Consider the following 57294-nt stretch of genomic DNA (forward strand, 5'->3'; position numbering starts at 1 on the left):
CCCTCGCTCTGCAGCCACTCCAGGGCCTTGCGCAGGGTTCCGCGGGCCACGCCGAGTTGCGACGCCAGGATTCGCTCGGCGGGGAGCCTTGATTCCCCGCGGTCATTCAGCTCAGCCATCAGCATCAAGAGGCGATCGACGATGGCGTCAATGCTAATTGGTGCATCTGAATGGACCATTGAATTCTCTTGCCGGTAGGCTTCGCGGAATTAGCGCCCAGTATATGATCTGGAACACACCCGCTGTCCAGACGCTCTTCTTCCCGACCCGCAGCACGAGGAGCCACAATGGCCGTAGTGCCGCCGGGGCCTGGCCCTTTGGATCAAGCGCGTAGACCATTGCGTGGTCTTCCGACCGCTGTGCAGGACGGTACACAGGGTGAAGGTCGGCGACGTCGGCATGGCAGGACCGGTCAGTCCGGGCGGATCCGGGGCGTGGGGTTCTTGCTGAGCGGGATGCCCATCGGTGTGCAGGTGGCGCTGAGTCGCAATCAACCATCTTCGACGAGGGACGCACCATGACCATTGATGCACGGTTTCAAAATGCCCTGAGTATCCTCGAGGCGGGCTCGGGCATGGCCCGGTCCTGGTTCGACGAAGCACATTTCCGCGTGGAACAGAAAGATGATGGAACTCCCGTTACGGAGGCCGACCGCAGCGTGGAGCGACATCTCCGCGACGAGCTCTCACGTCAGTTCCCGGACGACGGCCTGCTGGGTGAGGAATTCCCGGAGGTGGAGGGGACGTCCGGCGGCCGATGGATCATGGACCCGATCGATGGCACCAAGTCCTTCATCCATGGTGTGCCGCTGTACTCCACGCTCCTGGCGTACGAATCGGCCCGGGGAATCGAGTTCGGTGCCATTGCCCTACCCAGTCTGAATCGTTTGGTCTACGCCCAGTCAGGCCATGGATGCTTCGACGGGCAGGGCAGGCGATTGGAAACGTCGAGCCGCCGCGACGTGCAGGGAGCCTATGTCCTCTCGACGTGGCTCGAGGACTGGCCGATCGACCTTATCGACCAGATTCAGAATCAGGACGGCGTCATCCGTACGTGGGGAGATGGGTTCGGCTACGCGCTCGTAGCGGCCGGACAAGCGGACGCGATGATCGACTTCACGGTCTCGCCCTTCGACGTGGCTCCTATGCCGGTCATCATGAGAGAGGCAGGGGGGATCTTCACCGATTTCGGAGGACTCGATTCGATCTATTCCGGAGTCGGTCTGGCCACGGCCACCCGCGAGTTGCACGATTGTATGCTGCGGGATCTCGCGGCGACCGCTGGCTTACCAGGCCAGGACGCCACGGATTAGCACGCTTGCTTTCCACCGTCATCACGAACCGTTGCGCGACAGGTCGTCGGCGAAGTGGAGCAGATCCGCGCCGAGCCGGCGGGCCCGGTCGGCGCCCGCGCCAGGGGCGTCGGTAGCAGGCGACGACGGCAAGCCGTCGGCCGGGGCCCGCCCGGCGGGTTCGCTCTGGATGTCGATGTCGAACACCACGTGGTCCGGGTGGTGCCAGGTCGAGAAGACTTCGACGGGCCGTCCGTGCTGGTCGAAGCTCGCACCCTCCAGCAGAAGGACGGGCGACGACTCCGCCGGCTTCAGCAGCCGCAGCAGTTCCTGATCAACCCGGGATCGGGGCGGTGCAGGTAGGGCGGACAACGACCGGCCGAAGGTCCGCGGGGCGGCGCGTGAGCTCATGCCTCGTCTCGGTCCGGGGACCAAGGGCCCTGTCCCTCAGGGTCGGAACCAAAACAATGGAAGAGGACACGATTCCGCCGCCCGTCGTGCGGGCCCATCCGGAAGCCGAGGCGACCATGCTGAGGATCACGAAGGACCGACCAGCCGCGCCCGATCACAGCGAGGGCCGGATGCGAACAGGGCTGGCCCGGAAGATCGTGGGCGGGTTCTTCCTGTTCACGGGAGGAGTGCACCTCGGGATCGTCATGGCCGACCCGCAGTTGTATGCGCCCTTCGCCCAGGAGTCGTTCATCCCGCTGATCGAGAAGGCCTGGGACAGCATCTTCATGGCCGCTCCGGCGCGCTGGGGTCTCGCGCTCTCCGCGGGCGAGGCCACCCTGGGGGTCCTGCTCCTGCGCGGCGGTCAGTGGGCGAAGGTCGGCTGGATCGGCGTCATCGCCTTCCACCTGGCGCTCATGCTGTTCGGGTGGGGCTTCTGGCTGTGGAGCATCCCGGCGCTCGCCGTCCTGATCTGGGCTGCGCGGGCGGATTGGCCGTCCTTGAGGGCGTGACGGGCGAGTTGCCCGTCCGGGCTCGTGGCGGCGGCCGCGTCAGGGTTCAAGCTTTGGCGTTCGCCGACGGTGACCCCGACGATGGCCCGGACAATGACCGGGCGATCGCGCCGACCACGAGTCCGACACCTGCGCCGACGGCGGCGCCGATCGCGATGCCGGGGCCCCCGGCGATCGCCACCCCGATGGCGCATCCGACCCCCGCGCCGAGGGCGATCCCGATGCCGGGGTATGACTCCTTCAGGGTTTCCTCAGGGCTTCGCTGTTCCATCGCTCGATTCTGGTGGGCCGTCTCGTGGGCGGCAAGGGCCGTGCGACCCGACGTACTCGGGCCGATCCATTCGGCTCCGACGAGTCAGGCGACGTCACGCCTCCAGGCGTGAGCTCGGCATCCGACGGGCCGCGGACAACTCGTGCCGGACGCTGGTGAGGAACGGCGGTCGATCCTGGAGTGTCCCGCGGCCGAGCGCCCCGGCAGCAGCGAGCCCCATCGCGCCGTCGAGCGATGTCCCGGAAGCGGGCGTCAGGTGTACCCCGGGCCGGAGAGCCGTCAGGCGTTCGGAGAAGGCCGCGAGGACCAGGGGCGAGGCCTCGAACAGCCCACCGGTCCACCCGACGGTGAAGGGCAGGCCGGGGACGAAGACCGCGTTGCAGGTACCGGCCAGTTCGGCCCCGGCGTCCCGCAGGATGCCGGACGCCACGGGATCGCCGTCGTGCGCTGCCACTGCCGTCGCCGGCACGAAGGAGGCGAGGACGGCCGACCGGTTCGGGCTGCTGTAGAGCCCCGAGACCAGCTGGTCCGGTGAGCCGAACTGCCCGGTCAGGGACGCCAGGAGCGCCGGCGAGCCTCCTGCCCGTCCGTCGTGAGCCCGCAGGGCGGCCTCGAGTGCTCGCCGGCCCACCCACGCGCCGCTGCCGACGTCGCCCAGGAGATGCCCCCAGCCGTCGGCACAGTGCCACCTCGTGTGGTGATCGGTGCCGAGGGCGATGGCGCCGGTGCCGGCGGCGACGACGACGCCGGGCTCCCCACCGAGCGCCCCCAGGTGCGAGGTGACGATGTCCGATGCGACGAACGTCAGCGATGCCCCGCTGATGGCGCGAAGCCCGTCATGCAGCGCCGCGACATCCTCGAGCAGGCTTGCCACACTCGCCGCGCCCACGGCGATCGCGGTGATGTCGCCGCCGCCGGCCGCAGCGCGTGCCTGGGCCACGAGGGGAGCCAGGGACGCCAGCAGACCGGTGGCGTCCACGCCGTTCCGGCCGATGTCGAGGCCGGGGCCCTGGAACCGGGGGTAGCTCGACGGTCGCCCATCAGGTGCCGCGGCAGGTACGACGGCGACCCGGCAGCCCGAGCCACCCACGTCGACGCCGCAGACGAGGCGTGCGTGCTCAGCCATGCGGGCGAGAGTTGCGGTGTGAGGTGATGACCGCCCGGGTGGTGGTCAGGGCAGCGTCACTCGACGCGAAGTCCTGGTGGGTGAGCGCGACGAAGAGGCAGTCGACCACCAGCAGCTGGCCGATCCTGCTGGACAGGGCGCCGGGCCTCGGGCCGCGCTCGCTGCCCGCCGCGATGAGGGGATAGTCGGCGGTCCTGGCCAGGCTGGAGGTCTCGGCGCCGGTGAGCGCGATCGTGACAGCCCCCGCCCCCGCCGCGACCTCGAGGACGGCGAGCGCCTCGCGGGTCTCGCCGGAGTCCGACACGATGACGGCGACGGCGGGTGCCCCCAGCAGCGCTGCCTCGGTCATGCCGAGGTGGAGATCGGCGGGGCTGTGGCAGATGAATCCGGCACGGGTCAGTTTCTGCTGGAGGTCGGCAGCCACGAGGCCGGAGGCGCCGACGCCGAAGGACAGGATCCGGTTGGCCCGGGCGAGCGCTCCGGCCGCCGCCTCGACGACGGCCGGGTCCAGGTGGGCTGCGGTCTCACGGATGGCCTGCTGCTCCGCGTGGGCGAGCTTGGCGATGATGTCCGCCGTCGCGTCGTCCCGGCGTACCCCGCCGGTCACGACATCGGGGGGAGCGCCCCTGCCCGATGCCGCCGCGAGGGCCAGGCGGAGCTGCGGGTATCCCGCGTAGCCGAGGGCTTTCGCCGCCCTGACGATGCTCGCGCCACTGACGCCGATCTCCTTCTCCAGTGAGGACATGGAGGAACCTGCCACGTGGTCGGGGTCGTCGAGGATGAGGCGCGCGACCTTCTGGGCTGCCGGTGGCAGGCCCGAGAGGCTCGCGCGGATCTTGGCGGAGATCTCGTCGGGTCCCTCGGGGGGCAGGGGGTGGGTCATGGCGCCCATGGGCGTCCTTTCGGCCAGGAGGCGTGCACGTCAGACATGCGTCAGGAAGTCCTGCAGGATGACCTGGCCCGTCCGCAGCCCGTGGACCGGGACGCGCTCGTCGACGCCGTGGACGCCGTCGGAGGTGCGTCCCTCCGGGTCGGCCCCCTGCGGGGAGAACCCGTAGCAGGCGATGCCCAGCGGCGCGAAGGCCTTCGCGTCGGTTCCGCCGCCCAGGCACCGGGGCACGACGACGGCGGCAGGGTCGTGCCGCTGGAGGGCGTCCCGCATGGCCCTGAACCACGGGGAATCGATGGGCGCCTCGACGGGGGGCTGATGGGACAGGAACCGCCGCGTGATGCGGGGGCCGAGCAGGTCGTCGAGGACGGCGAGCGTCTGCTCCTCGGTTCCGGGGAGGCACCGCACGTCGAGCTCGGCGGACGCCGTGCCGGGAATGACGTTGACCTTGTAGCCGGCGTCGAGGACGGTGGGGGTGGCCGAGCACCGGATCGTGGTGCGGGCCACCGTCCCGGCGTCGCCCAGGCGGTCCACGGCCGCCTCGATCCCGGAGTCGCTCTCCAGATCCGCGGCGAAGCCGAGCGCCGCGGAGGTCTGGTCGAGGTACGCGCGGACGGTGGGTGTGAGGACGATGGGCCAGGCGTGCTCCGTGACACGGTGGAGCGCGCCGATCAGGTGGGTCACGGCGTTGTCCGCGTTGGGCCTCGAGCCGTGGCCGGAGGTTCCCGTGGCCGTGACCCGCATGTGGAGGGTTCCGCGCTCGGCTGCCGCTACCGGGTAGAGGCGGACCTCCGCGCCGGCCTCCGAGGTGAGCAGGCTCGGCACTCCACCGGATTCCCCGATCGCCGCTTCGACCCCCCGGAACAGCTCGGGGTGCTCGGCGGCGAGCCAGAGTGCCCCGTAGTCGCCCTTGTCCTCCTCATCGGCCACGAAGGCGACGACGACGTCACGCCGGGGTCCCGACCCCTCGGCCGCCCACCGCAGCAGGGTGGCCAGGGTCATGGCCACCATGTCCTTCATGTCGCTGGCGCCCCTGCCCCAGACGTACCCGTCGCTGATGGTCCCCGCGAACGGGTCCACCGTCCACTGCTCGGGTTCGGCCGGCACCACGTCGAGGTGCGCATGGACGAGGAGGCCCGGCAGGGCGCGGTCGGTTCCCGGGACACGCACCACGACGGACGAGCGATCCGGCGTGGGCCCGAGGATGAGCGCGTCGTACCCGGCATCCATGAGGAGTCCGTGGATGTAGTCGGCGATGTCCCGTTCACCCGCACTCTTGCCGTCGCCGTAGTTGCTGGTGTCGAACCTGATGAGTCGGGCGCAGAGTTCCGCGGTGTCGATCACGGCCATTGGTCCTCGCTTGAAATATGGGGGAAACATTCCATGTCGGAGCGCTTGCGGCACCGTGGGCCGAAGGGCCCGACACGGCTTCGCAAGTGGTTTGCATCACAATACCCAATTGTGTAGCTTGCTTACATCGCAGCCACCGACGACACGGCTGTCGAGTCTTTTCCTCGCACTTCTGTTCGGATCAACGGCCCCAGGCACTCGATCCGTGCGCCTGCAGGCCTTAGCGAAAGAGAACCGATGGCACATTCCCTCCCCGATCCGACCGGCACTCCGGGAACCTCGACGTGGGGGAGGCATGCCAGGCTCCGCCGGGCGGTGTCGGCCCTCGCCGCGTTGTCGCTGGCCCTCGTCCCCGGGTCCCTCGCATCCTCCGCGGCCACCGCTGCGGAGGAGCCCGATCCGGTGACGCTCAAGCTCGCGCTCACCGGCGACATCGATTCACTCAACCCCTTCATCGCGATCCTCGCGTCGAGCACGAACATCCTCACCATGCAGTACGAGGGCCTCGTCAGCTACAGCGCCGAGAACAACGAGGTGGTCCCCGGGCTCGCCGAGTCGTGGGAGACCTCCGAGGACGGCACCGAGTGGACCTTCACCTTCGCGGAGGACAGGAAGTGGTCCGACGGCGAGCCGATCACCGCGAACGACGCCGCCTTCACCTTCCGGGCGATCGAGGAGAGCGACGCCCTCAAGCAGGCCAACGGGTCGCTGCTCGAGAGCATCAAGTCCGTCGAGGCGACGGACGACCAGACCCTGGTGATCACCCTCAACGAGCCGCAGGCACCGAATCCCGGCTCCAGCCTCGCGATCGTCCCCGAGCACATCTGGTCCGAGGTGGAGGACCCCGCGACGTTCGCCAACGACAAGGACGCCGTGGGCAGCGGCCCGTTCACCGTGGTGGACTACAGCGCCACGTCCGGCGTCACCATGAAGGCCAACCCCAACTACTGGCGGGGCAAGGCGAAGGTGGACGGCGTCACCTTCGTGCCGTACCGCAACAGCGACGCCGCGGTGCAGGCACTGCGGACCGGCGAGCTCGACGTCGTCGGCGGCCTCACGCCCGCGCAGTTCAAGGCGCTCGAGAACGAGCCGAACATCACCACGAACGCCGGTGCGGGCCGCCGCTACCAGGCCATCAACCTGAACTCGGGCACCGTGAACTCCGAGGGCAACATCATGGGGGACGGCAACCCCGCCCTGCAGGACGTGGAGCTCCGCAAGGCGATCATCCGCGCCATCGACAGCAACACCCTGCTCGAGCGCGTGCTCGAAGGACTGGGACAGCCCGCTACCGGTGAGATCCCCGCCGTCTATCCGCTGTACCACTGGGACACCGACGAGCTGCCGTACAGCTACGATCCCGAGGCGGCCAACAAGATCCTGGACGACGCCGGCTACGAGATGGGCGCCGACGGCCTCCGGACCGACAAGGAGGGCAACCCCCTGCGTCTCCGGTTGGCGGGCAACAACACGCAGGCCACCCACCAGCAGATGGCCGACTACATCACGCCGTGGCTGCGCGAGATCGGGATCGAGGTCGTCAGTGAATCGATGGCACCGGCCCAGCTCAACGACGACTCCACGCTCGGCAACTACGACATGTACTTCACCGGCTGGGGCATCGGCCCCGATCCGGACTTCCAGCTGTCCATCAACCAGTGCAGCTCCCGCCCCAACGCCGACGGCACCGGTGCCATCAGCGAATCCAACTGGTGCTCTCCCGAGTTCGACGCGCTCTACAAGGAACAGCACACCGAGCTGGACCAGGAACGGCGCAGCGAGCTCGTCGTCGAAGCGCAGAAGCTCATCTACGACGGCGCGGTCAACAACGTGCTGTTCTACTCCGACTCCCTCGAGGCCTACCGGTCGGACCGCTTCGAGCCCTTCACCACCCAGCCCACCGAGGGCGGCGTGATCCTCGGACAGAACGGCCCCTGGGGCGTCTACAGCGCCACCCCGGTGTCATCGGTGGAGACGGCGTCGGTGGCCGCGCCCAACCCGACGGCCGTCATCGCGCCGATTGCGGGCGTCCTCGTGGTGGGCGGCATCGCGGCCTTCTTCCTGGTCAAGCGTCGCCGGGCCACCGCGGACGACCGGCAGTAGCGGTGTCCTCCACACTCGGGACCCAGGACCTCTCGGCGGGGCTCGCATCGGACGAGCCCCGCGGAGGGTCCTCCTGGCTCGGCTACGCCCTGCGGAAGGCCGGCGCGGCACTGATCTCCCTGGTGATGGTGGTGCTGCTCGGATTCTTCGCCTTCCGGATCCTGCCCGGCGACCCCGTCCGCTCCCTCGCGGCCGGGCGCCAGGTCAGCGAGCAGCAGATGGACATCCTGCGCGAGCAGCTGGGCTTCAACGACCCGCTGCTCGTCCAGTTCTGGGGGTACCTGACGGGCCTGCTCCGGGGTGACCTCGGCTACTCCTACACCTACAACGAGCCGGTGCTGGACCTCATCGGGACCCGGCTCGGGCCCACCCTCCTGCTCACCGGGACGGCCGCCCTGCTGTCCGTGATCCTCGGCCTCTGGTTGGGCCAGAAGGCGGCCTGGCGCCGCGGCAGCCTCTTCGACAAGGCCCAGACCGGGCTGGCACTGGTGTTCTGGTCGGTGCCGACCTTCTGGCTGGGACTCATCCTGCTGCTGACCTTCGCCGGCGGCCTGCAGTGGTTCCCGACGGGCGGCCTCCTCACCGCCGGGACCACCGCCACCGGCTTCCCCCTGATCTGGGACGCCGCGCGGCACATGGTGCTGCCGGTGGTGACGATGGTGGCCGTGGTCTACGCGCAGTACCTCATGGTGATGCGGGCCTCGCTGCTGGAGGAGATGACCTCCGACTACCTCCTGACGGCGCGCGCCAAGGGGCTGACGGAGGACGAGGTGCGGCGCCGCCATGCGGTGCCCAACGCCCTGCTCCCCACCGTGACCCTGATCTTCCTCACGCTCGGCGGGCTGGTGGGCGGTGCCGTGACCGTGGAGACCGTCTTCTCCTGGCCCGGCCTCGGCTACCTCACCTTCCAGGCGCTGTCGGCCCCCGACTACCCGCTGCTGCAGGGAACGTTCGTCGTCTTCTCCTCGATTGTGATCCTCATGAATTTCTTCGCAGACCTGATCTACCGTGTGCTCGATCCCCGGCTGAGGTCGGCGTGAGTGCGGTGGCCGGCCCCCGGCCCACACGGACCAGCGTCGCCGCCGCGAGGCGGCGCCAGGCCTTCGCCGAGGGCTGGAAGGAGTTCCGGCGCAACCGGGCCGGCGTCGTGGGGCTCGTCATCCTGCTGTGCGTCATCGCCCTCGCCTTCGCGATCCCGCTCTTCGCCCCACCGAGCGTGCTCGACGTGACGCAGGTGACGTCGGGACGGAACGAACCGCCGAGCCTCGCCAATCCGCTCGGCACGGATCCCGCCGGCCGGTCGGTGCTCGCCCTGCTGATCTGGGGTTCGCGGATCTCCCTCGTGGTGGGCTTCGCCGCCACGCTCGTCTCGATGGTCATCGGCACCGTCATGGGCATGGCCGCCGGACATTTCACCGGAGCCACCCAGGCCGTCCTGATGCGCATCATCGACTTCTTCCTGGTCGTCCCCGGACTCGTGCTCGCCATCGTGCTCTCGAGCGTGATCGGCCCGGGCGTCACCACGATCGTCATCGCGATCGGCGTCACCTCGTGGGCCGGGACGGCCCGGCTGGTCCGCTCCCAGACCCTGACCGTCGAGTCCCGCCCCTACATCGAGCGGGCCTGGGCGCTCGGCGCCGGCGACGGCCACATCATCCGGCGCCACGTCCTGCCCGCCGTGATGCCCCTCGTCCTCGCCAACACCACGCTGACCGTCGGGTCGGCGATCATCGCCGAATCGACGCTGTCCTTCCTCGGCCTCGGCGACCCCGGCAGCATCTCCTGGGGCGCCATGCTGAAATCGGCGCTCGACACCGGCGCGGCCACGGGCGGGTACTGGTGGTACGTCATGCCGCCGGGCCTCGCGATCGTCGTCGTCGTCCTGTGCTTCACCCTCGTGGGCCGCGCCCTCGAATCCGTCATCAACCCCACGCTGCGAGGACGTTAATGGCACGGCTGGAATTCAAGGACCTCCGCATCACCTACACCACCCAGAACGACGGCGGGCGGGGCACCGTCACGGCGGTCGACGGCGTCGACCTCGTGGTGGAACCCGGCGCCACGGTGGGCATCGCCGGGGAGTCCGGCTGCGGGAAATCGACCCTCGCCGTCTCGGTGCTCCGGCTGCTGCCGGCGAACGCCACGATCGAGGGCAGCATCCTCCTCGGCGAGGAGGACATCTCCACCCTCAGCTGGGGCCGGCTTCGGTCGGTGCGCTGGACCGAGGCGGCCATCGTCTTCCAGGGCGCCATGCACTCGCTCAACCCCGTCCGCAAGGTCAGGGACCAGATCGCCGAGGCGCTGAGCATCCACGCGAAGGGAGCCGACGCGAAGTACCGGACCGAGTCCGCCCGGAACGCGCGGGTCGACGAACTGCTGGACCAGGTGGGGCTCGCCGCAGCCAAGGGGCAGTCCTACCCGCACGAACTGTCGGGCGGCCAGAAGCAGCGCATCATGATGGCGATGGCGCTGGCGTGCGAGCCGGACCTGCTCATCGCCGACGAGCCCACCACGGCCCTCGACGTGGTGGTCCAGGCCCAGGTCCTGGACCTGCTCACCTCCCTCGTCCGGGACCGAGGACTGTCGCTGATCATGATCAGCCACGACCTCTCCGTGCTCGCGTCCACGTGCGAGCGGATCGTCGTGATGCAGCACGGGAGGATCGTCGAGGAGGGCCCGTCCCAGGAGGTCATGCACAACCCGCAGCACCCGCACACCGCGGCCCTCGCCTCGGCCTTCCCCACCATCGGCGACCCGGACTCGCGCCTGAGCCTGCCCACCTACACTGCACCCCACGCGCCGTCGTCGACCGGGGGAGCACCGGCCCCCGCGCCGGTGCCCGGAGCGGTCCTGGAGGCCCGCGGCGTGTCGGTGAGCTTCGCCGGCCGGGGCGACGGCGCCGCGAAGGCGGTCGACGGCGTCGACCTCACCTGCAACGCGGGCGAGATCGTGGCCCTCGTGGGCCAGTCGGGATCCGGCAAGACGACGCTCGCCCGGACGCTGCTCGGACTGCAGAAGCCCACCTCCGGCGAGGTCCTCTACCGCGGGAAGCCGCTCGAGCACCGCAGGAAGGCCCTCAAGGCGTACCGGCGGGCCGTGCAGTTCGTGCTGCAGGATCCCACCGCGGCCCTGAACCCCAAGCACTCCGTGTACGAGGCCGTGGCCGAAGGTCCCCGCCTGCACCGGCTGCCCGGCGACGAACGCGACATTGTCGCCGCGGCCCTGGCCAAGGCGGAGCTGAACCCGCCCGAGAAGTACTTCACGGCCATCCCGCAGGAGCTCTCCGGCGGCCAGCGCCAGCGGGTGGTCATCGCCGGCGCCCTGGCGCTGGACCCGGAGTTCCTCGTCGCCGACGAACCCGTCGCGAGCCTCGACGCGTCGGTCCGGGCGGGAGTGCTGGCCCTGCTGCTCCGGCTCCGGTGCGAACTCGGCCTGGGCGCGCTCGTCATCACCCACGACCTCGGGCTGGCCTGGAACATCGCCGACCGGGTGGTCGTCATGTACCAGGGCAGGATCGTCGAGGAGGGCCCCGTGGAGGAGGTCCTGCTGAATCCGCAGCACGAGTACACGCGCAAGCTTTTGAGCGTCGTCCCCACGCGCGACGGTGGCGCCCTCCGCCGCGTGCCGGACGACGGCGATCCACTCCCGGTTCCCGGTCCGGCCTCGGGGCTGCTGCAGTCGGGAACGGCGACGACGGGATCGTCGTCGTGACGGCCCGTCCCGGGCCCGGCCTCCTGCAGCCGGGTGACCGGGTGGGACTGGTCTCACCCTCGGGCACCCCCACCGAGGAGAACGTGCAGCGTGCCGTGCGGCTGCTCACCGGCTGGGGCCTCGACCCCGTGCTCGGAGCCCATGTGCTGGATCGGCATCCCCGCGCCTCCTACCTCGCGGGAACCGACGCGGACCGGGCCGGCGACATCCAGGACTTCTGGTGCGACGCATCGATCGCCGCGGTCTTCTGCATCCGCGGCGGCTACGGTGCGGTGCGGCTGCTGGACCTGCTCGACGTCGAGAGACTGCGTGCCGCCTCCCCGAAACCCCTCATCGGATCCTCCGACGTCACGGCGCTGCACGAGTACTGGGCGGAGCACCTCGGGCTGCCCACCCTGTTCGCGCCGATGGTGGCCACGGACGCCCTGCTCGACGACGACGCCGCCCGCCGGCACCTCCACGAGGCTCTCTTCTCACCGCTCGCGGGCCGCGAATACACCGGTGCGGCGGCGGAAGTGCTCGTTCCGGGACGGGCCACCGGCGTGCTGACCGGGGGAACCCTGAGCCTCCTCTCGATGACCCTCGGGGCACGCGGTCGTCCTCCCATCGACAACCGGGGCAAGATCGGGCTCCTCGAGGACGTCACCGAGGACATGTACCGCCTGGACGGTCTGCTGATGTCCCTGCTGCGCGCGGGCTGGTTCGAGGGGATGACCGGGCTGGCGCTCGGCTCATGGAGCAAGTGCGGGGAGCTTCACGAGGTGAAGGCCCTGGTCGAGGAGCTCCTGTGCCCCATGGGGATCCCGCTGGTCTGGGAACTCGGGTTCGGCCACGGCCCGGCAGCGCACAGCATCCCGCTCGGGGTCGAGGCCACGCTGATCGCCGAGGGGACGCCGCGGCTTGTCCTCGCCTGAGCCGAGCGCTGACTTGGGCGCCGGACGGGGCGCTGCCCCGAGCGCCGGACCGGCACCTGATCCATCCCCGGAGCCTGGCTCCGATCCGGCCCCGCCGGGCCTCGAACGCTCCATCCGGGACCTGCTCGAGGACGCGGTGACGACCGGCGTCGCGCCGTCCGCCGTCGCCGCCGTCGACATCGCAGGGCAATTGTTCGGCCCGATCGCCGCGGGAGCTGCGGTCGCGTTCGGCCCCGACAAATCGCCGCTCAGCGCAAACGAACGCGTGACGGCCCAGGCGGAGACGGTGTACGACCTCGCCTCCGTGACGAAGGTGGTCAGCGCCCTCACACTCCTGGCCCTGGTCGGCGAGGGTGTCCTCGACCTCGACCGGCCGATCGGCGCGCACCTGCCGTCCTTCCGCGTCGGAGAGCGCAGCAGCATCACCCTGCGTCACCTGCTGACCCACACCTCCGGCCTGCCCGGCACCTGGGACGGCTGGCGGACCGTGCCGGCACGCCCCGGACGCGACGCCCTGCTGGCGGACATCCTCTCTCTTCCCCTCGCGGCTACCCCGGGCACGGCCTTCGCCTACTCCTGCGTGGGCTTCACCGTCGCCATGGCGCTCGCCGAGGAGGCCACGGGTCAACCGTGGCCGGAACTCGTCACCGCGAAGGTGCTCGACCCGCTGGCGGCGCTGGATCCGCGGGCGGCATCGCTCACGTTCGGCCCCGACCGGTCCGCGTGCGCCGCGACCGAACTGCAGGTGGTCCCGGTGTGCGGATCGGTGCGCGGCATGGTGCGCGGCGAGGTCCACGACGAGACCGCCTGGGCGCTGGGCGGCGCGGTCGCAAATGCCGGCCTGTTCGGGACGGCGTCGGCGGTCCTGGCTCTCGGCACGGTGCTGCGGGACCGCGCGGAGGCCCTGGTGCCCGAGGCGCTCGCCGTCGAGCTCTGGCAGGACCAGCTCCCGCGCATCCTCGGATCGCATCGCGGGCCGGGGTTCGGTCACGGACTCGGCCTGCGCATCGGGCAGCGGGAGTGGATGGGCGCGCACGGCCGCACCGCACGTGGCCATAACGGCTTCGCCGGGACCTCGCTGCTCATGGACCGCGACCGCGGCGTCGTCGTGGTGCTGCTGACCAACCGTGTCCATCCGTCCCGCGAGCACAACGCCATGGCAGGCTTCCGTTCAGCTCTTGCCGATGCGGTCTTTGCCGCGGCACCCGACGAAAGGGCGTGACCATGGGTCTGGAGTCCGACTACAGCGACGGCGTCCCCCACATCTCCTACTGCCTGACGACGCTCGACGGCACCGTGCTCGCCGAGGACGGCGCCGACACCGCGGTGTACGCGGCCAGCACGATCAAGCTCGCGGTGCTCGTCGCCGTCCTGCGTGCCGTCGACGCCGGACGGCTCACGCTCGATCAGGAGCTCGTCTCCACCCTCCGGTTCCGGTCCGCGGCTGCGTCCGGCGGGTTCTTCGAGTTCGAGCCCGGCGAGATCGACGACGGCATGCCGGCCGCCGGCCGGCCCGTATCGCTGCGGGACGTCCTCGAGCGGATGATCGCCGTCTCCTCGAACGAGGCCACCAACATGGCGGTCGAGCTCGTGGGGCTGTCGGCCGTAGCCGAGGCGCTGGCACTCTGCGGCGCGCCGTCGTCCTTCATGCAGCGGCTCTTCGGCGACCTCGACGGACTCCAGGAGGGACTCACCCAGCAGACGACGGCGCGCGACCTCTGCGCGATCCTGCGCAGCATCGTTACGGGTTCGGTCCTGGCGCCGGCGAGTACGGCGCTGGCGGTCTCCTTCCTCGAGGCGCAGCAGTACGGGATGATCGGGCCGGCGCTGCCGGGCGCTGCGACGTGGGGCTCGAAGTCCGGCTGGGTCACGGCCATCCGCCATGACGTGGCACTGGTGCGGCCCGTGGCGGCGCAGCCGTTCGTGCTTGCGGTCTGCACGCGTGCCTACGGGGAGGACGAGGCCACGGCGGTCATCGCGGCCGTCACGCGGCTCGCCTGGCAGATCGTGGAGGCGGGTGCTCTTCCGGCAGCTGAAGCGACCGACGGCGCGGAGCCCCTGCCGGCGGTCCCGCTGCTGGGCCGATGACCGCTGCCGGCCGTGACACGACCGCCGGCGGTCCGCGCCGCGGAGCATTGGCCGTGAGCTTCGACCTCGACGGGACGCTCGTCATCAGTCCCTTCGCGGGGGTGCTCCGGTCCGTGGCAGCAGAGGTCGCGGCAGAGATCGCAGCAGGGACCACCGACGGAATCATGCCCGGGGCCCGCGACCATGCGGTGGTCCCTCCTGAACCGGCAGGGCGCGGGGAGAGAGACCGCCGACCTGTCACCTCCGCGGAGGTGGCAGCCGCCATCCTCGCGGAGCATGAGCGCCGACTCCTCACCGATCCCTACGCCGCGTACGACTGGGCGTCGATCGTGGCGACGACGGCCGACCGCTTCGGCAGCCGGTGGGCCGGGACGCTGGTGCCCCGGCTGGAGGATGCGCTCACCGATGCCGGCGTCCGCATCCTCCACGACAACACCCTGCCGGGTCTGGACGCACTCAGGGCCGCGGGGTGCCGCCTGGTCCTCCTGACCAACGGGCGCAGCGAGTTCCAGCTGCCGGTCCTGCGCGCGGCAGGCCTCCAGGACGCCTTCGATGCCGTCATCACCTCCGACGCCGTCGGCGCGGCGAAACCGGATCCCGCGATGTTCGAGCGTGCGCTCGGTGAGCGGCGACGCCTGGTCCATGTGGGCGACCGGCTGGATCACGATATCGCCGGTGCCAACGGGGCAGGGGCTCTGAGTATCCTCTTGCGGCCTGATGCGCCGGGGGACGGGATGGTGGCGACCAGCAGCGCGGGTATCCGCCTGACGGACAACAGGGGAGGAGTCGGCCCCGACATCTCCGACTACCTGCTGGCGCGGTACCGCATCGAGGCGCATTCTCCGAGTGAAGCCCTGCCGCCCGCCTCGGTGCCCCACGGCGTCGCGCGGAGCCTCGATGCCGCCGTCGCACTCATCCTCGAGGTGCAGTCTGCAGCCCCGTGACGCCGAGACCGGGCCGGTCCGCGATGCCGATCGTGGAGCGGTCGTAGCGGACCCCGCCGTCCACCGCGGGGTCGCGGGGCCAGAGCCCGCCGTCGAGGTCCTGCGCAGGATCGATAGGCACATTGTCGGCCGGGCCATGCTGGGGGTAGGCCCCGAGCGCGGACGCGAAGGCCGCCGCGGCACCGATGCCCACGGTGCTCTCCATCATGCACCCCACGATGATCCGCAGACCGGCCTCGCGGGCAGCGGCGGCGAGGCCGAGGGCGGGGAGCAGCCCGCCGGTCTTCGCGAGTTTGATGTTCACCATCGGGGCGGCCTCGTGGCGGAGGAGTTGGTGGAGGTCGGCGAGGTTCCAGAGCGACTCGTCGGCCATCACCGGCGTCGAGACGTGCCGGGTGACGTGGGCGAGGGCCACCCAGTCGTGTGCCCGGACGGGCTGCTCCACGAACTCGACGTCCAGGTGCCTGTCCTCCAGGTCCCGGATGAAGCGGACGGCGTCGTCCGCGGAGAAGGCCTGGTTGGCGTCGACCCGCAGGGTGACGTCGGGGCCGACGGCGGCACGGACGGCGGCGATCCCGGCCACCGGGTCCCCTGACCCGTCCACCTTGACCTTGAGGCACCCGAATCCTGCCGCGACGTGGTCCCGGGCGGCCGCTGACAGGGCGGCAGGGGAGCCGACCGAGAGCGTCATGTCGGTCGTCACGGAGAGGGAGGATCCGCCGAGGTAGCGGAGGAGGGACATCCCGGCCTGCTGCGCCGCCAGGTCATGGAGGGCGCAGTCCACGGCCATCCTCGCGGCGGTGTTTCCGGTGGAGGCGGCGACCCGGTGCAGGGCGTCCGTCGGGCTCCCGGAGCGGACGAGGTCCTGCAGGGGTCCGTCGACGGATGCGCAGACGCCGTCGCTGGTGGCCCGGGTGACCCGGCTGATCGGGGCCTCGCCCCAGCCGGACCGGCCGTCGTCGTCGCGCGCCTCGACGAGCACCGACTCCAGGACCGTGGCCCGGCGGACCGCCGTCACGAACGGGCGGACCAGCGGCAGGGTGACCCGGTGGGCCGTGAGCGTGACGCCCGGGGTCATGACGGGAGGGCCGCGCCGGCGCCGTCGAGGGGTGCGTCGGGTCCTGCAGCTCCGGCGCCCGATGGTGCCGCCGTGAGTGCCGCCCGCAGGTTGCCGCGGTGGTGTGCGAGCCGGCCGTCGGCCTCCGGCTTCGTCGCGGACGTGAGCAGCATGAGGATCGCGGTCTTGACCGAGCCCCCGCTGCCGGCGAGGGCGCGGACGGCCTCCTCCGCGCTGCATCCGGTCACGCGCATGACGGTCCGCTGAGACCTCGCCCGCAGCTTCTCGTTCGTGGCGACGAGATCGATCATGATGTTGCCGTAGGTCTTGCCGAGCCTGACCATGCTGAGGGTGCTCAGCATGTTGAGCACCAGCTTCTGCGCGGTCCCGGCCTTCAATCGGGTGGACCCCGCTACGAGTTCGGGCCCGGTCAGCACCTCGATGGCGATCTCCGCACCCGCGGCGAGCGGTGAGTCGGGGTTCGAGGTGATGGCGATGGTCAGTGCTCCGGTTGCGCGGGCGGCGTCCACGGCCCCGCACGCGTAGGGGGTGCGTCCGGACGCCGAGATCCCGACGACGACGTCGAGGTGGCCTGCACCGTGGGCGGCGAGGTCCGCTGCGCCCTGGATGCCGTCGTCCTCGACGTTCTCGATGGCCGTGGTCACGGCGGCCGACCCGCCTGCGATGATGCCGACGACGAGCGAGGGGTCGGTGCCGAAGGTCGGTGGGCACTCGCTGGCGTCGAGGATGCCGAGCCGGCCCGCGGTCCCCGCTCCGACGTAGAGGAGGCGGCCGCCGCGGGCCAGGCGGTCGGCGATGCCGTCCACGGCTGCCGTGATCGCCGGTGCCGCGAGGGCGACGGCCTCGGCCACCCCGGCGTTCTCGGCGTTCATCGCCGCCACGAGATCGGCGGTGGAGCGCAGGTCGAGGTCCGCGTAGCCGGTCGAGACATGCTCCGTGGGAAGGCTGCCCAGCTGCAGCCTGAGGGAGCCGAGGTCCTCCGGCGGGGTGGTCGGCAGGGGACCGGCGTCACGGGAAGCTTGAAGCACGGGTGTGCCTTTCGTTCGACCAATGGAAGGCCCCGAAGAGGTCAGGGCGGCAGAAGGCGCACGTGATCCTCCTCGATGTAAGCACCTTACGACACAATCATTTTGTATGTAAGTGACTTCCGTGAGGGGTTAAGGAGGAGCGCCGCGAGCGCTGCGGCAGCTGGCGCCGAGGCGCCGAAGGTGTGGATGACGCCGAAGGCCGGCGGGTCCACCGGCATCATCCCGGTGTTCACCACGACGACTCCGCCGTCCGCCGCGGCAATGCGCCGGGCGAGGTCCCGTTGCCCCGGTCCGGTCAGGTCGTCACACAGCAGGACGACGACGTCGGCGGCTTCGGCTCGCAGGTCGCTGAGCGCGGCCAGGGCTTGCGATGTGTCGGCAGCCGTCCGCCGTTCCGTGCCGGTGCGGGCGGCGAGGGCGCGCGTGAAGACGTCGGCCAGGGGGCCGGTGGCGAGGCTACCCGCGTGCCGGGCATCGATGACGCCCATGCCGGTCGCGGCGCCGGTCCTCGATCCGTTTCCTGCCTCCCGGGTGGCCACGCCCTTAGCGCCGGTGAACCGGAAGGCGCGGCGCGCTGCATCCGTCCAGAGGGTCCGGTCCGGCGTCGACGGCAAGGTGACGTCCGACGGCGACCCGGCCCATTCCGTGAAGGCCGAGCGGCGTTCGAGGGATTCCTCGAGGCGCGCAGGGGTGAGGGTGCCGTCGTCGAGCGCTGCCAGCAGGGCGGTCTGGACCTCGAGGAACACGTCCTCGTCGGAGCGTTGGGCCTGCCCGGGTCCACGCTGGGCCGGATTGCCTGTGCACAGCAGGTCGGCGCCGGCGAGGACCGCCTGGACGGCTCCGGCGCCCATGCCGATCGTGGACCTGATGGCCGCCATGTCGAGGGCGTCGGTCACGGCGAGCCCGTCGAAGCCGAAGCTGCGGAGCAGGGACCAGGCCGCCGGGTTCAGGGTGGCCGGCAGGGGGCCGAAGCCGGGGGCCACCAGGTGAGCGCTCATCACGGCGCGCACTCCGGCGTCCACCGCAGCCTGAAAGGGCGGCAGGTGGCGGGACTCGAGCTCGGCACGCGACAGATCGAGGACGGGGAGCGAGAGGTGCGAATCCTGCGAGGTGTCGCCGTGCCCAGGGAAGTGCTTCGCGCAGGCTCCCACACCCTGTTCCTGGATGCCCTCGACCATCGCGGCGACGTGGCGTGACACGAGGTCGGTGGAGGCTCCGAAGGACCGCACCCCGATGACGGGATTGCGCGGATTGCTGTTCACATCGGCGACCGGCGCCAGCAGCAGGTCGATGCCGGCGGCCCGGGCCATTGCTCCGAGGGCGCGTCCGGCAGCCCGGGTGACGTGCTCGTCGTCGATGCTGCCCAGCGCCGCTGCATCGGGCAGCGGCGACCCCGTGGTCGCGTGCAGGCGCGTGACGGTGCCACCCTCCTCATCGATGCCGATGATCGCCGACCCGTTCCGCTCCCGGAGCGCAGCCGACAGCCTGCCCGGCTGCTGTGGGTCGTCGGGGTCGAGGTTCGGGGCGAAGTAGACGGCGCCCGCCAGCCCGTCGCGCAGCTCTCGGTCGAGCCAGGCCGGGACCGTTCGTCCGGTGAATCCCGGCCAGATGACGCCGTTGACGAGGCGGAGCAGGGACGGGTCAGGCATGGGGCATCTCAGCGCGGGGAGCGGTCATGCCGCAAGCCTAGGGGCGGTGGGGCTCCCGCCGCGCGTCCTTCGGTCGGCCCGTCATGTTGCCGTGTGGGCGGCGGCAAGGAGCTTGTCGAAGCTGGTGATGCCGTACTCCGGTGGGGTGATGGTGATGACCACGCGCGTGGTGACGACGGCGTCCGGCGCCGTCGACACGATCCGCTGGTCCTTCTTGATGAATTGTGGCGGCTGGGGTGGCGTCTCGCGGAGGGCAGTGAGTTGGAGCCCCGACACTCCGTTGACCAGCAGGGGAATGCGTTGGCCGTGCGTTACGAGGTCCTCGACCTTGGCCAGGGGCAGTTGGTCCTGCGGGTTGCCGGTCAGTTCGAGGATCGTCGTGTTGATGGTCGCGGCAACTCCGCTCAGGAACTTCTGCTGCCTCGACCGTTCGCCGCTGATCGCTAAAGCCGTAAAGAGAACCGAGGTGACGACGGCGAACAGTGACAGCGCATTGAAGCTCCGTAGGGGCGCGATGAAGATCATGAGGATCAGCCCCAGCACATAGCCGATCACGATGAAGCCGACGAACATGTTCGGCACCTGCTTGGCGGCCCTACCATCCCACTCCTTCGACGTGAAAGCGATGATGACCTCCTGGTTCACTTTCGCCGGTGCCATCCTCAATTCGCCTTCACTTCTAGCAGGGCCTCGGCCAGGAGGATCGCCTCACGTGCACTATTAGGGTCTTCCCTTACTCCGGGATCGATATCAGCCGCGACGGATCGTTCGAGGCTTCCGGAGATATCGGTCATCACCTTGCGGAGGTTCTCCCGCTCGCGGGACAGCATCCGGGACGTCTCCAGCTTGAGCCTGCTGCGCGCGAGATCGGTGAGCGACTTCTCGATCTCATCGCTGCGCCGGCGGACGACGGCGACTCGCTTACTGCGCCACTCGGTCCTCGTGCGGAACATCGACTCCATGGTCGCAGCGACGCCTGCCGAGCGGCGAGCTTGGCGGAGGCGGTGTCCAGGCGCTCGATGAACTCCGCATAGTTGTCCATGCAGGTCCTTATGCCGGTGGATCGGGCCGATTGGATCAGTATCAGTGGCGGCTCGGACATTTCACGATCGGTGCGCGACTAACAAGAAATTATCGGTGGCGTGTGGTGTGGGTCATTGGCGCTGGGGAGTGGGTTCGTCGGAGGATTTGTCTGTGGATGGGTTAGAGAATTCGTTGGCGGGGACGGGGTTGACGGAATTGAGCCATACCCAGCCCTCCCGGTGGATCTGGATGAGGGATTCGAGGAACCGGATCTTCACGGCGGTCCTGGTGTAGGAGATGGCGTGGGCCTGGATGCGGAAGGCTTTGGAGGGGTAGCGGATCCACGCGTACACCCGGCGGGGTTCCGGGAAATCGGTGGCAGGAGTGTTGTCGAGGTCGAGGTCGAGGTCGAGGTGGGCCGCGGTGAGCATGATGAGTTCCTCGCGCATCACGAACTCCTCGATCCGCTCATCCATCGCCCGGGCGTAAAAACTTTGGAATCTTCGGCTCTGACCCATCACCTGTTACTCACTCCACCGCCTACGGTATGTACCGGTCCGATACGAACCGCTCACACCCCGGCCGGACCCAATAGAGGCATCGGTCGTGAACTGATCAGGGAGCCGGTGGGAGTGCCCGGCGTTGGCTGGCGTGCTGTCAGAAGCCGTCGACGGTGGTAACGCGGCGCAACCGCCAGTCCGTCGACCGGGGGTCCGCGCTCATCTCGAATTCCAGGACCGGGGACGCCGGCCCGGTCTGGGCCTGGAACCGCCAGAACCGGGTGCCAGCATTGCCACGAGCTTCGTGCAGGGGAGTAGGGGTAGAGGCGGGTCCTGGTTGGTTGCTCGGGCTGGACCAGGAGGCGGGGGCGCCGATGACCTGCCAGAGGCCGCCCCGCCAGCGCAGCGCCAACGGGAGCCCGGAGGGCAGGAACTGGACGGCCGCGGTCTCATTGAGCACCTGCCACGCACCCTGCCCATCCGGCCCATCCTTCGTTCCACCATTGGACCCACTGCCCGTCGTGCCGCCCGCCCTGGCGCCCTGTGCGGGGGTATGTGGGTGCGTGGTGTTCCGTCGGTGGGTGGTCGTGGTTGCCATGGGTGTGTTTCTCCTGATCCGTCCTGCCGTCCCTCGGACAGGTTCCTCAAAATAGAACACAGCTTCGAATATTTAGGAAGCTGAACCCGACAGCCGGGCACGGTTGCTGACACAAGGGGTGTGGGGCATCGACGTGTGGGCGGGTGGAGCCCGTGAGGGTGGAGCTCAAAGCCGTCCACACGTGGGTGCGCCGCACCCCCGCCCCGCGTGTCCTCTGGTTACCCTCGACACCATGAACCGCACGAACAGCACGAGCCAGACAGACCAGAGGGATCAAACAGGCCAGACGGACCAGCTGGACCGGATAGACGAATCGGGATCCGGCGGCCGGGAGGATCCGATGGATGAGCTGGCCGCGTTCATCCTCGCGCGCGTCGCCGACGATCTGCAGGTACTCGCCGGGGCCGGGGTGATGCCGGCCCAGGTGGGGGAGCGGCTGCTGGCCGAGTGTGAGGTCAAACGCCGCCTGATCGGACACGTCCAGAGCGTCGATTGGGGGTATGAGCCGGCCGGGGATGAGGACTGCAGAGGCAAGATCCTCGAGCTGCTTGCCCTACCCTGGGCCCACACCCCGCCTACCACCCGGACTGTGCGACCTGACGCCGATGCAGACCCCCACCCAGGCCCCTGCTGACCCGATGGAGACGCCGTCGGAACGTCGAGACGACCTGACGAAAGCTCCCGCGGGCGTGGATGAGCCGACCCTGTCCGAGGAGGAGGGCCTGTGGGAGGCGTGTGAAAGCCGGCAGGAGTGGCTGCTCATGTACTCCCGCGGCGTGCCCGTGTCGGTGATCGCCGCCTGGTGCCGGGTCGCCGGAAAACGCGTGGCCCGGGCCGTCGACCGGCAAATCGAACGCGACCCGGCATGGTTCGACCGGTGCTGGCTGATCCATGATCAACCCGCGTGGCCGGCGAACAGGAAGCACCGCCGCCGGACCCGGGAGCAGGCGTGGTGGGAGCACTATGCCCGCCTGACAGCCCATGTGCGCGAGCACGGGAGGATCCCGGCGCAGAACGACAGCCAGGACAGTCGCGTGCTGTACCGGTGGGTGGAGAACCAGCGCAGGAACCACGACGCCGGCACCCTCACCCCTGACCGAACTCAAGCCCTCAATGCGCTGGGGGACTGGATCGGCACCCGCAGGGGTAACGCCGACGCGCTGTGGGAGCGGCGCCTCGAAGAAGTCCGGCAATTCTGGGCCGATAGCGGCCGTTTCCCGATCTACGACCGCGACCGGCACCCCGACGAAACAGTCCTCGCCGTATGGTTGGGTCGGCAACGGACCTGGAGACGCAAGGGCCGGCTACGACCCGATCGACTTCAGCAACTCGACCAGGTCCTGCCCGGCTGGCAGGGGACCGGCAGTCGTTGACCAGCTTCGTCAATGAATCGCCCGGTGCTTCGGGCGGTCACTCGGCTCGTTTAGCTAGTACGTCGGGGGCAACGTAAACCATTTTTTCCCGTGATCCGGCTCAGGGTTCTGTGTCGTCTGGAGTTGAAGTCATTCTGCTTTGGAACTGTGTGCGGACGTCTCGTAATCGACGTCCGTCCGCGACGGCCCAAAAGTACCAGCCGTTGGTTGTTTTCTTGCGCAGGTGATGGCCGGCCGGTGACGGGGCGGTGAAACGTCTGCCATCAAGTTCGATCGATCCGTCCGACGTGACCAGCGCTTCGACGCCCTTGAAGTCGCGGTGCGTGGCGATGAGTTTGTCTCCCGGGTTGATGAGACCAGCAGCTATCAGGTGCTTGAGCTGGACCCAATCTTCCGCTTTCGTCTGGGGGTCAACAACCTGTCCTTTGTGTCCCTCGGGTACAGGCCACACCCTGAGAAGTGTTTCGACCAGGACGTCTGTCCGGTGGTCAATGAGCGATTCACCCCACGCCATTCCTTCGGTGTCAGCGACCACACGCCCCGTCAGACTGATCGTGTTGTGCTTGAGCATCGCGTCGCGTTTAGCTGACCACGGGCCGTTCGAGACCTTCGAGTTGAGCGGAGCCGTCAGGAGTGTCAGGTTACCGAGGCGGTGCACATGAGCTTGGCGATCCTGCTGTTCTTCGAGGGTGTCGGCGGGCCAATTATCCTGCCATTTTTGCGGAAGAATGTGCTCAATCGGGAGCCCGGATCGCACGACCTGTGCCTGTCTGGTTTCGGCTCGATAGTTGTTCTCGATGGCTTCCAGGAACATGCGCAGGCGAGGCCGAGGGTAGCGGCGGTAAACGGGTTCATCCTTTAGCGCCATGCTGATCTCATCGTCTCCGGGCCAGTAAGTGCTCGTGACGTTGAGGCGGGCAAGCTGCCCTGTGACGCGCTCGACTAGATCGCCGGCGTTGACGTTTGCGTTGACGAGGATGATCTCGGCGACGATACGGCCGAGATCGGAGCCCGTGAGGCGAAGCAGTTGCCGACGGATGACCCAGCTTTCTGTGACACCAATAACGGCGTCGAGAACGCGCTGTGGAAGGTCCCTGCCGGGTTCGTACAGCCAGATCGTGAGCGGCTTGAGAAGCTCTATGCCGGCGGCGTTCATGCGGTGGAACGCCATCTCGACGGCGCCGAGGTTCCCGTCAGACCTGAGTGAGGTTTCAGTCCATGTTTCATACAGCGCCGCTTGCTGCTTCATCACGGCGAGTAGGTCGACCATTTTGTGTCCGGCAGTGAGCTCGACGTACGACTTGAATCTTGTGAACGTCGACTGCGGGCTGATTTCTTCACCGGTGCGCGAGATCAACCACTGGTTGAAGAACAGTGAGCTTCGGCTTACGAAGTAGCGGCCGACGCTCACTTCCTTCGTCCAGAACTTGGCTTCAAACGGCCAGTCCTCGCGGTAGGCCTTCTTGGTATCTCCGCCCTCGGCTTCTAGCCGCTGGAACACGAAGTTGCGGATCAGATCCGCGGCCGTCAGTGGAGTCCCGCGGGCGTTGAGCGTTTCGAAGATTTCTTGGGAGTTCTCTGAAGCCTTGAGCTCGATGGTCACGAGCTGCAGGTCATCGAGCAGGACGCCGGCGAGTTCTTTGGCCCTCGTCGCGAAGCTGTCCGTATCGGGGTTCCCAAGCCATTGAGTGACAGCTGTCGTGAAGTACTGATGTGCATGAACGATCCGGGATTCATGGTGCCTGAGATCAGAGTGGTCAATCGGGGGCTCAGCAGTCATTACTTCCAGAAACGCGTCGTGATCGTTGTTGAGATGCCGAACCTTGAGCGGGCTCTCATCGTCCTCGACGAAGCTCTCCGCGTTGTGTGTGAGGCCTTCGAGCTGACTGGCGTACCGTGAAAGCCCAGCCTGCGCGAAGATGGCGCACGTAGCGTCGGCGAGCAGTTGCAGCGTGGTTAGGCGCTGCTGGCCGTCGATGACATTCCACGTGGTGAGGCGTGTGCTCTCGGCTTCATGCGCCTGGAGCACGACGGCTCCCAGGAAGTGCTTTGGAGAGAGGTGTGGGTTGCTGATGCGCAGCTCTGCGACCCGCCGGATATCTTTCCATAGCGGCTCCCACTGCTCGTCTTCCTTCCACACGTAGGGTCGCTGGAAAAGTGGAATGACGAAGTGCTGGGGAAGGTTGAACAGCTGCAGCGGCGTCCGCTTGAAAGTCTCCACCAGATAATCCTGCCGCAAGGGTTCGACCTATGGTCTGCCCCTTCGCTCAGAGCGACCGTGTCGGTTGGGCAATCCGACAATCCCGCGATCGAGCCTTGAGGCACTGAGCACCACGCCGAGCACCATTCGGGCGCCCATCACCTCAGAGACCTTCCTGCCATCCAGATTGGAAGCCGAGACGAGCGGCGTATCGAGCGCGCGAAGAGCGAGGACTACGTCGCCTAAGCCAAAGCCCCGCACTCAGCCATGCCCAGCCCCCCGCGGAATCTTGATGACGGGCTCGAAGAACCGGATCTTCACCGCCGTGCGTGTGTACGCGATCGTGTGGGCCTGTACGCGGAACGCTTTTCAGGGTTAGCGGACCCACGCGTACACCCGGCGTGGTTCGGGGAAGTCGGTTGGCCGGCAGTTCTCGACCTCGAGCTCGGCCGCGGTGAGCATGATCAGCTCCTCCCGCATGACGAAACCCGGTGGCGGCTGACCCAGGAGCGAGCCGATCCAGTCAGAGCGTACTTCCGCACCAGGTGCGCGTTCGATCGCGTCGATCAGCCGGTGAGTGATTGCCGCTGAGACACCCACATCCGCGCGACGGGATCCAGGAACTCGGAGTAGCAGGCCCGCATTTCTTTGTCGTCCGGTTGGTCGTCGCCGGTGGAGGAGGCAGTGAATCCGAGCTGGTTGCCGTCATTCTCCTCGATGGGGCCGACGCCCCATCCCTTGTCCTGCACGCAGGAGCGTGTCCGGGCCACGGCGTCGCGGTACTCGGACTCCGTCACAACAAGGTCCTCAAGGGCGTCCTGCTGGTAGGCGCTGGCACTATCCCGCAGCTCGCGCTTCTCCGCCTCAATAAAGGATGGCGGCACTAAGCACCCCGCCAAAACCAGTGATGCCGCTGCTAATGTGCCGATCTTCAAAACGCTCCCCATCCGCTCATCCTGCCGCAGCCCTGCCCCGCCGTCCATGGCTCCTGCGGGTGGCAGGCGGCCGGGTAGCCAGCGGTTTAGTGCTGCCCTGGTTTCCGCTGGCGCTCCAACCAGGGCAGTGGTCCTGCGCTTCGCTCCGGCCTGATGAGGCCCGGGCGCTCCTTCGTCGCACCCGACCCTGGCGTTTTTTGCTGCTGTCCTTGCGGATTGTGCCCCCCCCCCCCCCCCCCCCCCCCCCCCCCCCCCCCCCCCCCCCCCCCCCCCGCTCCGCAGCGTCAATCGGCTACGCCGACGCAAGCCGGCCACAAAACCTCTCCGGCGCTCCTACGTCGCTTATTTCCTTCGAGGTTTCTGTCCGTCTCCGCCCTTCGGGTTGAACACTGCTCCGTCGGGGACGAGCGAGCGAGCTCGCCAGCAGGCAAAAAGCAACGGGGGAAGAGCCGACCACCACCTGCCACCACCACAGGCTCCCACCCCACCTCGTGACCCAAGGAGCAATAACTATGACCACCCCGACGACCGTCCTCGAGCACCTCGACCCGACCCAGCTCACCATCGACGCCAATGTCCGCGCTGACGTCCGACTTGATCCTGAGTTCCTGGCCTCCATCAAGCAGCACGGCGTCCTGCAGCCCGTCGTCGCTCACCGCACCGAGGCCGGCGTGTATGTCCTGTACGGGCAGCGCCGGACGCTAGCCGCTACGTGGCGAAGCGGTTGGCTGCTTCTCAGACCGGCAGAATGAGATTCAGCCCATCACTGCAAACCTGAGTTTGAGCAGCAAATCTGCCCTCAGCATCGGCTGTTCGGGATGAGTCGATAATGGCCGTCAACGGAAGAAGAGCCGCAGCAAGGTTGAGCGGCTTGCAGAGGTCTGTTCTGGCGGCTCCAGGATCGTGCGCGAGGACACCCGCGCTGCTTGCTGGTAGTAGGTGCGGGCAACCTCCAGGTCTTCCGAATGAGCCCTCAGCGCCAACGCGGCCGCGATACCGATGGCGACGCCCATGACGCCGAGATAGCTCCAGAGTTCGGACAGCCCAACATCCCGCGCCGCCACGATGTCACCCCAAGTGCGCACGAGCGCGGGAAGCAAAAGACCCAGTACGGCGGCCATCAAAACGATCAGGGCCTCGGCTGAGTAGCGGAAGGAGCGGGCACGAGCGCCAGACAGGCGCGCGTAGGCAAGGCACCGAACCTTGCTCATTCGATCCCCCTCCAACGGCATCGGGGTGGGCCATCGCCGGGTCTTGAGCGGCCACACCGGGCGTAACGCGAGCAATTCCTCATCTGTGGCTGTGATCTGCGGGCCGCTCACCGCTTCCCACCAGGCCCTGAAAGCCGAGGGGATACCTCGCACCGTATAAACGAATCCAACGAGTCCGAGGAGCCCGGCGATAGTGAACAGGACGATGACGGCGATCTGTAGGCCGCTCACTGTTCATCGTCCTCAGGGAGATGGGGTGGAGGCAGCAGATTCACTGCGGTGGTCTTCTGCATCCCATACACCATGAGGGCGAAGATTAAGCTACTCGCTGCCACGATGAAGGCGATGGCGAAAACGATCCCGGTGGCGTCGACCATCGCAGGATCACCCGAGATCACGATCACGAGTGGGAGACTGCCCGCGACCGTCAACCCCGCGAAAAAGAGTGCCATGAAACAGCGCGCGAGCAATGCGAGGAATAGCCGCGCCCGCGAGGGCAGCGCGACGCCCACCTCTTCATCCTTCGCTCGCATCTATTAGCCTCTCCTCTCGCGGATCGGGGTGAGATCAATAACGACAGTTACGTACTTGTCACCGCGCCGGGTTTGACGCCACACGTGCTCATCCACCCCGATCGCACTCACCCCTCAAATCTGCCAGGGTAATCAATCAGCCGGCACCGACGCTCAAACGACCACACCCTAGTTCGTGAAGAGCCCGTTTGCACACCACTACCACGTCACTGTTTATATATGGGATGCACGCCCTCAACCCAGCCCGGTACCAGCCGGGCGTCCTGTCCAGGAACTTTGTCCGGACTGTTTTCTACGAACCAGTGCCAAGCATGATCGAGCGGAACCCATAGTGCGCGACCGACTACGTTTTGGGAATACCACTGCAGGCGTCGCTCGTACCGGGGATCTTTCGTTGAAGCCTTTGCCCAGCCCCAGTTGGTTAAGTTGGCGAAATCCGCGAAGTCGTCCGAATACTTTTTGAAGGGATTTGGTCCACCGACTTGCGCAGCCTGATGGGTCTTCTCCCCTCGAATGAAGATCAGGCCACCGACCGTCTTCGCATCATTTCTCTCGAGCCAGGCGTCGTGGTTCTTGCCGATCGGCGTTGCTAGCCGGTAGACCTCGAACAAGTCGTACACGGCGTCCAACGCCCAGTGTGCAGCTACCGATACAGCATCGATGTCTTCTGAGTGCCGCAGTTCCCGGACCAGATCAGTGGCCCATTGCAACGACCTGAGTCGAACTCGATAGGTACTACCAAGAATTTCATCCATAGACCGACGCTACTCAGGCAAGTGGCGTTGTGCGCTGGTGAACGAGCTTGTTCGTCATTTCGTATCTCTAGTTCGGTTTAGATCCCGTATTCCTTAGTCATGACTGGGTTTGTCGCTGCCCGAAGGTCCTCCCATGATTCTGCTCTGGCTACATCAGATTCGTAGGCAATGATGTACCCCCATTTCTGACCTGCAAAATCGGGATGTCCAAGTAGGAGTCGAATGGTTTCTTCCGCGGCGGCTCGCTTGGTTTGGACGGTGTGGTCATCCTTGCCGGATTCGGACTTGCCTTCGATGATCCAGTGGTATCCCTTTTTATCCTTCGCGACGAAGTCGGGGTTGTAGTCGTTACTTGTGGTGTATGCGATGGTTGCCTTATGGCGTGAATAAAGCCGCATCCACCAGTCAGTTTCGCCTGATCGGTTCAGGAGAGCAGCGATGCGGTACTCGGCGCTGAATGAGTCGAAGGCTGCGGCTTCGAACAAGCCCTTGTCCCAGGGACCGTAGTGTTCAAAGCGCTTAAATCCCTCGCCTTTCGTGTCCGTGGAGAGCAGGTCCAAGATGTTTTTGCCCAGCGGCAACTGGTACTCGGTCTCGATAGGTATGGTTCGGGCACGAACCGTCGTCGTCGTGCCTAGGCGTTGGGAGTGTTCGGCAGCAGCGCGTTGAACGACTTCTCGCAGGTAGTAAGCCGCTGACGCTAGAGCCTTATTTGACCAACGATCGATCCGAGCGCTGCTGACCATCAGGGGAGCGATGCGGTTCTTTATCTGAGCCAGATTCACCTTAGACGGCTCGATCACCTTCATAGCGACGAGAGTCTGTACGAGAGAGGCTACGACTTCGTTTGTTGGGACAAAAAGCCCGGAGACTTTGACGTCCTCTTGGGCCAAGGTCGAGAGCACCTTGCCTTTAATGATGATGGCCTCCCGCAAGAGCACTCCGCCTTGGTCGGTGACCTTACGAGCTGCTTCTTCCACGGTCGTGTCAGAAATCGCTGACAAGCTAAAGGGTGCGGTCTCGCGTGACAGTGTCGTGCTGGGAAAGCTAAATGTAGTGCCCTCGAATGACTGATTGATCTTGACCTTCACCGGCAGGGGCGTTGGTTCTGGTGTAAGCTGCGCATCATCGTCCAGAATGATGACCCCCACGGAACCATCGGCGACGCTGATGATTTCGGTACCGCCCTGCGAAGTATGAGGGACTGCAGTCTGCGCGGCGGGCTGCGTTTCGCTTGTGCCATCGGTATTGGGGTCGGCCCGCAAAGGGTCAGGTCCCGGTTCGGTGGTAGCACTTTTCGTGCCTGGCGTGGACCCAGAGGGAGTGTTCTTGAGCAATGACTCCATGCCAAATGACTTGAGCACGTCTTCGGCTTTGAGTAGGTTGCGGAAGGACTCATGGGCCACGATGTCTAGCTGGTCGATGTGACCGTCACCAGTCCACCTTCCATAGGGGAGCCGCAATCCGCGACCAAGAGTCTGTTGAGTTAGAACTTCGGAAGCCATGGCCCGCAGAGTGACCATGACAGCCACGTTCTTGACGTCCCATCCCTCCTTTAGCTTGTTCACAGAGACCACAGCTCGCACCGGGGAGTGCGGCTGGTCCATCGTCCCTAGCCGGTCGAGGGTCTGCTCATCGTTGTGTTCGTTGTCGACTTGCAGTACCGCCTGAGTGCTGCCGAAGTACTCCGCCCCTCTAAGTAAATCTGCGATTTGCGTGGCGTGTGCAACGTCTGCGCACTGGACGAATAAGGCAGCGCTGACCTCCGGCTCCTCAGGGTTGGCGCTCTGGTATGCCTTGTAGTGATCATCCTTGACCCGTAGCAGGGTCAAAGCATCACGGAGCTGCTGTTCCTCCGAGTGCTCGCCGTAGCCTCCCTTGCGAAATGCAATTACGGGTCGCTTCACATAGCGCTCAGTAATTGCCTCTTTAAGGGAGTACTGAAAGAGCACGTGATCGTCTTCGGAGGCAGAACCAGTTAACCCGAGGATGGCTGCGGGATCCAAATCCTTTATGCCAGCTTGGAATGCCTTGGCTGTGTCTCCATAGAGGTGGTGCTCATCGGCGATGATAACTAGATCATCGAGGCTATTTAGGTAGTCACGAGGATTCCCAGATGACTCCCGAAAGGTTCGAAAGGCGCGCCTGACCGCATCCTTGCCAGTGCCGGTGGTCTCCCCGTCAGTGGTCTTCGGCGGTGTGAGCTGATGAACATTCAGGATGAACAACTGTACTGAGTCCTCGCCTCCACCGAAAAGGCGATCCCTGCCAGAACGCTCCGTCCAAGTGTCGTAATCCGCCGGCGTCACCACTGAGGGAGGCACAAGCGATCCTTCGATGTACTTCGAATGGCCAGGGCTGAAGTTTGCGACAGTCTTTGACTGCACGATCGCCGACGGCGTCACGATCAACACGTCACGGACGCCCTGGGTGCGTAAGTACTCCACTATGGCGGCCATAGCGTACGTCTTGCCGACGCCGGTAGCCAGATCTAGAACCATCGGCACGGCCGGATCGTGGCCGTTAGCTAACGCCCGGATGGCGGCCTCGAAAGCCAGCTGGACAGGCTTACGCAGATCGAAGCGTGCGCTGATCGCCTCTACAAGCGCCGGATCGTGAATCAATCCAGAAATCATCGGGCGTTCTCCTTCTCGGCGACGAACAGATCCTGCGGAACGTGAAGCACGCGAGATCCCCGAGCGGACTCCCTCAATGCTTGGGCTGCACCGTCGAGGATCACCGTTGAAGCAATCGTTAATCCTTCACCTTCTTCAAGGTGCGAGGCGATCTCTGTAACGAATTCAGGTGTGAGGGGGGTGCGGGTCACGAACAGGCGCATCCGGCCTTGAACTCCGTGGAACACTCGATGTTCCGGGGTTAGTTTGAAGCGCAGATTTGCGGCAACGGAGGCCGTCAGTGCCTCGAGGTTTTCAGCCGCCTCGGTCAGCGTCACGACGCCCAGCTCTTCGTCATAGTCGAAACACGGGGGAGCGAGACGGGCGACGTCGAATCCTCCACCACCTCGCCAATTGACAGCGTTCTTAGTTTTCGTGGTCTTGGTTCGTGCCTTCAGGTCTTTGACCACCGAGGACTTTTTCAGCTCCTCATCACTCTTGATCACCCTGTTGAGCAGGGAAGTGAATCGCTGCGCCTCATCGGCAGTCATGCCATCCGGGAGTTCCACGTCGATGGCCGCGATTCGTTCCCCTGGAACCCTAGTGACCCCGCCCGGTTCATCACCGTTAATGACCCTTTGTAGCCGTGGTCGCGTGAAGTTCTCGACGGTGTCCTCTATCAATTCGCAGGTAACCCATCGCCGCCCCATCTTCTGCGCCACAGCCGCCGTCGTTCCTGACCCCGCGAAAACGTCGAGGACAATATCTCCGGGATTTGTTGCGATATGGATGACGCGCTCCAGAAGGCGCTCCGGCTTTGGTGTTGCGAATGGAATAGCTCCTGGAAACAGTGCTTTGAGTTCAGCCTTCGCTTCTCTGTTATGCCCAACAGCACTATTACTCCACCAAGTGGATGGTGTAAGGCCCTGAGTAGACGCATACGCCTTGCGTCCTAACCCGCCCGTACCTCCAGATCGAAGGAGAACCGCTGGCCAATTGCCTTCTTCATACCTTTGGCGGGCGGTCACTTCGGCCTCCTCAAGTGGAACGGCGAGCATGATCGCCGGCACCCCCTCACGCACGTCTACCGTCTGAGTTCCGCATAACTTTGCGCGGGTGACATCGTCCTGAATGTCTCGGAGTTCGTAAGGGGCGTACTCGGACATGATCGATAGAAGGGCAGCTTGTTCAGTCCACCAGCACCGGTTCCGCGCGGGATAGACAAGTTTTCCGGTGATCGGGTGCTGGATTGCGTAGACCATCCCTTGATGCTTTTCGGCCCCTGGAGCGGTTGGGTCCGCGTCGAACCACGGTATGGGGTCTCCGTCTGAAGACGAGAAGCGGGCGTTGGACGCAGCAGTGCGCGGCAAACGATTCGGGGTCCAGCGACTGCTCTTCCTGTAAACGAGGATCGTGTCATGGTCAGAAGAGAGGCCAGCCGCATCATTCCTGGTCGAATCCGCTTTCTGCCATTGCACTTCCGCAACGAAGTTCCCTGATCCGAACAGTTCATCCAACAGCAACCGCATCCGGTGGTTCTCAGTATCGTCTAGGTGGACCCAGATCGTTCCGTCATTGCTGAGGAGTTTGCGCAGATGCTTAAGTCGGTCCCGCATCATCCCGAGCCACACTGAGTGTTCGAGGTTGTCCTCGTAGTTGCCGAAGGTCATCTCGCCAGTGTTGAAGGGCGGGTCGATATAGATGCACTTCACCTGGCCGACGTACCTGTCCTTCAGCTCCGGCACACGGGTGAGCGCTTCCAGAGCGTCTCCGGACTCGCCAACTATCAACAGGTTCTGCGTCTGCGGTTCAAGGTCGGCTCGATCACTGTAGAACTGGTCATCAGCCTTGTCCGCCTGCCGGCCCTCAACGTACTCAGTCAGGATCAGTGGGCGGGTCTGGCAGTACCGCGGATCGTTTGGACTCACCCAGGCGTACCCATACTTGCCGTGCTCTGCTGGGATAAGAGCTAGGTCCTTGTTGTACCAAGTGAGTTCAAGTCGCTGCTTGGTGCGATTCATTTTGCCACCTATTTAGAAGTTCTCTGTGATCGTATTAGCAACCGCGCAGCCAACTGCAATCGGCTCGAATGATGAGCGGATGCAGCTTAAAACATCCAACAGAGGATCGTCGCGCTCACCGTCTCTGCTCGGTAACGCAGTGCACCCGCCACTGCCGCATAAAGAAGCTCGCCGTCTAGGAAAAGTTACAGCGGGCGCCGTAGAGGTCCCGCTCAAGCATCTCTAACCCGGAGACTACTTCGAAGGACTCTCGTGAAGCCATATCACTCGGTCCAAGTCCCGGGGTTCAACAGCGAGCTTCGTGGCCGCGGCTTGAAGGAGCTGCCGTGTTCGTGGGGCGGTAAGTATGTTGTCATCGCCAAGAACTCGGGTGAGGTAGCGCTGCACCATCACGTCTGGCTTTGTCTCGGTGGTGACTCCTGCGTTCATGATCAGGTATGACCAGGCAAGCGTGCCGAAGCCCTTGACTGAAAGCCATGCTGTCTCTGCGGAGGTACTTCCGTCGGTCGCGGCGGTTCGCAGGTGTTCTGTGCTCGTCACTGCGGTGTCCAGAGCTGCGAGCCGGGAGAGGCCCTCGTAAATGCCCTCAGGGCGCAAACGGTTCGTACCGGGAAGTTTACTTTCGTTGCGCAGGACGTCTCGGGCGAAGTCTGCGGGGCCACCTGCGCTATCCATGGCTTCTATTAGGTCTGGACCACTGTCGGTGTCTGCCGTTGGGCGAAGCGCACGGTACCGGACAAGGACATTCGTCGCTGCGGCCGAACTCGCGCGCAGGGAGTAGGCGGAGTTCAGGGCACAAAGAGCAAGGGAGTCGCGGAACTCTACTGGGGCCCTCCAGTCGGAAGGATCGCCGAGATCCTCAGTGATGGCTGTCACGAGGAGATCTAAGTCAGTCATGATCGGATGATATCTGGGACTCGATGCCACGGCGGACCATCGCGCAAAAAGGACCCGTTGAGCACCGCGTGGTTGTGCAGCAGGCATGCGCGCTCAAGGGTGGTGCACAAGTCGCGTGTGAAGTGTCGTCGACGGCGTGCAGTGAGTGCAACGGATTTTGCTACCCCGTCCAGACGCATCCGGGCAGGTCTCCAACCGTTTATCAGCGGTCCAGTCAAAGGATCCTCAGCTTGGACATGCTAGTCAGGGTGGTGGGTTGGGAGGGGAGGAGCATAGGCATGGTGCCGTGGTCACTGGTGCCTTGGCACGCACCGTCCTCTACGGGATTGTTCCTGCGTGGATTTGATGCCTCGCTTGAACGCCGGTGCCCAGGAAACGCCCGCCGACCTGACCAGGGCTGGCGCACACCATTGCGGCAGGTACCGGAGGTGTCGTCGCCCTAATCGTGGTGTACCGCCTACAACGCGATCTGGAGCAAAACTTTGCTCAAGCTATATTTTCGTTGCGCCACTGTTCAAACGCCGGATGGGTAACTTCCATCAATTGACGATCCTTGGCGCAAAACCCGTATTTACTTTTACCGTCATTCAGAACGCACCTAATTGAGAGATCGCATTCAGGACAAGAAACAAGCGGTTGCGAACCTGACCTACCAACTATTACGCCCTTGGTGTGCGTGAACTGTCCACCATCTATCACTTGTAACGATTGCGGTGTAACGAAGTTCGCAGTAAGGCATTTCGTGCAGACCATCAACTTTGGGTTATCTTCTGTCGACCTTCGGACGGTCATGTCAGTGCCACACGAGCTACAGTTGAAGGATGAAAATACGGTTGGGCCCTTGTCGTCGAGTTGGCTTTTCTTTTCTTTGCTGTTCAGCGCGCTAGGGTATTTTTCTGCTGCATTCAGCGCAGTAGGGGAATCCGGTTGGGCCGGAGGAGTATGCTGAATATGATTTGTCTGCCCCGATGGATTGGCATGGCTTGGTACGGTTCGGGCGAAGGCGGTTCCAGTGCCAGACCTGTGGACATTGAAAGGGCTTTTGCAGGAGCGACACTCAACCCGAGCAGTAGCGCCACTCTCGGTTCCCAATGCCGCGACATTTCGGACCTCGCAGTGGGGGCATTCGACTTCAACCGGGATCTTCGATTGTGAAGTTGATTTTGCCCCTCTCGCACGAGCGAGGATGCGTGCGACATCTTCACGGATGTCGGAGTTTTGGGTTCCGGGCTCTCGATCAAGTTTAACCGCCAGCTTGTCCAATTCACTTAGCGTGAAAGTCATGTCTTCGCTATCAAGCGGGTGGCCCGTGAGGCGCCCGATCTCGTCAATCTGACCGTAAATCATCGTTGTGGCCTGCTGGATGAGAGCAAGGCTAGTCGGCACTTCCTCCTCGCCAGCCTGGCAGCGTTCGACTGAACGACTCACGCGGGTTGCAGCATGACTCAAGATCCGACTGACCGCGTCCACTTGCTCACTAAGCTGGCGCACCGCCTCCCGGTGTGAGAAAGCTATGGCGGCCACCCAGGACAGCAAAACACCGCCAAGCGCGGTGAGCAGGTTTCCGCCCGCAACCTTCAACACATCGACGCCGCCGTCTTGAGTGGCCGCCGATGCGGACAGGCACACGCCTAAGATGACCATCACGAGGCCACAAACGATCTCGACACTTCGGCCCCTGACCACATGCTTAACCCTGTCGTCCACTTAACTCCTTCGTTCGACCGTAATCACCCATCTTGCACCTTCTGCGACGAGGACGTACAGTGATCCTTAGCAGGGTGCTGGTTTTCACTTTGAAGTGTGCCCAAACTCTGCTCTAACAATTTGCCCCGGTCTATTGATCGGGGCTTTTGTTATGAATGCACTGGGGATTTTTAAGAATCGGTTAATTGGCCTATGAGGATCTGACGGTTTGGGCGGTGAAGAAGGAACCCGCGGAACTGCGCGAAGCCCGCAAACGCCTCAAGCTCCTCTAACAGGAAGCCGAAGGAATGCGCCGGACTCCCGCGTACCTGACCCGGGAATGAACCCAGGTTGATGATCTGTTGGGCCGCGAACTGGCCCTTGAGCGTGTTCCTGCGAGTGGCGATGCCCCTGGTCGACGTTGCTCGACACCTCAGCATGATTCGGACCAATCTTCGCCGCGCACTGACCATGACAGAGTCAGGATGAGAGCAACTGCGGTATCACAACGACAGGCCGAGAAGCAGGTGTCAACTGAGTGCGGCTATCAGGAGTACGGCCGCCGGACTGCTCGGAAGGGTTCCCGGCATCCGTGTCTGACGCCAAGTCGATAGTGAAGCCCACCGTGTTCACGGTCGGATGGTCTCAGAGAGCCAGAACAGCTACCTCATGTGAAGACTGCCTAACTTCTTCCCGGTCTCCGACGTTGTAAGCATTGCGTTCGTCAATGCTGTGTCGATCGATAGAGACTTGTAGCCAACACTCGACTCGTTCGGGTGCTTCTGGAAGGCAGTAGCCTGCTGTGGGTCGAAATGCTACCCATCCTTTTGTGCCTCAAGGAGGCTATCGTTCGTCCCCCTTCACAATCGACACCATGCCTTGCCGCCTGCCCACCTCAACCATCCAGTCAAAGGATCCGCTGATCGGACGGAGGGTAGGGCGCTGTAGTAGGTCGGCGGAGCCAGCATCGGCGGGGGAGTCGGCGACAACGTTGTGTCTCAGCAATGTGTCTCACCTCGGATGTTCCCAACAAAGCAGAAAAATGCCTTTGATGAGTACAAGGAGCGGGGGTGCGGGAAGCATCGGTTACGCCTGATTTCGAGTTCTGCCACCGGACAGCTAGTCAGGAAGACGGACCTACGGTCAGGGCCTGTTGTTTTCGCAGCGTGCAAGAGAGTCGGTACCGCGCATGCTGCTGTTGGCCAAGCACAGTAGCGAACGCTGCTGATTCTCTGCTCTTGTATTTCTGATCAGTCTGCGGCGCCGACGGACTACGTCGGCTCGTGGACGTAGTCTGAAACGATGCATCAAATCAATGGGGGAGGGGCGCGGGAAGTGCTGCCCGAAGGGCTGTACGAGTCACTTGTTACTCGTTCGCTCACGGAGCGACTGGCTACTGCGTCTGAGCTGGACGCCAGGGTTGAACCGTTGGGAGAGAGCGACGCTGTTGCCGCCATGTCACGGCACCTCGGCGGGGTGATAGGTGACGCGTTGCTTAGGGCGGAGCCGGAGAAGCGGATTCAGCTTGCGAACAAGCTCCTAACGGCTGTGTCAGCTAATGATGCGATCGATAACGGGCTCCTGCAGCTCGTTTCCGTACACCGACCCGGTGCGTTCAAGCGGCGCGACCTGCGGCGCCCATCGACAGCCTTGTCAGATTCTGCGCTGCTTACAAATGGCAGAGACGAACCGAACCTGGCCGCAGAGCTGCGCGCGGAGATGGAGTCCGCGAACACCGTTGACCTTCTCTGTGCCTTCGTTCGGTGGACTGGGCTCAGGCTTCTCCACCCGGTGCTGGAGAGACTGGCCGAGCGGGGCGTGAAGCTGCGGGTCATCACGACCACCTATATGGGGGCTACTGAGCGCCGCGCTATCGACGAGCTGGTCAATCGATACGGCGCTGATGTCAAGATCAGTTACGAGTCGCAGGCGACGCGACTGCATGCGAAGGCTTGGCTCTTCCGCCGCAACACCGGATTCGACACTGCCTACGTGGGCAGCTCCAATCTCAGCCAAGCGGCGTTGGTCGATGGACTGGAATGGAACGTCCGGCTCAGCTCCGTCGCCACACCGGATCTCCTCAAGAAGTTCGAAGTCACCTTCGACAGTTACTGGGCGCAACGCGCCTTCCAGTCGTACGACCCTGAGCGGGATGGCGACAAACTTGACGCTGCACTTGAACGCAACGGTGGAAGACGAACAGGTACGCCAGCTCCGACAACCGGGCTTGAAGTCGAGCCGTATTTGCACCAGGTCGAGATGCTTGAAGACCTCGAGTCAGAACGCCTCAAGGGCCACACGCAGAACCTGATGGTCGCCGCCACCGGTACGGGGAAGACCGTCATCGCCGCGCTCGATTATCAGCGGCTCTGTACTGCGGCTGGACGGCGCCTCAAGCTGCTCTTCGTCGCTCACCGGCAAGAGATTCTGAAGCAAGCGCTTAGTACCTATCGAACGGTCCTGCAGGACGGCGCGTTCGGCGAGCTCTATGTGGGAGACAACAAGCCAACCCGCTGGAACCATGTCTTCGCATCAGTGCAGTCATTAGCCTCACTCAAGGTCGAGACATTACAGCCGGATGCATTCGATGTCGTGGTCATTGACGAATTTCACCATGCCATGGCGCCAAGCTATCGCCGGCTCATCGACCACCTACGCCCCCAGCAGTTGCTTGGGCTGACGGCCACTCCTGAACGTGGGGACGGGGTGAATGTGGCGCAGCAGTTCTTTGACGGACGGACTGCGAGCGAACTACGCCTCTGGGATGCCTTGGACGCTGACCTCCTCGTGCCGTTCCACTACTTCGGGGTGTCAGACGACGTCGACCTGAGCAGGCTGGAGTGGAGGCGCGGGAACTACGACCTCGCGCAACTTGACCGCCTCTACACCGGAAACGATGCGCGGGCGGCCAAGGTGATCCGCGAAGTGCGGGACAAAGTCACCAGTACCGACGACATGCGTGCGCTCGGCTTCTGCGTTTCAGTGCAGCATGCGCATTACATGGCAGAGGTGTTCAACCGCGCCGGCCTTCGATCGCTCGCCATCGACGGCAGCACCGACGGCGCTGAGCGCGCGCTCGCCCTCGCTCAGCTAAGCGACGCGACGCTCAACTGTCTCTTCACGGTCGACCTCTTCAATGAAGGTCTCGACCTACCGCAGATAGACACAGTTCTGTTGCTCCGTCCCACGCAGAGCTCAACTGTTTTTCTGCAGCAACTCGGCCGCGGCCTCCGGAGGGCCGAGGGGAAGTCCGTGCTGACGGTGTTGGACTTCATCGGTCAGCAGCGACGGGAGTTCCGCTTCGACCTCCGATACCGCGCCCTTACCGGGTACGGGCGCAAGCAGTTGGAAAAAGCGGTTGAAGACGAGTTCCCGTATCTTCCATCGGGCTCTCAGATTATCCTCGACCGAGTTGCCCAAAAAGTGGTGCTCGACAACATCAAATCCCAGCTGCGCTTTAACCGCGCACAACTCGTGCGGGACATCGCCTCCTACGGCGAGACCGACCTAAGTTCCTACCTGCAGAAATCCGGGAGTGACCTCAAGCAGCTTTACCGAAGCACCAAGGACTCATGGACCGGCTACCTCCGCCTGGCTGGATTGATCGGCTCTTTGGCGGAAGCTGGAACGGGCGAGCAGATCCTGGCTCTGTCCGGCCCGGAGGAGCAGAAGCTTCTCGGCCGTATGGTGCGCTTCCTCCACGTCGATGATCCCGAGCGCGGAGAAGCTTATGCGCGGCTCGTCGAGCCGACGTGTCCGCCGTCCGCCGAGCTGGGTCCACGAGACCAAACCTTCGCCCGCATGCTGTTCTTCACCCTGTGGAACGACGGCGGTGGGTTCGCGACGTACGACGCAGGGCTGCAGCATCTGCGGCAATTCCCGTTCGTTTGCAGTGAGATCCGGCAACTCGTGTCCCTTGGTATTGCGGCATCACGCCACGCGGGCAAGAGCCTCGGCATGGGGTTGCAGCATGTTCCTCTTCTATCGCACGCGACTTATCGTCGGGAGGAGATCCTTGCAGCGCTCGGTTATGGCTCGCTCGAGTCAGGGAAGAGCGTGCAACATCGTGAAGGTGTTGCTTGGTGTGCCGAATCTTCGACGGACGCGTTCTTTGTCACTCTCAACAAGGACGACAAGAATCACTCAGCATCGACCATGTACAAGGACTACGCAATCAGTCCTGAGCTGTTTCACTGGGAATCACAAAACGCGACATCGACTTCTAGCCCGGTAGGACGACGGTATCTGGACCGCAAGGGCCATGGCTCGCACGTGCTGATCTTCACGCGGCCGGTTGCCGAGGACGAAACGGGTCTCGCTGTTCCGTACACGTGTTTAGGCGCGGTCGACTACGTGCAGCACGAGGGGGAGAGGCCCATCGCGATTACTTGGAAGCTCCACCGCGCAATGCCTGCGGACGTGTTCGCAGAGGCGGCCGCGGTAGCGCAGTAGCTTTCGCTAGGCAGTGGCCAAGTCCATCGCGGACACTTACTCAGTCGGCATTCCGAAGCAATTGCATGGACTTTAACTGAAAGAGCCACTCGATCGGCATGCTTCGGAGACTGTTGGGCCAACGATGCAGAACATGCGGAGCAGCCTGCCTCGTGGTGTCGAACAATTTGCTCCATCGCTCTGATATTCTTGGCTTTCATGCGTCGCGGATAGTTCCGCACGTCAGTTGAATTACCGTCGCAATGTGGCCGCTGTTTTTGGGCCGACCGGAGCGCATTAGTTTTTATCGATAGGGATCACATGGTTTCCAAGCAGTCCGCCGGTCCGCTCACTTGGGGCTTAATCCTCATGTTCGCCGGGCAAGCAATCGGTGCGTTAGCTTTTGAACGTCTACTGTCCTCGCTCGGAAGCTATTCGGCAGCGAATGACTCGTTTGCGGCGATGATGTTGCTTGCCGGCCTCAGCAGCCTCATTGGCTCGGTTCTGCTGCTGACCGGTATATTTCGCCTTGCATCGAAAGTTGATTCGATGGAGAAAGTGCTAGTGCCTCGGCCTGAGGAGTACACCTCCAGCCCCCAGCCGCGATCACACCCGGTAGATCTGCTTACAAAGGAAAACTCACCGAGCAAGACTGAGATGTGACTAAGTGAGGGACGTTGACCACCTACTAGCTCTCATCGAGACCGAGCTTCCCCGAGACAAGTGGGCGGCCTGGCCTGGCGGACGGGCGGGTGCGATCGAGTCGGCTCTTATCGACGCTGTGCTGTCGATCCAGGCCACCTACGGGTCCGAACACAACGGCGTGCGCGGGGCGGGAAAGAGGTACGTCGCCTCGCTGGAGCCAGATTCAGACGCCAATGACCTTCAGCGGCTCGCGGACTTTGACTCCGAAATGCTTCAGGAGTTGCTCAACGACCAGATGATCAGCGGTCGCACCAAGGCATCAGCCATCCAGGAAGCAGCACGAAATCTGGCGGATGTCGGGGTTGTGGCAGCAGAGGACCTCGAAGGAACGAACCCCGATCATAAGAAGGCCTACATGAAGGTCCATGGTCTCGGTGCAGTGACGTGGGAGTACTTTTGCATGCTTCTCGGCATGCCTGGCGTCAAAGCAGACACCTGGATTGTTGCTGCGGTCAGCAGAGCCCTTGGACGGCAGGTAGCCCCTCAAGAAGCGCGGCACATCGTCATCGAGGCCGCAAGAGCTTTGGAAACGAACCCAACGGAGCTTGATCACGCGCTTTGGGCGCACGAGCGGTCCCGGACAGTTGAGGACGCACTCGACGTCAATTGATGCTAGTGCTCGGCCCGCTATCCTGAAACCCCGAGCGCAGCGCCGCGTCCGGTCGCAGGAGACAGGTGCCGTACATGCAGCAGCTTCCCACGCCCAGCATCACCCAGAACCAGCACATCCACACCCCGCCGTCGCAGCTCGACCGCATCACCGAACTCGCCGGCGACCTCGCCGGACAGTTTGAACTGGTCCCGCTCCTCGAACGTGTCCTCGGGCACGCCGCCGCCCTTCTCGGGTGTGAGAGCGGCTCCATCTCGATCGTCCATGAGGCCGAGGGCTATTACCGCAAGGAAGTGGATCAGGGCGTCGGCTGCCGCGAGGGCCAGACCTTCCCGCTGACGGAAGGCCTCACGGGGCAGATCGTGAAGACGCGCGGCACCGTGATCCTCGACCGGTACGCGGCCGTGCCGATGGGCCACATCGACCCGGCCGATCCGCGGTGGGGGAGCGCCGTCATCGGCGTCCCCATCACCTGGGCCGGAACCATCATCGGTACGTTCGCCATCTTCAGTGACGGCCCCGGCCGCGTCTTCAGCCCGGCGGACGCCTCCCTCGTGGAACTTTTCGCCAACCACGCCGCCATCGCCATCATGAACTCGCGGCTCCACCACGCAGCCGCCGCGAAGGAACGGGAAGCCGCCGTCGCCGGTGAACGCGAACGCGCGGTGCAGGAGGTCCACGAGACCATCGGGCGGTCCCTCGGCTCGCTGCTGCTCCACCTCGACCGCGCCGACAAGGCGACGCCCGGCGGCTCGTCGTCGATCCAGCACATCGACGCCGCCCGCGTGCTCGCCCATGAGGCGCTCTTCGAGACGCGCCGCACGGTGCTGGGCTTCGGTCCCTCCAGCCTGGCCGGCCGCACGCTCGAGGAAGCAGTCCGCCAGGAAGTCGACCGGATCAACGCGGGCTATTCGATCGACGTGACGTTCCTCGTCACCGGCGAGCCCCACGACCTGGCGTCGGCGGTGGCGCACCAGCTCTTCATGATCGTCCAGGAGGCTATCGCCAATGTGGTGGTGCATGCCGACGCGAGGACGTGCCGGGTGGGCATCTTCTACGACACCACCGGGATCGCGGCGGTCATCGAGGACAACGGCCGCGGGTTCGAGGACCCTGAGACGACGCGCCTAAAGGGCAGCCGGCTCGGCCTGCACGGGATGGCCGCCCGCGCCCACTTCCTGCGCGGCGAGCTCCACGTGGACTCGACGCCGGGCTGGGGCACGAGCGTCCGCGCCGAAGTGCCTTACTCCTCTAATGGCGACGCGTCCCGGGAACGGTGGAAGGTCCTCGTCGCCTGCACCCAGCCCCTGCTGCGGGCCGGGCTCGTCCGGCTCCTCGAGACCTCCGAACCGTCCGTGCAGGTGCTGGGGGAGGTGGGGACGCTCGAGGACCTCACGGAATCGGTGTCCCTCCTGCAGCCGGACATGCTCGTCCTCGACGAGCACCTGCTCGCCGAGTACGCCCACGCCCGGGCGCAGGAGAGTGACACCGTGGAGCGGCCGGTGGTCGCCGTCGTCGACCGTCCCACTGACGAGCAACTGGCGGCCGCGGCGTCTTCGGGCGTGCGGGGATTCCTCTCCCTCTCCTCCGCACCGGTGGAGGTGGCGCGCGTCGTCGTCGCAGCTGCCCGCGGCGACGCCCTGCTGGACGGGGCCATGTTCACTCGACTCACGGAGACCCGTGCGACGGACGCCGGCGAGACGATCCAGCTGACCGCCCGCGAACTCGAGGTCCGGGACCTCTTGGCCGAAGGCCTGGCGGACAAGCAGATCGCCACGCGGCTCGCCATCTCGGTCAAGACCGTCGAGAAGCACGTGAGCGCGATGCTCCGGAAGACCGGGACCCGCAACCGCACCATGCTGGTGGGGCTGCAGCGCCAGGGTCAGGCGATCGCGAACCCCAGGTAGGCGCGGCGCCGCCCGCACACCTGCCAGGGGTTGGGCTTAGAGGATAGTTACGACGACCCAGCGGCGGTGGCATCGAGGATGAACCGGGCTGTCTCCTGCGGCTGGTCCCAGTGCGGGAAGTGCCCGCAATCCTCGAAGACGTGCAGGGTGGCGTCAGGATAGAGGGACATGGCGACGGCGGCCTCGCTGAGCGGGGTGACCCTGTCCGCCCGGCCCCAGCCGAACGCCAGCGTGCCCTTGAGCGTCCCGCGGGGGGCGCCTGCCTGGCGCGGGCCGTGTGCGAGCGACTTACGCGCCTCGTCGAGACTGGGCGAGGTGGCGAATCCGCGGAGCTCCGTCAGGACGAGGTCCGGGTCGAGCTTCCAGGGGGCCGCGGAGAACTGGGCAAGCAATGCCGTCCGGCCCGCAGCCTGCTGGACGAGTGACGGCAGGACGGACTGGATGCGCCGCACCAGCGCAATGGACGCGGTGATGCTGCCGTTGAAGATGCGCACCTGAGTGTCGCTCCAGAATCCTCCGGGATCGAGGGCGACGACGTTGCCGGTGTGACCCTTTCGCGCCAGTTCGACCACGATCCGCGCGCCCATCGAGCTCCCGACGAGATCGGCATCGCGCAGGTTCTCCTGCTCGAGGAAGTGCTGGACGGCGTCCGTGAGGGTCGTGATGGTTACCTCGCCCGCGAGCGGCTTGCTGCTGCCGAACCCTGGGAGGTCGATGGCGATGACCTCGCGGTGCTCCCGCAGCAGGGGGAGGATGGGGTCCCAGGTGCGGACGCTCGAGCCGAGCCCATGCACGAGCACGAGTGGCTTTCCGGCGCCGGTTCGTTCGGTGTTCAACATGTGGAGACCTTTCGTAGCCAGCGCGAGAACCCAGTCTATGCGGGCACGAACCGCAGCAGCCGGTCCCCTCGGTAGCGAGGGACGCTGTCGTCCGTTTTGGAGGCGACTCCCGCAGGGCGAGGGGAATCTTCTGTGAGAATGGGCGCATGAGCCAGACAGAGAGCCGCCACCACCAGGACTCCATCACGATGTCGTGCCCTACTTGAAACGGCGTGGGCCTAGGTAGCATGCCTTGGTGAGCTTGCATTTGTACTCCGGCCTACGCCTCAGCGAGGCCCTGAACGCGAGCACCACCGGCTACGGCCACAACACCGGGCACCGGACGCTCACCGTCCAGCGCAAGGGTGGAGCGCAGCAGAAGGTAGTCGTACCCCCTCCCGCCGTGGAAGCGCTGAACGCTTACCTCCAGTCAACGGGGCAGGAGTTAGCAACAGCGGCAGGCGAGGGCCCGTCGATTTTCACGACGGCCACGGGGAAGCGGTGGGGTGCGTCTGAGCAGTTTCGTACCGCGCAGCGGTTGACTCGGGTGGCAGGTATCCCAGGCCAGATCAGCCCGCACAGCCTGCCTCACGCTTACGCGACCCTCGCTCTGAGCGCTGGAGCGACGCTTCACGACCTCCAGGACTCGATGGGTCACGCTGACCCCCGCAGCACACGCCGGTACGACCGGGCACAAAACAGTTTTATGAAGTCGACAGGCTACGAGGCGGCAAGGGCACTGGCCTGAGGCCAACCTGTAAGACCGATACGCGCTGTTTGCGTAAGACATGTCCCAACCATGGGCGAGTGGGAGCCTGAATTCGCGGACATTAGAGACCTAAGAAAAGAGCACATCGGTCAACGCGCCACAGTGACCCTCCCGGAGGCGGAATCGATACACAGCTTTGCAGGGGTTCTTCATCCCCTTACGCATTCCGAGGCTCCTGAGAACTGTTCCGAGCCTGTAACGAGTAACGGAATATTCAAGGTGAATGATCAAATGACTTCCGTAGGAGCGATGACCGAGTCTTCGGCCGGGCACGCCTCGATCACCTTTTTAGGTGACTAGCTCGCTAAGCGACTACTAGCCTAGGAGAGGCGCACCGAACGCGCGGGCCAGTGAACCGGCCTGACTAGGCATGTTCCTAGAACGCTGGTGAATCACCATCTATGTTGGAACGGTACGTTCTTCCATCTCGACTCGAAGCGGAGCACAACATGACAGAAGCAAACATGCACGACCACGAAGAGCTTGAATCCGAGGATGTGGTAGTAGAGCCAGACCTGTCGCACCTCAGCCCTCCCGATCAAGCAGACGAACTCATGAGCAAGCCTGTGGCAGACGAGACGTATGAGGAATATACCGAGCGTCACAAAAACGACTAGCGACATGAAGCGAGGCCCCTAGAAGCGTATTTGACGCTTCTAGGGGCCTCCAGCTGCCCTCAGGGGTTGAAGCTGGCGGTCCGCGAGGTGTTGAGCCAGGTCCGGGCAGTTCCGGCGCCGTGCAGGACAACATGGATGCGTTGCTTCAGTCGGTCACGCTCGGATGGATCAGCAAACTCAAGAAACTTGTCGCGCACTGCTTCCGCGCCCAACGTGTTATCCCCTCCAGTGAACCAGTAGAGAATTAGTTCTGGAGTGTACTTCGCTTTTCCGTCGGCACGAGTGCGCTCTGATCCGAGGGCCTGAGCAATATGTCTCCACCACCATTGATCAGATTTGCCAAGCGAGCACCCAAACACGATGAAGAGTTCGGTGTCGTCAAATAAGTGACGGTATCGTATGTTGTTCTGCGCCCAGAACGGTTTCGCAAGCCTGAGCGCCGGATCCTGATTGCCGCGAACGTTTTCGGGGGTATCAACGCCAAACAGGAGAGAACGTGGGATGCTCTGGTGGCCGTGAGGGTGAACGACTTCAGACGTGACGTAGGAAGAAAAAATATCTCCCCAATCACGGGCGGCGCCACCAGGGTCTATTTTAAAGGTGAAGTTCCGATCTACGGTCTTACGCGGAAGAGGGTCGAACTGTTGCTGGTCTAGGTAAACAAAATCATCGAGCAATGATGTGTAGTTGAAATTGACGAATAAGAAGTTGAAAACGTCAAAATTGTCGATTCGCGTTGGGAATTCGAGCGAAGAATATTCTTCGGGGTCGATATCACGGAGGAACTCCTGGAGCGATGACACGGCAGATTTCGTGTTCATGGAAGTCAGACCCAGCTGCGTAAGTAGTGAACTCGGCACGGCCAGTTCTAGAAACTGCGAGAATTGTTCTTGCATGTTTCTCAGTGACTCGCGCAGGTCATAAGCGCTTACCTGTTCCGCGCGAAGGAGTTCTTCGATTGCTCCTTCAATATCGCTCCAGTTATCTCTCCCTTGGTGTTGGAGCTTCTCCATTTCTTGCAGGATCAGGTTCTTCCCATCGAACGAACGAAGCTTTAGAAAGTAGTAGAAGCTTGCGTACCGGGTATCAATCGGCATTTGGTAGTCGTTCGCTACTTGGATGTCGAATCCGTTACCGACAAATGCCATTATGTTGTGTTGTGAGTTGGGTTCGTTGAATCCGGCTGTCGTGTAGTCGCGATGTCCCAATATTAACTCTCTTTCTGTCGCCACGGCGCCGCCGGGTCACCATAGGTGTCGAGGCCGATTTTGCGCCAGGTGCAACCAGCATTTATTACAAGTTGCACATGTTTGTCCGTCAAATCTGGAGCTCGAGAGTGGCCATGCCTACTCCCTCGGAGTGGCGCACCGCCGTGATTCCGATGATAATGCGTTTGAGCTCATCGAGTATCTTCTTGATTGAGCTTAAGTGGTCGACGGTGCTGCTCGCACCGAAAGCTGCCATTTAGAGCACACTATATGTCTGGCTCAACAACAGTGGAAGGTCTGCGTCTGTCCGCTGAGGATGGGGGACGGTTCGGCATAGTTCGATCCTAATGCAAGCGGGGTGAAAATCCTTCTGACGCTAGGGATCGCTGCCCTCGTACCAGCTGCCGCAGGGCAGCGCCGTCCTTACAGTTAAGACCCCTACATCTGCTTATCTGCGATCTAGGACATTGGTCTCGGCGATTCTGGTAGGTAGGGCTTTCGGGGGAAGTTCGACTATGACCAAATAGGCCTCGAACCCGCTCATGACTTATTAGTGGATGTGAAACGCCCATCTAGTCGGTCATTTGTAGACGACGCCCTAAGGTCTAAGGTATTTGACACAGTTGCAGTAGTTCGGCATTGGGCGCCTCCCCTGCCGAGGATGTCGGGCCTCTGTGTGTGCCGGGCCATCCCCGTGGTCCATGGCCTTGACAAGTGGTTGCGGGGACGATGACTGTTCTGCTGACTGGGAGGCGACTCGTTGTTTCGCGTGCAGGCACATCGCTGGAGGGACTCCCGCAGGGCGAGGGAGTCCCTCTGTGAGAATGGGCGCATGAGTCAGACAGAGATCCGCCACTACCAGGAGTCCATCACCATCCAGGCGTCGGTCGACTTCGTCTACGAGCTCGTCTCCGACATCACCCGCACCGGCGAGTGGAGTCCGGTCTGCACGCGGTGCTGGTGGGACGACGACGCCGCTGCAGGCCAGGTGGGTTCCTGGTTCACCGGGCACAACGAGCTCCCGCACCGGACCTGGGAAACCCGGTCGCAGGTCGTGGCTGCCGAGCGTGGCCGCGAGTTCGCCTGGGTGGTCGGCGGCGACAGGGTCCGCTGGGGCTACACGCTGACGCCGGCCGGCACCGGAAGCACTCTGACCGAATCCTGGGATTTCCTGCCGGGCGGCATCGCCATGTTCGAGGAGAAGTTCGGCGATGATGCGCCCACGCAGATCGCCGACCGCACCCAGCTGGCGCTCGACGGCATCCCGACAACGCTCGCCGCCATCAAACGGATCGCCGAGCGCGTCCCGTGGGGGTGACCGTCCGTCCATAAGACCGTGACGCGGTGCCGCGGTCAGGCGAGCGCGAACTCCAGGTAGGCGGCAGCGCCGGCGGAGGCGACTTCCTGGTCTTGCTCAATGGTTCCCGTGAAATGCAGCTGGTCGGGCAGTGGCGACACTAGGCAGAGAGATCGCCGAAGACACACAGGCTCGGTACTGGCTATCCGGCGCCGGCATACTGCACGTTCTGTTCACCCAGTTGGTGGTTACTGGGCGGGGCCGAAGTGGGTGAGGGTGCCTTTGGTCTCGTTGCGGCTGGCGAAGTGACCGCCGCGTATGGCGGTGCTGGGGACCTGGATTGCGAAGAGTCCGCTTGAGGTGACACCTACCTGGAGGATGATCTCGGGCTGGCTGATCCAAGCCTCGGTGAGCACGACAGCCGAGTTATCGTCGTTCCAGATCTCGTAGATCTTCCCGTCGCTGCCGATGAAGACTGGCATGACAGAGCTCGGGGAGGTGGGCTGACCGGCACGGGAGCTTTTGAGGTTCGTGTTCACCTCCGAGTTCATTCGGCCCAGAACGTATTGCCAGCCCTCTTTCACCGGGTTGTACGGGTTTTCTGCCAGAACATACCCGGTCGCGTCTGTGTTTGTTTCGGTGATCGTGACATCCCAGACACTGTCGGGGGAGGAGATCGCGAACACGCCGAAATCGTAGGGATGCGGCCGTGTGCCATCAGGGGCAGGAGCTACTGGGGGATCCACTTTGGGAGCTGTGGCGGTTGATGTGGCGGCCTCTGTTGCCGTCGCCCTTCCTGATGCCGGGGTGATGGAACTTGCCGACGCAGAGGATTGCGGGGGAGATGGTCGTGATGTGGCAGGTCCTTCGAAGGCGCACCCGGCTAAGACGGTTGCTGTAAGGACAGCACCTAAAACGATTTGCGCGTGTTTCATTGATCCCCCATATATGCCCGCTCTGACCGACTCAAGTGTAGTGAAAGCATCAGTCACTGGACGCATACCGCGACATGCGGAGTGTTGCCGCCTGCCAGGTGCAGGCGGCAACACTCCGGCGAGCGGACTCCAACTGCATTCACCTGGCAATCAAGGCTGGATGGAAACGGCGACGACGGCATTGGCTGTGAGCCCTGATTAGGTTGGTGAGAGATCCCGGCCGAGTTTGGGGTGCTCGAGGACCTCACGGAGACGGTGTCCCTGTTGCAGCCGGACATGATCGTTCTCGACGAGCATCTGCTGTCCCGATATGCCGAAGCTCGCGTGGCGGACGCGGACACCGTCGAGCGGCCGGTGGTCGCCGTCGTCGACCATTTCGCGGACGAACTGCTGTCGGTCGCCGCGTCATCGGGCGTGCGGGGCTTCTTCTCGTTGTCCTCGACGCCCGCGGAGGTGGCGCGCGTCGTCGTCGCCGCCGCCCGTGGCGACGCACTGCTGGACGGGGCGATGTTCACGCGGCTCACGGAAAATCGCGCGGCGGACACAGGCGAGGCGATATCACTGACGGCCCGCGAACTCGAGGTGCGGGACCTCCTTGCCGAGGGCCTGGCGGACAAGCAGATCGCCACGCAGCTCGCCATCTCGGTGTAGACGGTCGAGAAGCACGTGAGCGCCATGCTGCGGAAGACCGGGGCACGGAACCGCACCATGCTGGTGGGCCTGCAGCACCAGGGTCAGGCGATCGCGAACTCCAGGTAGGCGGCGGCGCCGGCGGAGGCGACCTCCTGGTCCTGCTCGACGGTGCCGGTAGAGACGCCGATCGCGCCGATGATGCTGCCGTCGCGCACCAGCGGGATGCCACCGGGGAACACCACGAGGCGCCCGCCGTGGGCGTCGTTCAGTCCGTAGATGGGGCCGTGCGGCCGGGTGACTTCCTGCAGGTCGCCGGTCTCGCACTGGAACGCGATGGCCGTGTAGGCCTTGTTGATCGCGATGGTGATGCTGCCGATGTTCGCGCCGTCCATGCGCACGTGCGCCTTCAGGTTCCCGCCGGCGTCGACCACGGCGATGTCCATGGGCTGGCCGATCTCCGTTGCCTTCGCTGCCGCGGCGTCGATGACGATGCGGGCTTCTTCCGACGTGATGGTCTCGAGTACTGATCCGGGTGTCATGGGTGTCCTTCGTCGTTGAAGTGGGAGGCCATGCGGCCGCGGCCCACTCAACCACCCGTGTCGGCTGCTGGCGAGGTGGTGATTTCCCGGGGTGGTGATTTCCCCCAGGGCAGGGGCGGGAGAACCCCCATACCCAACGCGGGAGCGCCCACCTACCGTGAGGGACAGCCTGACCAGGAGGAATCATTGTGGCCGTTGTACCCCTGAAGGACATCGTGGACCCGGCATTCAAGGCACGCTACGGAGTGCCTGCCATCAACATCTTCAACGACCTCACCATGGAGGGCGTGCTCGCCGGCGCGGTGGAGGCCAACTCCCCGGTGATCCTGCAGACCTCGGTGAAGACCGTGCGCAGCATCGGCTCCCGCGTGCTCTTCGACATGTGGCGGTCCATGACGCGCGGCATCGAGGTGCCCGTCACCCTGCACCTGGACCACTGCCCGGACCGGGAGGTCATCACGGACTGCCTGCGGGTCGGCTGGAACTCGGTGCTCTTCGACGCCTCCGAGCTCCCGGTGGAGGAGAACCAGCGCCAGACCATCGAGGTGGTCGCCGAGGCCCGCCGCCACGGGGCGCAGGTGGAGGGCGAGATCGAGGCGATCACCGGCGTCGAGGACGACCACGGGTCCGACGACGTGTCTCGCCAGCAGACCCTCGAGGTGGCCCTCGCGTTCATCGACGCCACCGGGATCGACGTCTTCGCCCCGTCCATCGGCAACGCCCACGGCAGCTACAAGGCCGCCCCGGTGCTCGACGCCAACCGTGTCACCCAGCTCGTCGAGGCCCGCAGCGTCCCCATCGCCCTGCACGGCGGCAGCGGCCTGAGCGCCGAGCAGTTCGCGGACCTCATCGCCCGCGGCTGCGCGAAGGTCAACATCTCCACGGCGCTCAAGGAGACGTACATGCAGTCCAGCCTGGCGTTCCTCAAGCAGGCCGAGCAGAAGAACAAGTGGGATCCGCCGTCGCTGTTCAAGCACACGCGGGCCGACGTCGTCGCCCTCACTACGGATCTCTGCACGCAGTTCGGCAGCGCCGGCAAGGGCGGCCGCTGAGCATGCCCGCCCTCATCTTCGACTGCGACGGCGTGCTCGCCGACACCGAGCAGTACGGCCACCTGCCTGCCTTCAACCGGACCTTCGCCGAGTTCGGCGTGCCCGTGCAGTGGAGCGTCGACGAGTACGCCGAGCGGGTGAAGATCGGCGGCGGCAAGGAGCGCATGCGCAGCATCCTCACCCCCGCGCTGATCGCCGAGCTCAGCCTCGACGACGACACCTCCACGGACGCCACGATCCTCGCCTGGCACAAGCGGAAGACCGAGATCTACAAGGGCCTCGTCGAGAGCGGCGTCATGCCCGTCCGGCCGGGCATCGCCCGCATCGTGAAGGAGGCATACGACGCCGGGTGGACGCTCGCCGTCGCCTCCACCTCCGCGGAACCCGCCGTCCGCGCCGTCCTGACCCACGCCGTCGGGAAGGATCTCGCCGCGCACTTCGCGGTGTTTGCCGGCGACGTCGTCCCCGCCAAGAAGCCCGCACCCGACATCTACCTGCTGGCGCTGAGGGAGCTCGGGGTCTCGGCGCACGACGCGATCGTCGTCGAGGACAGCGGCAACGGGCTGCGCGCCGCCGTCGCCGCCGGCCTCACCACCGTGGTGACGGTCAGCGGCTTCACCCGCGAGGAGGACTTCACGGGCGCCGCGCTCGTCGTCAGCTCGCTCGGGGACCCAGACGGCGAGCCGGTCGAGGTGCTCGAGGACCCGCACGGCGTCGGCGTCCACGGTGCCGTCACCCTCGCCACCCTGCAGGCCCTGCTTACCGCCTCGTCGACTGCGACTTCCCCTGCACCGTCCACCGGAACGGAGACACCATGAGCACCACCAAGATCGACGACGTCGAGTACGTCGTCCGCTCCCTGGCGCAGACCACCGTCGAGAAGGAGAAGGAATTCGGCGACCTTGACGCCGTGGTGGGCGACGGCGACCTCGGCTACTCCCTGGCCCGCGGCTTCGAGAAGGTCCTGGCCGACTGGGATTCGCTCAAGCGCGACGACGCCGCCACGTTCCTGCAGCAGATCGCGCTCGCCATCTCCAGCAGGATCGGTGGGACCTCGGGGCCGCTGTGGGGGACGGCGTTCCTCAGGGCGTCCGCCGCCGCGAAGACCACCGACACGATCGACGGGGCCGCCGTCGTCGCCATGCTCCGCGGCGCCACGGACGGCATCAAGAAGCGCGGCAACTCGGACCTCGGCGACAAGACCCTGCTCGACGCCCTCATCCCCGCCACCGACGAACTCGAACGCCAGCTCGCCGCGGGCGCCTCGCCGGAGGAGTGCCGCGCGGCGTTCGCCGCGAAGATCCGCGAGTGCGCGGATGCGACGTCGACCATGGAGGCCAAGCGTGGCCGCGCCAGCTACAGCGGCACCCGCAGCATCGGCTCGCCCGACGCCGGCGCGGTGGCCGTCGCCGTCATCGTCGAACGAATCGTGGCCGACTGGCCCTGACTGTCCCTCACCCGTCCAACCCTCACAACGATGTGGAGCCCCCATGAAGAAGTTCGTCAATGATCCGCAGCAGTTCGTCCCCGAGATGCTCGAGGGCCTGGCGCTCGCCAACCCGGACACCCTGAAGTACGTGCCCGAGTACAACCTCATCATGCGCGCCGACGGCCCGGACGAGAGCAAGGTGTCGATCGTGCAGGGCTCCGGCTCCGGGCACGAGCCAGCGCACGTGATGATCGTGGGCAAGGGCATGCTCGACGCCGCATGCCCGGGCGACGTGTTCGCGGCCCCGCCGTTCGACTACGTGTACGAGACCACCAAGCTCATGGCGTCTCCCAAGGGCGTGCTGCTGCTGGTGAACAACTACACGGGCGACAAGATGGTCTTCGAGATGGCGGAGGAGATGTCCTCGGCGGACGGCATCGAGGTGAAGACGCTGTTCATCAACGACGACGTCTCCGTGGAGGACTCCACCTACACGATCGGCCGCCGCGGGGTGGCGGGCAACTTCTTCGTCATCAAGGCCGTGGCTGCCGCGTCCGAGCGGGGCGCGGACCTCAACGAGGTCATCCGGATCGGCGAGAAGGTGAACTCGGTGACCCGCACCATGGGCGTCGCGCTCACCGCGTGCACGCCGCCGGCCAAGGGCAGCCCGCTGTTCGAGCTCGGCGACGACGAGATCGAGATCGGCGTGGGCATCCACGGCGAGCCCGGCCGCCGTCGGGGGAAGATGATGCCGGCCAACGAGATCGTCGAGGAAATGCTCGGCCCCATCGTGAAGGACCTGCCCTTCAAGGAGGGAGACCGCGTGGCGCTGATGATCAACGGCCTCGGCGGCACCCCGATCAGCGAGCTGTACCTGCTGTACGGGCAGGCGCACAAGCGCCTCGCCGAGCAGGGCATCAGCGTGGGCCGCAGCTATGTGGGGGAGTACTGCACGTCCCTGGACATGGCGGGAGCGTCCATCACGCTGGTCCGGCTCGACGACGAGATCGAGGGGCTGCTCATGGACCCGGCGGAGATCCCCATCCGCGTGTTCTAGTTCCACGGCGTTCTTGATTCGCGGCGTACGACGGCGGGCCGCTCACCTTTCGGTGGGCGGCCCGCCGTTCTGTGGCAGCTGAAACAGCATTCCGCACCATCCGGGAGAAAGTGGCTACCCACATACCTCCGCGCCGAGGAAAGCGACGGAGTCAACGCATGGGCAGCGCATTCCGCTACAACCCGACACATGAACCCGACTGCGTGCCAGTAAACCTGAAAATGTCCGATCCGCGGATATGCTTCAAAAATGCCGTGTGAGAACTGACCGGCACGCACTCAATTAGGGGAATCATGAAGAAAACACTTGTGCCATTTGCCCTGTCCGCACTGTTGCTCGCAGGGTGCTCCACCGGCACTAACTCGCCCGCGGCACCCACGGTCGAGCCCGCGGCGCCATCAACATCGGAATCTGCTGAAGTGTCAACTACTGAAGCAGCAGAGGTCGCGGCAGCGGAGCCCACTGCAGAAGCTACGTCCGCCGCCCCCGAAGCCGCTAAATCCACGCGCGGAAACCTCATCAAGCAGATTGGAGAAGGCGCCGGACTCACCGACGAGGGAGAGCAGGTTGTCACCTTTGTCGTTAACTCGATCACCGTTGACGTGCCGTGCACCGGGAACTACCCCTCGCCGGTCGAGAACGGGCACATCCTCGTTCTCGACGTCTCCGTTGTCACCGAGCCGGCCCTTGCAGAATCGATAAATCCAACCTTCTACATGAGCCCGTACGATTTCACAGAAATTGCGCCCAATGGGACAACTTCGAACGCTGATCTCGGCACCATGGCGACGTATAGCTGCCTGCCGGACGCGGAAGTTTTGCCCCAGACTATCGGTCCGGGTGAGAACGTAACCGGCAAGGTCGTTCTCGATGTCGCCAACCCGAACGGAACTCTTGTCTTCAAGTACGCAGGCGCTCCTGCTGGGTGGGAATGGACTTACCCCAGCCCCTGAGCCCCTCAGTGGACATGCAGGGAAGCTTGCCAGCTATGGTGCGGCTTAGCGCTGCCAGGCGACCCGAGCAAAGGGTCCGGCGCTACCTCACCCTAGAACGGCGGCAGCACCGCGTCCTTACGCCTCTCGCAATCGATGTAGTCCCATGCAACTACGCATCAAGAAGTTAAGAGATTAGATGAAGAAGCTTCTCCGAGTTGCTTTTGTTGTACTCGCATTGACTGCCTGTGGAGCCGAGCAATTGTCCACGAATGAGACTTGCTCGGAGGCGAATGCCATCGTGACCAGCGCTGGCAGCGAGGGTGACGAAGACACACGCGAAGCCGGCCGGCAATTGGAGGACCTTGCCGAGAAAGCGTCCGACCCCCTGAAGGAGCACCTAGCGCTCCTGGCGGACGTCGCCTCGGCTAACAGCGAAGGACGCGATGAGATCATGAACGACCCGGAGCGGTCCGCTGAAGTCGAAGACGCGTATACGACAGTCTCAGAGGTATGCAATTTTTAGGCTGAACCGAATCTGCCTACCCTCTGCTGAGCAGGACATCAGCGTGGGCCGCAGGTATGTCGGGGAGTACTGCACGTCCCCCCATCCACGTGTTCTAGCTCCACGGCGTTCTTGATCCACGGCGTACGACGGGGGGCCGCTCACCTCTCGGTGGGCGGCCCGCCGTTCTGTGGCGGGCGCCCTATGGCATATCGATGATTATCGATATGCTGGGGGTGAGTCCCAGCCGCTATGCATGCCAAGGAGCACCACATGCCCACGATCCGCATCTACGAATCAGCTCTCTGCTGTGACACCGGCGTCTGCGGCCCCGACGTGGACCAGTCCCTCGTGGACGTGACCGCCGACGTGCGTCACCTCCAGGGACTCGGCGCCGATATCGCGCGCCACAACCTGGCCAGCGAACCGATCGCCTTCACGGAGGACGAGACGGTCCGCGGGTTCATGCACCTGGTCGGATCGAAGGGCCTCCCGCTCACGACCGTCGACGGCGTGACCGTCGCGACCGGCACCTACCCGAGCCGTGACCAGCTGGTCCGTCTTGCCGGACTGGGCGGAGGCTCCGTCGAAGCCGCCGTCGAACCGGAGGCCCGCCCTGACCTCGGCCTGACCGATGCGTCCGCCGGCTGCTGCGGCGGCTCCTCGAGCTGCAGCTAGGCCGCGGGCATGCAGTTCCTCGAGGACGCACCCCGATTCCTGTTCTTCACCGGCAAGGGCGGCGTCGGCAAGACCTCCGTGGCCTGCACCACCGCACTCACCCTGGCGAAAGCCGGTCGGAAGGTCCTGCTGGTCAGCACCGACCCCGCCTCCAACGTGGGGCAGGTCTTCGGCGTGACCATCGGGAACACCGTCACCGACATCGCGGAGGTCCCGGGTCTCTCCGCGCTGGAGATCGACCCCGAGCAGGCGGCCGAGGCCTACCGGGAGCGGATCATCGCGCCGGTCCGTGGCCTTCTCCCGGAGACCGAGCTGGCCGGGATCGCGGAGAGCCTGTCCGGGTCCTGCACCACGGAGATCGCCTCCTTCGACGAGTTCACGAACCTGCTCGCCGACGACGGGTCCTACGGCGAGTACGACCACATTGTGTTCGACACCGCCCCGACGGGCCATACCATCCGGCTCCTGCAGCTGCCCGGGTCCTGGACCGACTTCCTCGAGGCCGGCAAGGGAGACCCCTCCTGCCTGGGTCCGCTGTCCGGACTGGAGAAGCACAAGCAGGTGTACGCCACGGCGGTCCAGGCGCTCACGGACCCGGCGAGGACGCGCCTCGTGCTGGTCGCCCGTGCGCAGACCTCGTCCCTGGTCGAGATCGAGCGGACGTATCTCGAGCTGAACCAGATCGGGATCGGCGGCGGATACGTCGTCATCAACGGGGTCCTGCCCGACGCCGCGGGGGACGAGGACCTGGCGCAGGCCCTGCGCGCCCGTGAGACTGCCGCCATTGCGGCCATCCCCGGCGCGGTCGCGGGGCTGCCGCGCGACGTCCTCGATCTGAAGCCGGCGAACATGGTCGGCATCCCTGCGCTGGAATCCCTGTTCGCGGCGTCGTCCGGTGGGATTATCCCGGGCGACGCCGCCTCGGTCCCGGACGTCGAGGACGCCCCGCTGGCCGCCCTGGTCAACGAGGTGGAACTCGACGGCCACGGCCTCATCATGTGCATGGGCAAGGGAGGGGTCGGCAAGACCACCGTCGCAGCGGCCATCGCCGTCGCCCTGGCCAAGCGCGGGCACGCGGTGCACCTCACCACCACCGATCCCGCGGCGCACCTCACCGAGACGCTCCACGGGTCCATCCCGGGCCTGACGGTGTCGCGCATCGATCCGGAAGCTGCCATCGAGGAATACCGAAGCCACGTGATGGAGACCAAGGGCAGGAATCTGGACGACGACGGGCGTGCGGCGCTCGCCGAGGACCTCCTCTCGCCCTGCACCGACGAGGTGGCGGTGTTCCGGCAGTTCTCCAAAGTGGTGCAGGAATCACGCCGGCACTTCGTCGTGATCGACACGGCACCGACCGGCCACACGCTGCTGCTCCTGGATGCCACCGGCTCCTACCACCGGGAGATCGCCCGCCAGGT

General features: G+C 64.9%; 55 protein-coding genes and 1 pseudogene (2 of these 56 cut by a window edge). 29 read left to right on the top strand and 27 right to left on the bottom strand.

The window, feature by feature from the left end; translation table 11 throughout:
- Positions 1-179 carry the 5' end (the start) of a GntR family transcriptional regulator gene (locus tag MWM45_RS03480; RefSeq protein ID WP_247828167.1) on the bottom strand. Its footprint begins 676 nt before the window's first position, so only the first 179 of its 855 coding nucleotides appear in the window; the start codon lies at positions 177-179; the stop codon falls past the left edge of the window.
- A gap of 338 nt (positions 180-517) precedes the next feature.
- Here MWM45_RS03480 and MWM45_RS03485 point away from each other — a divergent pair, with 338 nt between their 5' ends.
- Positions 518-1312 (top strand): inositol monophosphatase family protein, encoded by a 795-nt coding sequence (locus MWM45_RS03485; RefSeq protein ID WP_247828172.1) that lies wholly within the window; start codon positions 518-520, stop codon positions 1310-1312.
- Between the two features lie 21 nt (positions 1313-1333).
- Here MWM45_RS03485 and MWM45_RS03490 read toward each other — a convergent pair whose 3' ends face one another.
- A complete protein-coding gene (locus MWM45_RS03490) occupies positions 1334-1702 on the bottom strand; it encodes a UTRA domain-containing protein (protein ID WP_247828173.1) in 369 nt (122 codons plus the stop codon).
- A gap of 56 nt (positions 1703-1758) precedes the next feature.
- Here MWM45_RS03490 and MWM45_RS03495 point away from each other — a divergent pair, with 56 nt between their 5' ends.
- On the top strand, positions 1759-2253 hold the full coding sequence (locus MWM45_RS03495; protein WP_247828174.1) for a hypothetical protein: 495 nt from the start codon (positions 1759-1761) through the stop codon (positions 2251-2253).
- 46 nt (positions 2254-2299) lie between these two features.
- Here MWM45_RS03495 and MWM45_RS03500 read toward each other — a convergent pair whose 3' ends face one another.
- The 4 genes from MWM45_RS03500 to MWM45_RS03515 form a co-directional block, all read right to left on the bottom strand.
- The gene (locus MWM45_RS03500; RefSeq protein ID WP_247828175.1) at positions 2300-2524 is read right to left on the bottom strand and encodes a hypothetical protein; all 225 of its coding nucleotides are present in this window, start codon (positions 2522-2524) and stop codon (positions 2300-2302) included.
- Between the two features lie 94 nt (positions 2525-2618).
- Positions 2619-3650, bottom strand: coding sequence for an N-acetylglucosamine kinase (locus tag MWM45_RS03505; protein ID WP_247828177.1), 1032 nt, complete (start codon positions 3648-3650; stop codon positions 2619-2621).
- Complete coding sequence (locus MWM45_RS03510) at positions 3643-4542, bottom strand: MurR/RpiR family transcriptional regulator (RefSeq protein ID WP_247828180.1); 900 nt, start codon at positions 4540-4542, stop codon at positions 3643-3645. Before MWM45_RS03510 ends, MWM45_RS03505 begins: the two co-directional genes overlap by 8 nt.
- 30 nt (positions 4543-4572) lie before the next feature.
- Positions 4573-5889, bottom strand: coding sequence for a M20/M25/M40 family metallo-hydrolase (locus MWM45_RS03515; protein WP_247828181.1), 1317 nt, complete (start codon positions 5887-5889; stop codon positions 4573-4575).
- Positions 5890-6126: 237 nt separating this feature from the next.
- Between MWM45_RS03515 and MWM45_RS03520 the strand changes: the two genes are divergently transcribed.
- From MWM45_RS03520 to MWM45_RS03555, 8 genes are all read left to right on the top strand, one after another.
- Positions 6127-7992 carry an ABC transporter substrate-binding protein gene (locus MWM45_RS03520; RefSeq protein ID WP_247828183.1) on the top strand — a complete coding sequence of 622 codons (1866 nt, stop codon included), beginning with the start codon at positions 6127-6129 and terminating at the stop codon, positions 7990-7992.
- 2 nt (positions 7993-7994) lie between these two features.
- Positions 7995-9032 (top strand): ABC transporter permease, encoded by a 1038-nt coding sequence (locus MWM45_RS03525; protein ID WP_247828185.1) that lies wholly within the window; start codon positions 7995-7997, stop codon positions 9030-9032.
- A complete protein-coding gene (locus MWM45_RS03530) occupies positions 9029-9940 on the top strand; it encodes an ABC transporter permease (RefSeq protein ID WP_052274188.1) in 912 nt (303 codons plus the stop codon). The genes MWM45_RS03525 and MWM45_RS03530 overlap by 4 nt, the downstream gene beginning before the upstream one ends.
- Complete coding sequence (locus MWM45_RS03535) at positions 9940-11703, top strand: dipeptide ABC transporter ATP-binding protein (RefSeq protein ID WP_247828187.1); 1764 nt, start codon at positions 9940-9942, stop codon at positions 11701-11703. Before MWM45_RS03530 ends, MWM45_RS03535 begins: the two co-directional genes overlap by 1 nt.
- Positions 11700-12617, top strand: a complete 918-nt coding sequence (locus tag MWM45_RS03540) for a S66 peptidase family protein (protein WP_247828189.1) — start codon at positions 11700-11702, stop codon at positions 12615-12617. Before MWM45_RS03535 ends, MWM45_RS03540 begins: the two co-directional genes overlap by 4 nt.
- Before the next feature lie 136 nt (positions 12618-12753).
- Complete coding sequence (locus MWM45_RS03545) at positions 12754-13839, top strand: serine hydrolase domain-containing protein (protein ID WP_247828195.1); 1086 nt, start codon at positions 12754-12756, stop codon at positions 13837-13839.
- A gap of 2 nt (positions 13840-13841) precedes the next feature.
- Entirely contained in the window at positions 13842-14705 is an 864-nt protein-coding gene (locus MWM45_RS03550) for a serine hydrolase (protein WP_247828197.1), read from the top strand.
- A gap of 53 nt (positions 14706-14758) precedes the next feature.
- On the top strand, positions 14759-15649 hold the full coding sequence (locus MWM45_RS03555) for an HAD family hydrolase (RefSeq protein ID WP_247828199.1): 891 nt from the start codon (positions 14759-14761) through the stop codon (positions 15647-15649).
- Here the strand turns inward: MWM45_RS03555 and MWM45_RS03560 are convergent.
- From MWM45_RS03560 to MWM45_RS03590, 7 genes are all read right to left on the bottom strand, one after another.
- A complete protein-coding gene (locus MWM45_RS03560; RefSeq protein ID WP_247828201.1) occupies positions 15618-16727 on the bottom strand; it encodes a dipeptide epimerase in 1110 nt (369 codons plus the stop codon). The two genes, MWM45_RS03555 and MWM45_RS03560, sit on opposite strands and share 32 nt — an antisense overlap.
- The gene (gene murQ / locus MWM45_RS03565) at positions 16724-17755 is read right to left on the bottom strand and encodes an N-acetylmuramic acid 6-phosphate etherase (protein WP_247828207.1); all 1032 of its coding nucleotides are present in this window, start codon (positions 17753-17755) and stop codon (positions 16724-16726) included. The genes MWM45_RS03560 and murQ overlap by 4 nt, the downstream gene beginning before the upstream one ends.
- An 86-nt stretch (positions 17756-17841) precedes the next feature.
- Positions 17842-19404 (bottom strand): glycoside hydrolase family 3 protein, encoded by a 1563-nt coding sequence (locus MWM45_RS03570; protein WP_247828208.1) that lies wholly within the window; start codon positions 19402-19404, stop codon positions 17842-17844.
- A gap of 81 nt (positions 19405-19485) precedes the next feature.
- Positions 19486-20064, bottom strand: a complete 579-nt coding sequence (locus MWM45_RS03575) for a hypothetical protein (RefSeq protein ID WP_247828210.1) — start codon at positions 20062-20064, stop codon at positions 19486-19488.
- A gap of 2 nt (positions 20065-20066) precedes the next feature.
- Positions 20067-20357, bottom strand: coding sequence for a hypothetical protein (locus tag MWM45_RS03580; RefSeq protein ID WP_247828212.1), 291 nt, complete (start codon positions 20355-20357; stop codon positions 20067-20069).
- 201 nt (positions 20358-20558) lie between these two features.
- Positions 20559-20903: a hypothetical protein gene (locus MWM45_RS03585; RefSeq protein ID WP_247828213.1), complete on the bottom strand. Its 345-nt coding sequence runs from the start codon at positions 20901-20903 to the stop codon at positions 20559-20561.
- Between the two features lie 181 nt (positions 20904-21084).
- Positions 21085-21387 (bottom strand): hypothetical protein, encoded by a 303-nt coding sequence (locus MWM45_RS03590; RefSeq protein WP_247828215.1) that lies wholly within the window; start codon positions 21385-21387, stop codon positions 21085-21087.
- Positions 21388-21757: 370 nt separating this feature from the next.
- On the opposite strand from MWM45_RS03590, the gene MWM45_RS03595 reads away from it, so the two are divergent.
- Both MWM45_RS03595 and MWM45_RS03600 read left to right on the top strand, forming a co-directional pair.
- Positions 21758-22159 (top strand): DUF6221 family protein, encoded by a 402-nt coding sequence (locus MWM45_RS03595; protein WP_247828216.1) that lies wholly within the window; start codon positions 21758-21760, stop codon positions 22157-22159.
- A 55-nt stretch (positions 22160-22214) separates the two neighbouring features.
- On the top strand, positions 22215-22898 hold the full coding sequence (locus MWM45_RS03600; RefSeq protein WP_247828218.1) for a helicase associated domain-containing protein: 684 nt from the start codon (positions 22215-22217) through the stop codon (positions 22896-22898).
- A 100-nt stretch (positions 22899-22998) separates the two neighbouring features.
- On the opposite strand, the gene MWM45_RS03605 is transcribed toward MWM45_RS03600, so the two are convergent.
- The gene (locus tag MWM45_RS03605) at positions 22999-25119 is read right to left on the bottom strand and encodes a GmrSD restriction endonuclease domain-containing protein (protein WP_247828220.1); all 2121 of its coding nucleotides are present in this window, start codon (positions 25117-25119) and stop codon (positions 22999-23001) included.
- Positions 25120-25664: 545 nt separating this feature from the next.
- Positions 25665-26081, bottom strand: a complete 417-nt coding sequence (locus tag MWM45_RS03610; protein ID WP_247828221.1) for a hypothetical protein — start codon at positions 26079-26081, stop codon at positions 25665-25667.
- Between the two features lie 464 nt (positions 26082-26545).
- Between MWM45_RS03610 and MWM45_RS03615 the strand changes: the two genes are divergently transcribed.
- Positions 26546-26785, top strand: a complete 240-nt coding sequence (locus MWM45_RS03615; protein WP_336296691.1) for a ParB/Srx family N-terminal domain-containing protein — start codon at positions 26546-26548, stop codon at positions 26783-26785.
- A gap of 84 nt (positions 26786-26869) precedes the next feature.
- On the opposite strand, the gene MWM45_RS03620 is transcribed toward MWM45_RS03615, so the two are convergent.
- The 8 genes and pseudogenes from MWM45_RS03620 to MWM45_RS03655 form a co-directional block, all read right to left on the bottom strand.
- Complete coding sequence (locus MWM45_RS03620; protein WP_247828222.1) at positions 26870-27475, bottom strand: hypothetical protein; 606 nt, start codon at positions 27473-27475, stop codon at positions 26870-26872.
- Positions 27472-27777 carry a hypothetical protein gene (locus tag MWM45_RS03625; protein WP_247828224.1) on the bottom strand — a complete coding sequence of 102 codons (306 nt, stop codon included), beginning with the start codon at positions 27775-27777 and terminating at the stop codon, positions 27472-27474. The genes MWM45_RS03620 and MWM45_RS03625 overlap by 4 nt, the downstream gene beginning before the upstream one ends.
- A 6-nt stretch (positions 27778-27783) precedes the next feature.
- Positions 27784-27917, bottom strand: a pseudogene (locus MWM45_RS03630) (ISL3 family transposase); the annotation flags it as partial.
- 66 nt (positions 27918-27983) lie between these two features.
- A complete protein-coding gene (locus MWM45_RS03635; RefSeq protein ID WP_247828225.1) occupies positions 27984-28532 on the bottom strand; it encodes a hypothetical protein in 549 nt (182 codons plus the stop codon).
- 77 nt (positions 28533-28609) lie between these two features.
- Positions 28610-31168: a DEAD/DEAH box helicase gene (locus MWM45_RS03640; protein WP_247828226.1), complete on the bottom strand. Its 2559-nt coding sequence runs from the start codon at positions 31166-31168 to the stop codon at positions 28610-28612.
- Positions 31165-33168 carry a site-specific DNA-methyltransferase gene (locus MWM45_RS03645; RefSeq protein ID WP_247828232.1) on the bottom strand — a complete coding sequence of 668 codons (2004 nt, stop codon included), beginning with the start codon at positions 33166-33168 and terminating at the stop codon, positions 31165-31167. Before MWM45_RS03645 ends, MWM45_RS03640 begins: the two co-directional genes overlap by 4 nt.
- A gap of 234 nt (positions 33169-33402) precedes the next feature.
- Positions 33403-34065, bottom strand: coding sequence for a hypothetical protein (locus MWM45_RS03650; protein ID WP_247828234.1), 663 nt, complete (start codon positions 34063-34065; stop codon positions 33403-33405).
- Between the two features lie 486 nt (positions 34066-34551).
- Positions 34552-35772 (bottom strand): hypothetical protein, encoded by a 1221-nt coding sequence (locus MWM45_RS03655; RefSeq protein WP_247828235.1) that lies wholly within the window; start codon positions 35770-35772, stop codon positions 34552-34554.
- Positions 35773-37053: 1281 nt separating this feature from the next.
- On the opposite strand from MWM45_RS03655, the gene MWM45_RS03660 reads away from it, so the two are divergent.
- The 4 genes from MWM45_RS03660 to MWM45_RS03675 all read left to right on the top strand — a co-directional run bounded on the left by MWM45_RS03660 (position 37054) and on the right by MWM45_RS03675 (position 43404).
- Positions 37054-40203 (top strand): DEAD/DEAH box helicase, encoded by a 3150-nt coding sequence (locus MWM45_RS03660; RefSeq protein WP_247828237.1) that lies wholly within the window; start codon positions 37054-37056, stop codon positions 40201-40203.
- Between the two features lie 300 nt (positions 40204-40503).
- On the top strand, positions 40504-40845 hold the full coding sequence (locus MWM45_RS03665; RefSeq protein ID WP_247828238.1) for a hypothetical protein: 342 nt from the start codon (positions 40504-40506) through the stop codon (positions 40843-40845).
- Between the two features lie 4 nt (positions 40846-40849).
- A complete protein-coding gene (locus tag MWM45_RS03670) occupies positions 40850-41497 on the top strand; it encodes an HhH-GDP family DNA glycosylase (RefSeq protein ID WP_247828239.1) in 648 nt (215 codons plus the stop codon).
- 74 nt (positions 41498-41571) lie between these two features.
- On the top strand, positions 41572-43404 hold the full coding sequence (locus tag MWM45_RS03675; protein ID WP_247828241.1) for a hybrid sensor histidine kinase/response regulator transcription factor: 1833 nt from the start codon (positions 41572-41574) through the stop codon (positions 43402-43404).
- Between the two features lie 47 nt (positions 43405-43451).
- Here the strand turns inward: MWM45_RS03675 and MWM45_RS03680 are convergent, their stop codons facing one another.
- On the bottom strand, positions 43452-44243 hold the full coding sequence (locus MWM45_RS03680) for an alpha/beta fold hydrolase (protein WP_247828244.1): 792 nt from the start codon (positions 44241-44243) through the stop codon (positions 43452-43454).
- Positions 44244-44478: 235 nt separating this feature from the next.
- Between MWM45_RS03680 and MWM45_RS17730 the strand changes: the two genes are divergently transcribed.
- Both MWM45_RS17730 and MWM45_RS03685 read left to right on the top strand, forming a co-directional pair.
- Entirely contained in the window at positions 44479-44970 is a 492-nt protein-coding gene (locus MWM45_RS17730) for a tyrosine-type recombinase/integrase (RefSeq protein ID WP_418909723.1), read from the top strand.
- A gap of 470 nt (positions 44971-45440) precedes the next feature.
- Complete coding sequence (locus MWM45_RS03685; RefSeq protein WP_247828246.1) at positions 45441-45608, top strand: hypothetical protein; 168 nt, start codon at positions 45441-45443, stop codon at positions 45606-45608.
- 59 nt (positions 45609-45667) lie between these two features.
- Here the strand turns inward: MWM45_RS03685 and MWM45_RS03690 are convergent, their stop codons facing one another.
- Positions 45668-46756: an AbiH family protein gene (locus tag MWM45_RS03690; RefSeq protein ID WP_247828248.1), complete on the bottom strand. Its 1089-nt coding sequence runs from the start codon at positions 46754-46756 to the stop codon at positions 45668-45670.
- Between the two features lie 892 nt (positions 46757-47648).
- Here MWM45_RS03690 and MWM45_RS03695 point away from each other — a divergent pair.
- Positions 47649-48134, top strand: a complete 486-nt coding sequence (locus MWM45_RS03695) for an SRPBCC family protein (protein WP_247828250.1) — start codon at positions 47649-47651, stop codon at positions 48132-48134.
- Between the two features lie 227 nt (positions 48135-48361).
- On the opposite strand, the gene MWM45_RS03700 is transcribed toward MWM45_RS03695, so the two are convergent.
- On the bottom strand, positions 48362-48799 hold the full coding sequence (locus MWM45_RS03700) for a hypothetical protein (RefSeq protein WP_247828251.1): 438 nt from the start codon (positions 48797-48799) through the stop codon (positions 48362-48364).
- Positions 48800-49279: 480 nt separating this feature from the next.
- On the opposite strand from MWM45_RS03700, the gene MWM45_RS03705 reads away from it, so the two are divergent.
- Positions 49280-49699: a LuxR C-terminal-related transcriptional regulator gene (locus MWM45_RS03705; protein WP_247828256.1), complete on the top strand. Its 420-nt coding sequence runs from the start codon at positions 49280-49282 to the stop codon at positions 49697-49699.
- Positions 49700-49782: 83 nt separating this feature from the next.
- On the opposite strand, the gene MWM45_RS03710 is transcribed toward MWM45_RS03705, so the two are convergent.
- On the bottom strand, positions 49783-50220 hold the full coding sequence (locus tag MWM45_RS03710) for a GlcG/HbpS family heme-binding protein (protein ID WP_247828258.1): 438 nt from the start codon (positions 50218-50220) through the stop codon (positions 49783-49785).
- A gap of 188 nt (positions 50221-50408) precedes the next feature.
- On the opposite strand from MWM45_RS03710, the gene MWM45_RS03715 reads away from it, so the two are divergent.
- The 8 genes from MWM45_RS03715 to arsA form a co-directional block, all read left to right on the top strand.
- Positions 50409-51272 (top strand): class II fructose-bisphosphate aldolase, encoded by an 864-nt coding sequence (locus MWM45_RS03715; protein ID WP_043444312.1) that lies wholly within the window; start codon positions 50409-50411, stop codon positions 51270-51272.
- A gap of 2 nt (positions 51273-51274) precedes the next feature.
- Positions 51275-52090 (top strand): HAD-IA family hydrolase, encoded by an 816-nt coding sequence (locus MWM45_RS03720; protein WP_247828259.1) that lies wholly within the window; start codon positions 51275-51277, stop codon positions 52088-52090.
- A complete protein-coding gene (gene dhaL, locus MWM45_RS03725; protein WP_247828260.1) occupies positions 52087-52719 on the top strand; it encodes a dihydroxyacetone kinase subunit DhaL in 633 nt (210 codons plus the stop codon). The genes MWM45_RS03720 and dhaL overlap by 4 nt, the downstream gene beginning before the upstream one ends.
- A 43-nt stretch (positions 52720-52762) precedes the next feature.
- Positions 52763-53758, top strand: a complete 996-nt coding sequence (gene dhaK / locus MWM45_RS03730; RefSeq protein ID WP_247828262.1) for a dihydroxyacetone kinase subunit DhaK — start codon at positions 52763-52765, stop codon at positions 53756-53758.
- Positions 53759-54051: 293 nt separating this feature from the next.
- Entirely contained in the window at positions 54052-54711 is a 660-nt protein-coding gene (locus MWM45_RS03735) for a DUF4352 domain-containing protein (protein WP_247828263.1), read from the top strand.
- A 178-nt stretch (positions 54712-54889) separates the two neighbouring features.
- Entirely contained in the window at positions 54890-55216 is a 327-nt protein-coding gene (locus MWM45_RS03740) for a hypothetical protein (protein ID WP_247828265.1), read from the top strand.
- Between the two features lie 252 nt (positions 55217-55468).
- A complete protein-coding gene (arsD, locus tag MWM45_RS03745; RefSeq protein WP_247828268.1) occupies positions 55469-55873 on the top strand; it encodes an arsenite efflux transporter metallochaperone ArsD in 405 nt (134 codons plus the stop codon).
- A 9-nt stretch (positions 55874-55882) separates the two neighbouring features.
- Positions 55883-57294, top strand: partial view of an arsenical pump-driving ATPase gene (gene arsA / locus MWM45_RS03750; protein WP_247828270.1) — the 5' portion only. 352 nt of this gene lie beyond the right edge of the window; 1412 of the gene's 1764 nt are visible here — the first part of the coding sequence; it begins with the start codon at positions 55883-55885; the stop codon falls past the right edge of the window.

Origin of the sequence: Arthrobacter antioxidans, assembly GCF_023100725.1 — a bacterium.
In the GTDB taxonomy this organism is placed as follows: domain Bacteria; phylum Actinomycetota; class Actinomycetes; order Actinomycetales; family Micrococcaceae; genus Arthrobacter_D; species Arthrobacter_D antioxidans.

Coding starts and splice junctions, on each gene's coding strand:
- MWM45_RS03645 (WP_247828232.1), bottom strand. CDS start 33,168: ATGAATCGCACCAAGCAGCGACTTGAACTCACTTGGTACAACAAGGAC.
- MWM45_RS03710 (WP_247828258.1), bottom strand. CDS start 50,220: ATGACACCCGGATCAGTACTCGAGACCATCACGTCGGAAGAAGCCCGC.
- MWM45_RS03740 (WP_247828265.1), top strand. CDS start 54,890: ATGAAGAAGCTTCTCCGAGTTGCTTTTGTTGTACTCGCATTGACTGCC.
- MWM45_RS03500 (WP_247828175.1), bottom strand. CDS start 2,524: ATGGAACAGCGAAGCCCTGAGGAAACCCTGAAGGAGTCATACCCCGGC.
- dhaK (WP_247828262.1), top strand. CDS start 52,763: ATGAAGAAGTTCGTCAATGATCCGCAGCAGTTCGTCCCCGAGATGCTC.
- arsD (WP_247828268.1), top strand. CDS start 55,469: ATGCCCACGATCCGCATCTACGAATCAGCTCTCTGCTGTGACACCGGC.
- MWM45_RS03520 (WP_247828183.1), top strand. CDS start 6,127: ATGGCACATTCCCTCCCCGATCCGACCGGCACTCCGGGAACCTCGACG.
- MWM45_RS03685 (WP_247828246.1), top strand. CDS start 45,441: ATGACAGAAGCAAACATGCACGACCACGAAGAGCTTGAATCCGAGGAT.
- MWM45_RS03680 (WP_247828244.1), bottom strand. CDS start 44,243: ATGTTGAACACCGAACGAACCGGCGCCGGAAAGCCACTCGTGCTCGTG.
- dhaL (WP_247828260.1), top strand. CDS start 52,087: ATGAGCACCACCAAGATCGACGACGTCGAGTACGTCGTCCGCTCCCTG.
- MWM45_RS03580 (WP_247828212.1), bottom strand. CDS start 20,357: ATGTTCCGCACGAGGACCGAGTGGCGCAGTAAGCGAGTCGCCGTCGTC.
- MWM45_RS03635 (WP_247828225.1), bottom strand. CDS start 28,532: ATGGATGAAATTCTTGGTAGTACCTATCGAGTTCGACTCAGGTCGTTG.
- MWM45_RS03495 (WP_247828174.1), top strand. CDS start 1,759: ATGGAAGAGGACACGATTCCGCCGCCCGTCGTGCGGGCCCATCCGGAA.
- MWM45_RS03510 (WP_247828180.1), bottom strand. CDS start 4,542: ATGGGCGCCATGACCCACCCCCTGCCCCCCGAGGGACCCGACGAGATC.
- MWM45_RS03650 (WP_247828234.1), bottom strand. CDS start 34,065: ATGACTGACTTAGATCTCCTCGTGACAGCCATCACTGAGGATCTCGGC.
- MWM45_RS03535 (WP_247828187.1), top strand. CDS start 9,940: ATGGCACGGCTGGAATTCAAGGACCTCCGCATCACCTACACCACCCAG.
- MWM45_RS03490 (WP_247828173.1), bottom strand. CDS start 1,702: ATGAGCTCACGCGCCGCCCCGCGGACCTTCGGCCGGTCGTTGTCCGCC.
- MWM45_RS03575 (WP_247828210.1), bottom strand. CDS start 20,064: ATGGCACCGGCGAAAGTGAACCAGGAGGTCATCATCGCTTTCACGTCG.
- MWM45_RS03585 (WP_247828213.1), bottom strand. CDS start 20,903: ATGGATGAGCGGATCGAGGAGTTCGTGATGCGCGAGGAACTCATCATG.
- MWM45_RS03485 (WP_247828172.1), top strand. CDS start 518: ATGACCATTGATGCACGGTTTCAAAATGCCCTGAGTATCCTCGAGGCG.
- MWM45_RS03615 (WP_336296691.1), top strand. CDS start 26,546: ATGACCACCCCGACGACCGTCCTCGAGCACCTCGACCCGACCCAGCTC.
- MWM45_RS03515 (WP_247828181.1), bottom strand. CDS start 5,889: ATGGCCGTGATCGACACCGCGGAACTCTGCGCCCGACTCATCAGGTTC.
- MWM45_RS03660 (WP_247828237.1), top strand. CDS start 37,054: ATGCATCAAATCAATGGGGGAGGGGCGCGGGAAGTGCTGCCCGAAGGG.
- MWM45_RS03690 (WP_247828248.1), bottom strand. CDS start 46,756: ATGGCATTTGTCGGTAACGGATTCGACATCCAAGTAGCGAACGACTAC.
- MWM45_RS03720 (WP_247828259.1), top strand. CDS start 51,275: ATGCCCGCCCTCATCTTCGACTGCGACGGCGTGCTCGCCGACACCGAG.
- MWM45_RS03735 (WP_247828263.1), top strand. CDS start 54,052: ATGAAGAAAACACTTGTGCCATTTGCCCTGTCCGCACTGTTGCTCGCA.
- MWM45_RS03695 (WP_247828250.1), top strand. CDS start 47,649: ATGAGTCAGACAGAGATCCGCCACTACCAGGAGTCCATCACCATCCAG.
- MWM45_RS03665 (WP_247828238.1), top strand. CDS start 40,504: ATGGTTTCCAAGCAGTCCGCCGGTCCGCTCACTTGGGGCTTAATCCTC.
- MWM45_RS03675 (WP_247828241.1), top strand. CDS start 41,572: ATGCAGCAGCTTCCCACGCCCAGCATCACCCAGAACCAGCACATCCAC.
- MWM45_RS03640 (WP_247828226.1), bottom strand. CDS start 31,168: ATGATTTCTGGATTGATTCACGATCCGGCGCTTGTAGAGGCGATCAGC.
- MWM45_RS03595 (WP_247828216.1), top strand. CDS start 21,758: ATGAACCGCACGAACAGCACGAGCCAGACAGACCAGAGGGATCAAACA.
- MWM45_RS03550 (WP_247828197.1), top strand. CDS start 13,842: ATGGGTCTGGAGTCCGACTACAGCGACGGCGTCCCCCACATCTCCTAC.
- MWM45_RS03570 (WP_247828208.1), bottom strand. CDS start 19,404: ATGCCTGACCCGTCCCTGCTCCGCCTCGTCAACGGCGTCATCTGGCCG.
- MWM45_RS03625 (WP_247828224.1), bottom strand. CDS start 27,777: ATGCGAGCGAAGGATGAAGAGGTGGGCGTCGCGCTGCCCTCGCGGGCG.
- MWM45_RS03610 (WP_247828221.1), bottom strand. CDS start 26,081: ATGGACGGCGGGGCAGGGCTGCGGCAGGATGAGCGGATGGGGAGCGTT.
- MWM45_RS03505 (WP_247828177.1), bottom strand. CDS start 3,650: ATGGCTGAGCACGCACGCCTCGTCTGCGGCGTCGACGTGGGTGGCTCG.
- MWM45_RS03560 (WP_247828201.1), bottom strand. CDS start 16,727: ATGACCCCGGGCGTCACGCTCACGGCCCACCGGGTCACCCTGCCGCTG.